The following is a 55,328-nucleotide window of genomic DNA, read 5'->3' on the forward strand; positions in this document are numbered from 1 at the left end:
GGACTGGCGGTCGCGAGGGCGCTGGCCGAGCGGGACCTGCCGTACACCCACATCGAGCGCCACACAGGACCCGGCGGGCTCTGGGACATCGACAATCCGGGCAGCCCGATGTACGAGTCGGCCCACTTCATCTCCAGCAAGACCCTGTCCGGCTTCGGCGGCTTTCCGATGCCGGACCACTTCGCCGACTACCCGCCGCACCGGCAGATCCTGTCCTACCTGACGTCGTTCGCCGAGGCCTACGGACTCGGTGACCGGATCGAGTTCGGCACCGAGGTCCGTAGCGTCGACAAGACCCCGGACGGCGGCTGGACCGTCACCCGGGCCGACGGCCGGACCAGTACGCACCGGCAGGTCGTCGTGTGCACGGGGGCGCAGTGGCACCCCAACGTCCCCGAGCTGCCCGGCGACTTCAGCGGCGAGGTCCGGCACACGGTCACCTACCGCAGCAGCGCCGAACTGCGGGGCAAGCGGGTGCTGGTGGTCGGCGCGGGGAACTCCGGGCTGGACATCGCCTGCGACGCGGCGCGCTCCGCCGACCACGCGGCGATCAGCATGCGCCGCGGTTACTGGTTCATCCCCAAGCACCTGTTCGGCCGGCCGGTGGACACCATCGCCGCGGGTGGACCCCATCTGCCGATGTGGCTGCAGCAGAAGCTGTTCGGCGGCCTGTTGCGGCTCCTCAACGGCGACCCGCACAGGCTCGGTCTGCAGAGGCCGGACCACAAGCTGTTCGAGACCCACCCGGCCCTCAACTCGCTGCTGATCCACCACCTCCAGCACGGCGACATCACGGCCCGGCCCGGCATCGCGCGCACCGAGGGCCGCACGGTCCGCTTCACGGACGGCACCAGCGACGAGTTCGACCTGATCCTGCTGGCCACGGGATACGTCCACCGGGTCCCGGTCGCGCAGACGTACTTCGGCGACGAGCAGCACCCCGACCTCTACCTGTCGTCCTTCTCCCGCGAGCACGAGGGCCTGTTCGGCGTCGGCTTCGTGGAGACCAATTCCGGGGCCTACCAGCTCTTCGACAGCCAGGCCCAGCTCATCGCCTCCTTCGTCCGGGACGCCCGGGCCGGACTGCCGACCGCCGAACGGTTCGCCCGCAGGATCCGCGACGACCGGCCGGACCTGTCCGGCGGACTGCGGTTCGTCGACTCGCCCCGCCACACCGGCTACGTCCACAGCGAGGCCTTCGTGAAGTACCTCGGCAAGGTGGCCGGGGACATGGGCTGGCGCACCGCGGGCCGCCCGCCCCGCGCCGCCTCCGCCCGGCAGGAAGCGGTGGCGTCATGACCTACGACTTCCACGACAAGGTCATCCTCGTGACGGGCGGCGCCGGCGGCATCGGCAGCGCCCTGTGCCACCGCTTCGCGGCGGGCGGCGCGAGCCTCCTCGTCGTCGACATCGACCGGGCGCGGGCCGAGCGCACCGCCGCCGAACTGCCCGGGAGCGGCCATGCCGGGCTGGGCTGCGACCTGCTGGACGCCACCGCCGTACGGCGACTGCTCGACGGTGTCGCGGCCACCCACGGCCGGGTCGACGTCCTCGTGAACAACCTGGGCATGACCAGCGCCGAACGGTTCGACGTGCGCAGTGTCGAGAGCATCGAGCGGGAGATCGATGTCAACCTGGTCGCCCCGCTGGTCACGACCCGGCTCGCCGTCCCGCTGCTGCGGGCGTCCGCCGACCCCCGGGTGGTCACGACCGTCTCCCTGGGCGGGATCTTCCCGCTGGGCGAGACACCGATCTACACCGCCTCCAAGTTCGGGCTGCGCGGCGCGATGCTCGCCATCGGGCTGGACCTGCGGGGCAAGGGCATCCAGGCCGGTTCGGTGCTCCCGTCGGCGACCGACACGCGGATGCTCAGGCAGGAGGCCGTCGACGGCGGGAACTCCATGCAGTTCCAGGACGCGCCCCAGCAGCCCGCCGACGTCGTCAGGGCCGTCGTGAGCCTGCTGGACAAGCCCCGCCTGGAGTCCTACGTCAGGACGGGCGAGTCCCGGCTGGTGCGGTTCGCGATGCTGGCGCCGAACCTGCTGCCCAGACTCTTCCCGCTGTTCCGCAAGCGGGGAGAGCGGGGCATGGCCCGCTATCTGCAGGACCTGCGCCGCAGAGGGCTGGCCCGCCAGGTCGCCGGCGGCCGCTGGGAACTGGTGGAGGAAGCATGAGCGGCCCGTGGACCACCGGCGTCGAGGCCGGCCTCGACATCGTCAATCCCACGACAGGCGAACGGATCACGACCCTGCCGGCGGCCGGCGAGCAGGACGTCGTGCTGGCGGCCGAGCGGGCACACGAGTCGTTCGGGAGCGGCGTCTGGTCCGGCCGGTCCCCCCGGGAGCGGGCCGCCGTCCTCCTGCGCCTGGCCGACCTCATGGAGCGCGACGCCGAGACCCTGGCCCGCCTGGACTGCGAGGACGCGGGCAAACCCCTCACCGAGTGCCGCACGGGCGACGTGCCTTCGGCGATCGAGTCGATCCGCTGGTTCGCCGAGGCCGCCGACAAGGTCTTCGGCCGCGTCGCTCCCACCGGCCCCGCGAGCCTGGGCCTGGTGAGCCGGGAACCGGTCGGCGTGGCCGCCGCGATCCTGCCCTGGAACTATCCGCTGGCCATGGCCGCCTGGAAGGTCGGCCCCGCGCTCGCCGCGGGCAACTCCCTGCTGCTCAAGCCCGCCGAGGCCACCCCTCGCTCCACCCTGCGCCTGGCCGCCCTGGCGGCCGAGGCCGGCCTGCCCGACGACGTGCTCACCGTGCTGCCCGGCCACGGCTCCGTCACCGGCAGAGCGCTCGCCCGCAACCCGCTGGTGCGCGCACTGTCGTTCACCGGATCCACCGCCACCGGGCGCCGCGTCCTGGCCGATGCGGCGGAGACCAACTTCAAGCGCGTCTCCCTGGAGATGGGCGGCAAGAGCCCCCAGATCCTCCTGCCCGACGCGCTCGACTACGGCGACGAACTGATCGACCACATGATCGAGGCCGCGTTCCTGACCATGGGGCAGAACTGCACCGCCGGCTCCCGCGTCCTGGTGCACCACAGCATCGCCGAGGAGGTGCTGGACCGGTTCACCGCCGCCGCGCGGAGCCTCACCGTCGGCGACCCCGCCGACGCCCGCACCCGGGTGGGGCCGCTCATCAGCCGGGCCGCCCTCGACCGGGTCACGGCGGCGGTGGACGCGGCCCGCTCCGCCGGAGCCCGCATCCACACCGGCGGTCTGCCGCACGGTCTGCCGCCGCACGGCGCGTACTACCCGCCCACGGTGGTCAGCCGGGCCCCGGCGGGCAGTGCCGTCCTCACCGAGGAACTGTTCGGGCCCGTGGTCACCGTCCAGACCTTCACCACCGAGGACGAGGCGGTGGGGCTCGCCAACGCCACCGAATACGGACTCGCGGCCTCGGTGTGGACCCGCGACCTCGACGCCGCGTTCCGGCTCGCGCGGCGGATCGAGGCCGGGGTGGTCTCCGTCAACGCCTACAGCGAAGGCGACATCACCACGCCTTTCGGCGGCTGGAAACAGTCCGGGTTCGGTGGCGCGGAGAAATCCACCGACGCGTTCGCACAGTGGACCAGGGAGAAGACCGTCTGGATCCGCACACGGTGACCGGGCCCGAGCGCTACCACTGCGACGCCGCGCGCAGCCGGGCCGGGGGCACTCCGTGCCAGCGGTGCACCGCCCGCCGCAGAGCGCGCACGTCGGAGAACCCGGCACGCCGGGCGACGTCCCGCAAGGTGAGTTCGGGGCGGCGCAGCAACTGCTCCACCCGCTCCCGGCGCACCCCGTCGACGACCGCCTCGTACGTCGTGCCGCACTCGGCCAGCCGACGGCGCAGCGTGCGCTCACTGGAGGCGTGCCGTCGGGCCTGCTCGACGAAGGACGGCACGTCGGGCAGGCTCTGCGCGATGGAGATCTCCAGCACCTCCAGCAGGTCCTGCTGATCGCGCCGGGCCGCCACCTGCTCTCCCAGGAGTTCCACGACGGCGGTGTAGGTGGCCCGGTCGCGGCCCGGCATCGGCCGCGCGGCCCATACTGTGGGGAACACCAGGCGGTTCCCCACGGCGCCGAACCGCAGCGGACAGCGGAACAGCTCGGTGAACGGACCGGTGTCGGGCGGGGCGGGGAAGGCGAACTCCACACTCCGCGGCGCGAATTCCGCCCCGGAACTCAGCCGCGTGAGGGCGACGACACTGGCGAAGGCCTCTTCGGCCAGGAAGACCGCGACGGGCGGATCGAGGGCGGGATCGGGCAGTTCGGCCCGCAGCACATAGCCGGCCTCCTCCGCCTCGGCCGACCAGACCACCATCGCCCCGGACAGGTTCTGGAACCGCACACCGGTCTCGATGGCGTCCCGCAGCGTGTCGGCGGCCATCTGCGCGAACCCCAGCAACCCCCAGGAGGTCAGATGCTGCGCGGCGCCCACGCGCAGCCCCAGATGAGCGTCACCGGTGAGTTCGAGCGCACGCCGGATGACGGCACTGCCCTGCCGGTAGGAGACGCGCAGCGCCGCCGACCGCATCATCTCCTCGTCCAGCCCGACCCGGGTCAGCTCGGGCCGCAGATCGACCCCGTATCCGTCGGTGACCGGGGTGAGGCAGCGCAGGATGTTCGGCGGAATGGTCGCGGAGGTACTGCGGCTGGTTCCCGGTGACTGCGCCGGGGCGGGGCTGGGAGACATGGCGTTCCTTGGGACCGGGTGTCGCGCGCTGGGCACACAGCTGAGCACACAGTAGAAAGGTTCTCTCCCGATGCCACGCGGGCGGGGCACGGCCCCCACCCGAGCCGTGAAAACTTGGGCGCCCGGGCCGCTCCCCGTCTAGGGTTTTGATCATGTTCAAGTCAGGGGTGGGTTTTCTCGCGCTGTTCGGGCTCGGTTGGTGGCTGCTGGGGGCGAGCGCGTTCGCGGGGGTGGTGCGGCCGGTTCTGATCGCCGCCGGCTGTGTCGTCGCGGTGGGGCTGATGCTCGCCGCACGGCGTTTCCTTCCGGCGTCGGCAGGGGGGCCGTTCCCCGCCGGCCGGCGTCGGCGGTTCAACCAGATCAACGGGCTGCAGTGGCTGCTGATCATCGCCATCGTCGCGGTCTGCCGTCAGTTCGGGGCGCCGGTGCTCGTTCCCCCGCTGGTCGCCGTGGTCGTCGGGCTCCACTTCCTGCCGTTGGCGGTGGTGTTCGCGCAGCCCCGACTGCGCGTACCGGCGGCCCTGTTGGTCGCCTCCGGGGCCGCGGGCGCGACCGTCTGGCTCGTGGACGGTCCGGACGAGACCGTGCGGCTCGTGGTGGGCATCGCCTCCGCGCTCTCCCTGTGGGCCACGGCCGCCTGGACCGTCGCGGGGACGGCATCCGCCACCGAACAGGAGGCGGAACAGCTGGAGTCCGGCGGGGCCTGAGGGCTCGTCGTCCTGCCGGCACCGCAGTCCCGTGGTCTCGGGCCGCTGTGGGTACGAGCCGCCGAGCAGCGGATCGGGCGCCGTCACCTGCGCAGGGCCGAACTCGCCGTGGAGGAGAACGACTTGCGGGCTCGCGCCGCCGACGAGCGCCTGGGGCACGTCGTGTGCGAGCGCCGGCCCGACGCCGGGGACGAAGAGGGTCCTCGCGGGTCGACACGGCAGGCGTCCGAGATGGCTCCCTCAGCTCATCTGCCGAACGGAGGGAGCCTCGCGCTGATGGGCTCCCGGGAACCGACCTCCGCGTACCGGCGAGGTTACTCCTCCCCCGGGGGAGGGCGGCGCAGATACGAGTGACCGGGAGATGCGAGCAAGCTGGGTTTGCGGGTAAGAGTGGTGTTGTCGTCCGTGCCCCGTCCCGACGGCAGCCGTTCGGACGGGGACCGAAGCCGCCAGGGGAGCGTGACAGCGATGGATGTCCCGCACAGCAGCCGTCCCGAGCCGGCTGAAGTGCGCCATCCGCAGGAGCCGGATGATCCCGCCACCAGGATCAGCGACCTGCAGCGGGACAACGACCACCTGCAAACGGCCATCACGTCACATGCCGTGATCGATCAGGCGATCGGGGTGATCATCGCGCTCGGTGGACTGCGTCCGCAGCAGGGTTTCGACGTTCTCAGGGACGTCTCCCAGCACACCAACATCAAACTGCGTGAGATCGCCGGTCTCGTCGTCGACTGGGCGCTCACCCGGAAACTGTCCGACGAGGTCCACAAAGCGCTCGACGCGGCGCTGACCAGGGCCCAGTCCGCCGCGGCGCACGCGGACCAGAGGGACGCGACCGCCGACGGAAGCGGTGAGCGGACGACCGACGAGGGCCCGCCCGCTTCCTGACTCCGAGGGTGTCGATCCCGGCGGGAGGAGCGTGGTCGCGCAGGCACGGCCCGCACCGGCGGGATCTCGCACCGCGTGGGTGAGGGCGGGGGCCGTCACGTTCCCCGTCCTCACGCCTTCCACGCTACGCCGTGCACGGTCGCCTCCGCCTCCGCGGCCCCCACCACGCCGGGCCGCTCGAAGCGTCACCGTCGCCCACGGCGGCCCCCCGCAGTCCGTCTCGCGGGGGCATCCGGTACCCGCCGGTACAAAGACGGTTTGCCGTCTCGACCGGCGGTCCGCGGCGATGTGTCGTCGAATTCGCCGAAGGCTTGAGCGTTTGTCGCTGTGTCTCCACCATTTCCCTGTCACAGGTGCCCGGAGGCACGATCCCGGGCCTCACCACCGCGGAAGCGAGTCGAGCATGGTGCGTGTCCGTTCCTCCCTGGCGGAGCTGCCCTCCTACGTCCCGGGCCGCAAACTGCCCGGGGCGGTCGTGCTGGCCAGCAACGAGACCCCGTACGGACTGCTGCCGGGCGTCGCCGGAAGGCTCGCCGAACTGGCGGGCGGTGTGTCGCGCTATCCCGACCTGAGTGCCACCCGCCTCGTGCAGGCCGTCGCCGACCACCACGGGGTCGACCCCGAGCGGATCGCGGTCGGCGCAGGCTCCTCGGAGGTCTGCGGCCAGCTGCTGCACGCGGTGCTCGGCGCGGGCGACGAGGCCGTCTTCGGCTGGCGGTCCTTCGAGGCGTACCCGATCCTCACGGCCGTGGCCGGCGGTACGGCCGTGAAGGTGCCGCTGCGCGACCACACACTCGACCTCGACGCCATGGCGGCGGCGATCACCTCCCGGACGCGGCTGGTCTTCGTCTGCAACCCCAACAACCCCACCTCCACCGCGGTCGGTGAGCGGGCGCTGCGCGACTTCGTCGACCGAGTGCCCGGGGACGTCCTGGTGGTCGTCGACGAGGCGTACCGGGAGTATGCCGACCCCGCGCTGGTGCCCGACGCCCTGGCACTCTTCGGCGACCGTCCCAACGTCGTGGTGCTGCGCACCTTCTCCAAGGCCTACGGCCTGGCGGGCCTGCGCGCCGGTTACTGTGTCGCGCCGGCGGAGATCGCGGCCCATGTGCGCAAGACCCAGGTGCCGTTCAGCGTCAGCGCTCTCGCGCAGGAAGCCGCCGTCGTCGCCCTCGGTGAGCGTGCCGAGGTCGCCCGTCGCGCCGCGCTGACCGCCGCCGAGCGGGGGCGGGTGACCGGCCGGTTGCGCGACCTCGGCTTCGAAGTCCCAGATTCCCAGGCCAACTTCGTGTGGCTGCCGCTCGCCGACGACAGCGCCGACTTCGCCCTGCACTGTCTGGACGGGCGGGTCGTGGTCCGCCCGTTCCCGGGGGAGGGCGTCCGCGTGACGATCGGGCTGCCGGAGGAGAACGACACGCTCCTCGCCCTCGCCGCGGCGTGGAGAGGCTGACGGCCGTGGGCCCCACCGCCTACGAGCGGCATCGGGCGCTGCTCCACGACGTCGTACGCGCCATGGCGGCCGGTGAGTGCCGTCTGCCCTTCACCGCGGCGACCGGACAGGACGCCGCCGACGCGGGCATGCGATCGACCCGGACGGCCGCGAAGGTCTTCGCCTCCTTGCTGGGACGGCCCTTCGACCTCGACCAGCCGGGCGAACTGGGCCGGGTGGCCACCGAGTTCTCCCCCTACGGGATCGCCATGGGCATCGGCTATCCGCGCTGCGATCCCGCGGCCCTGGTGGCGGCCGCCTCGCGGGCGACCGCCGGCTGGCGCGCCGCGGGTCCGGCCGAACGCGCCGGTCTGGCCGTGGAGATACTGCGCCGGCTCAACACCCGCAGCCACGAACTGGCCCTCGCGGTGCACCACACCACCGGTCAGCCACCGGGGGCCGCGTTCCGGGCCGCCGGGCCGCGTGCCCAGGACCGCGCGCTGGAGGCGGTGGCCCAGGCCTTCGCCGAGTCGGAGCGGGTTCCAGCAGACCTGCGCTGGGAGAGCGTGCGGGGGCGGCGGGGACGGCCGCTGGCGATGCGGGGCACCTGCACGCTGGTGCCCCGGGGGGTGTCCCTGCTGATCGGCTGCGCCGACTATCCGCTCTGGAACGGTTACCCGGGCCTCTTCGCCAGCCTGGTGACCGGCAATCCCGTGATCGTGGCCCCGCATCCGAGGGCCGTGCTGCCGCTGGCGATCACCGTGCGCGTCGCCCGGCAGGTGCTGGCGGAAGCCGGTCATTCCCCGGACATCGTGACACTCGCGGTGGCCCCGCCGGAGGAACGGCTGCACCGGCGGCTGGCCACGGACCCGGCCGTACGCATCGTCGACTTCACCGGGTCGGCGCGGTTCGCCGACTGGCTGGAGCAGTACGCCCGCCAGGCCGTCGTGTTCGCGCAGCGGACCGGCCTGAACACGGTCATCGTCGACTCCACCGACGACTACCGCTCCCTCGTGCGCGGGCTCGCGTCCTCCCTGTGCCGGTGCAACGGCAGGCTCCGCACCACTCCGCAGAACCTCCTGGCGCCGGCGGCAGGCATCGCGACCGACGAGGGACCCAAGAGTCTGCGGGACCTCGGAGCCGACCTCGGCGAGGCGGTGGACCGGCTGCTCGGGCACCCCGCGCGGGTCGCGAGGCTGGTCGGAGCGATCACCGACGACACGGTGGCGGCGGAGGTGGAGCGGGCCGCACGGTACGGCACGGTGGTCCACGCCGCGCAGGCGCTGCGTCACCCCGACCATCCGCATGCCGACGTCCGCAGCCCGCTGCTCGTCCGGCTGCAGGCGCGGGACGAACGGGTCTACGGCCGGGAGTGGCCGGGGCCGGTGGCCTTCCTGGTGGGCACCGACTCGACCGCGCACAGCCTGGAGGTGTTCCGCCGCACCGTGGGCCGTCACGGCGCGCTGTACGCGGCGGTGCACTCGACCGATCCGCTGGTGCTGGCGGTCGCCGAGTCGGCGGCGCTGGACGCCGGAGCGCATCTGGTGCAGAACCTCGCGGACGACCTCCCCGCCGACCCCTCCTCGGCCGGTTCGGACCTCCCGGCCGGGGGCGCCCATTTCGTCACCGGGCGGTTCCGGGTCGTGCGCTCCCGGCGGCACGTGGCCGCGGCGGCGTGACCGGCGCGGTCAGGTGCCCCAGTCGGCCCCGCGCCCCCGCACCTCGTCGAAGACCAGCCAGGTGCGGGTCGACCGCACTCCCGCGATCGCCTGGATGTTCTCCAGCACGATCCGGCGCAGCAGCGCGTTGTCGGGCGTGCGGACGAGGGCGAGGACGTCGAAGTCCCCGGTGACGAGGGCGACATGCTCGATGTAGGGGATCTCGCGCAGCTCGCGTGCGATGTCCCGCCACGCGTTCTGCTCGATCGACATCGTGACGTACGCGCTGGTGCCGAGCCCCGCCCGCTGCGGGTTCAGCTGGGCGGTGAAGCCGGTGACGACCTCGTCCGCCAGCAGCCTGCCGATACGCGTGTAGGCGTTGGCACGGGAGATGTGCACCTGGTCGGCGAGGGCCCGGACCGACACTCGGCCGTCCTTCAGGAGCCGGGCCAGGATCTGCCGGTCGACGGCGTCGAGCGGGACGGGGGCGGCAGTTCGTCCGGTCTCCTGGACCGGCGCGGGGAATTCCTCGGACACATTGCTCTCCTGGAACGCTGGATCCGGCATTTCATCGCCGGTTCCGCCGAAGTATTGAACACATATTCCGCAGTAGCGACCATTCTCCCGTCAAGTGTCCAGAGAAAGCGAGCGCCCTCCATGTCCGTGAAGAGCCTCCGACAGACGGTCCAGGGTCTCCTGCCGTCGCTCACCCCGGTGCGGTTCGTGGCCGAGGACGGCACGCCGGTGGCCAGGCCGCCGGCCGCGTACGCGGAGCCCCCGGTCGAGGCCTTGCGCGAGGCCCACCGGCGGATGGTGCTGGGGCGCCGGTTCGACACCCAGGCGACCGCGCTCACCAAGCAGGGGCGGCTCGCGGTCTACCCCTCCAGCCGGGGGCAGGAGGCCTGCCAGGTCGGCGCCGCGCTCGCGCTGCGCCCGGACGACTGGCTCTTCCCGACCTACCGGGACTCCGTCGCCCTGGTCACCCGCGGCATCGACCCCGTCGAGGTGCTGACCCTGCTGCGCGGCGACTGGCACTGCGGCTACGACCCTGCCGCCACCCGCACCGCGCCCCAGTGCACCCCGCTGGCCACCCAGGTCCTGCACGCCACCGGCATGGCGGAGTCCCTACGCCGCAAGGGCGGGGACGGCGTGGCCATGGCCCTGATCGGCGACGGCGCCACCAGCGAGGGCGACTTCCACGAGGCGCTGAACTTCGCGGCGGTCTTCCGCGCACCGGTCGTCTTCTTCGTCCAGAACAACAAGTACGCGATCTCCGTCCCGCTGGCCCGGCAGACCGCCGCGCCCGCCCTCGCCTACAAGGGCGTCGGCCACGGGATGCGCTCCGAACAGGTCGACGGCAACGACCCGGTCGCCGTCCTGGCCGTGCTGACCGCGGCCGTCGAGCACGCCCGCGCCGGCCACGGACCCTTCCTCGTCGAGGCACACACCTATCGCATGGACGCCCACACCAACGCCGACGACGCCACCCGCTACCGGGACGCCGACGAGGTCGAGCGGTGGCGTGCGGCCGACCCGATCGGCCGGCTGGAGACCTATCTGCGGGCGCGCGGCGCGCTCACCGACCGGGACGTCGTGGCGGTGGGGGAGGAGGCGGAGGCACTGGCCGCGGAGCTGCGCGCCGGGATGAACGCCGAGACCGTCACCGATCCGCTGGAGCTGTTCGACCACGTCTACGCCGAGCCGACCCCGCAGCTGTGCGAACAGCGCGCCCTGCTGGCCGCCGAACTGGCCCAGAGTGCCGAGACGGCCGAGCACGCCGAGCTCTCGGAAATCGCCACGTCGCCCGCCCAGGAGGACTGACCACCATGACCAAAGTGACGATGGCGCAGGCGCTGAACACCGCACTGCGCGACGCGCTGAGCGAGGACGAGCGGGTGCTCGTCTTCGGTGAGGACGTCGGCCCGCTCGGCGGTGTCTTCCGGATCACCGACGGGCTGACCCGTGACTTCGGCGAGGAGCGCTGCTTCGACACCCCGCTGGCCGAGGCGGGCATCGTGGGCCTGGCCGTCGGCATGGCGATGGGCGGCTTCCGGCCCGTCGTCGAGATGCAGTTCGACGCCTTCGCCTACCCGGCGTTCGAACAGATCGCCTCGCACGTCGCCAAGCTGCGCAACCGCACCCGGGGACGGCTCACCCTGCCGATGGTCATCCGCATCCCCTACGCGGGCGGCATCGGCGGAGTCGAACACCACTGCGACTCCAGCGAGGCGTACTACGCGCACACCCCCGGGCTCAAGGTCGTCACCCCGGCGACGGCCGAGGACGCGTACTGGCTGCTGCGGGACGCCGTCGCCGACCCCGACCCGGTGGTCTTCCTGGAGCCGAAGAAGCTGTACTGGTCGAAGGAGGAGGCCGACCTCCGGCGCCGCGACGCCCTGCCCTTCGGCCGGGCGGCGATCCGGCGGGAGGGCCGCGACGCCACGCTCGTCGCCTACGGTCCGTCCGTCCCGGTCGCCCTGGCCGCGGCCGAGGCGGCGGCCGCCGAGGGCATCGACCTGGAGGTCGTCGACCTGCGCACCCTCGTCCCCTTCGACGACGAGACGGTCACGGCCTCCGTACGCCGCACCGGGCGCTGCCTGGTCGTCCAGGAGGCCCAGGGCTTCGCCGGTGTCGGAGCGGAGATCGCCGCACGTGTGCAGGAACGCTGCTTCCACTCCCTTGCCGCGCCCGTCCTGCGGGTGACCGGCTTCGACATCCCCTACCCGCCGCCCAAGCTGGAGCACGCCCATCTGCCCGGCGTCGACCGGATCCTCGACGCCGTCGACCGCCTCCAGTTCGCCGACGACCCGGACGTCCGGCACCTGCCGAAGGGAGCGGCCGCATGACCACCGCCACACACACCGAACAGCTGTTCAGGCTCCCTGACCTCGGCGAGGGCCTCACCGACGCCGAGATCGTCGAGTGGAAGGTCGCCGTCGGCGACACCGTGACGATCGACCAGATCGTGGTCGAGGTCGAGACCGCCAAGGCGGCGGTGGAGGTACCGGTCCCGTACGCGGGCAGGGTGCTGCGCCTGCACGCGGAGGCGGGCACGCCCCTGGCGGTGGGGGAGCCGCTGATCACGGTGGGCGCGCCGGCCTCCGGTGGGAACGGCGGCCCGGGTCGGGACGGCCGGCCCGCCTCCGGACCCGCCGGGGAAACCGCCTGGCCCGGCCCGGCGAACGGGGCGGGGGAGCGGGGCGCGACGGCTGCCGGTCGGCCGGACACCAGGGAGGAGGGGGCCCGAGCGGACGCGGGCCGGCCCGACACCGCGGCTGAGCGGTACCGGGAGGAGGAGCAGGCGGGCTCCGGCAACGTCCTGATCGGCTACGGCACCGGCCACGGCCCGGCCCCACGCCGCCGCCGCGTGCGCCCGGGCCCGTCGTCGGCCGCCGGCGCCACAGCCACCGAGGCGCCTCTGGCCGCGGGTGCCGGGCTGCCCGGGGACGGCGACACGGCCGTCGATCGCCCGACGTCCCCGGCCCTTCCGACGCGGGAAGGGGCGCCTGCGCCGGCCGACGGTGCCGCGCGGCGGGCCGCGCCCCGCGCCATCTCGCCCCTCGTCCGCAGGATGGCCCGGGACCACGGGATCGACCTCGTGGATCTGACGCCATCCGGCCCCGCCGGGATCGTGCTGCGCCGAGACGTGGAGCAAGCCGTCGAACTGGCCCGGCAGGCCGCGCCGCGCTCCACGCCCGCACCGGCCCCCGAACCCCAGGAGAACCCCGCACCGGCGGGGCCCGAACGCATCCCCCTGCGCGGGCTGCGCCGTGCGGTCGCCGACAAGCTCTCCCGCAGTCGTACCGAGATCCCCGACGCCACCACCTGGGTCGACGTGGACGCCACCGGACTGCTGCGGGCGAAGAGAGAACTGGGCGCGGCGCGACCGGGCGGTGCCATCGGGCTGCTTGCCCTGCTGGCCCGTGTCTGTGTCGCCGGACTGGCCCGCTACCCGGAGCTGAACTCCACCGTCGACACCGAGCGTCGCGAGATCGTCCGCTACGACGAGGTGCATCTGGGCTTCGCCGCCCAGACCGACCGCGGCCTGATGGTGCCCGTCGTCCGCGACGCCCACCGCCTGACCACGGTCCAACTGGCAGCGGAACTGGCCAGGTTGACCGAACTCGCCCGAGGAGGCAACCTCCCGCCGGCGGCGCTGACCGGAGGGACGTTCACCCTCAACAACTACGGGGTGTTCGGCGTCGACGGATCGACACCCATCATCAACCACCCCGAGGCGGCCCTCCTCGGTGTGGGCCGCATCGTCGACAAGCCGTGGGTCGTGGACGGAGAGCTGACCGTCCGCAAGGTCACCCAGCTGTCGCTCAGCTTCGACCACCGCGTGTGCGACGGCGGCGTGGCCGGCGGCTTCCTGCGCTACGTCGCCGACTGCGTGGAACGCCCGGAGATCCTGCTCGCCGACGTCTGACGGGCCTCCCTTCCCCTTCCTCCCTCCCTCTGCCACCCCGCCGCCCCACCTCCGCGAAGGAGTCCGCCATGCCTGACGAGGTCTATCTGATCGACGGCGCCCGCACCCCGCTGGGCCGCCATCGTGGAGCCCTGGCCTCCGTCCGTCCCGACGACCTGGCGGCGCTCGTCGTCCGCGAGGCGGTGCGACGCTCCGCGATCCCGGCCGAGGCCGTCGACGAGGTGATCCTCGGCGCCGCCAATCAGGCGGGCGAGGACAACCGCAACGTGGCCCGGATGGCGGCTCTGCTGGCGGGGCTGCCGCACTCCGTGCCCGGATACACCGTCAACCGGCTGTGCGCGTCCGGCCTGACGGCCGTGGCGTCCGCCGCCCAGACCGTACGGGCGGGCGAGGCCGACCTGGTCGTGGCGGGCGGAGTGGAGTCGATGACCCGCGCCCCCTGGGTGATGGCCAAGCCCGGCACGCCCTGGGCCCGGCCCGGCGAGGTGCACGACACCCCGCTCGGCTGGCGGTTCACCAACCCGCGCTTCCCCGCCGACACCACCCTGTCGATGGGCGAGACCGCCGAGGAACTCGCCGCCCTGGACGGCATCACCCGACACGAGGCGGACGCCTTCGCGCTGCGCAGCCACCGCCGCGCCGTCGCCGCCCAGCAGGCCGGCCGGCTCGACCGGGAGATCGTCCCGGTGCCGGTGCCCGACGGCGAGGTCACCCGGGACGAAGGCCCCCGGCCGTCCACCTCACTGGAGCGGCTGAGCGGGCTGCGCACCTCCTTCCGCGGCGACGGGATCGTCACCGCGGGCAACTCCTCGCCACTGTCCGACGGGGCGGCCGCTCTGGTGGTGGCGAGCGGGGCGGCGGTCGAACGGTACGGCCTCACGCCACGGGCCCGTGTCGTCACCGCCGCCTCGGCCGGGGTCGAGCCCCGTCTCATGGGGCTCGGCCCCGTGCCGGCCACCGCCAAGGCGCTGGACCGGGCCGGCTGGGACATCGGCGATCTGGACGCGGTCGAGGTGAACGAGGCGTTCGCCTCTCAAGTACTCGCGGTGGTACGCCGACTGAAGGTCGACGAGGACCGGGTCAACGCCGACGGCGGCGCGATCGCCCTCGGGCACCCGCTCGGCTGCTCCGGCACCCGGATCGTGCTCACCCTGCTCGGCCGGCTGGAGCGCGAGGACGGCCGCCGTGGCCTGGCGACCATGTGCGTGGGAGTCGGGCTGGGCGTGTCGCTGCTGGTGGAGCGCGTATGAGCACCGCCGCAACCTCGTACGACACCCTCCTCGTCGAGGAACACGCCGACCGGGTCGTGGTCACCCTGCACCGGCCCGAGGCCCGCAACGCCATCGACGCCCGTATGATCGCCGAACTCCACCGACTGTGCGAGGAGTTGGAGCGCACCCCGCGTCTGCTGCTGCTCAGCGGCCACGGTGGGATCTTCGCCGGCGGCGCCGACATCGCCGAACTGCGCGAACGGGGCCGCGAAGAGGCCCTCCAGGGCATCAACAGCCGCCTCTTCGAACGGGTCCGCAGACTGCCCCTGCCCACCGTGGCCGCCGTCGACGGCTGGGCGCTCGGCGGGGGCGCGGAGCTGGCGTACGCCTGTGACATACGGATCGCCGGCCCCGGTGCGGTGTTCGGCAACCCCGAACCGGGCCTGGGCATCCTCGCCGCCGCCGGAGCCTGCTGGCGGCTCAGGGAACTCGTCGGCGAGTCGGTGGCCAAGCAGGTGCTGCTCGCCGGCCGGAACCTCGACGCGAGTGCCGCACTCGCCTGCGGGCTGGTCATGGACGTCGTACCGGCCGAGCGGCTGACCGCCGAGGCACACGCCCTGCTCGACCGCATGGCCCGCGCCTCCGCGCTCGCCCTGCGGCTGACCAAGCTCGTCACGGACGCCCCCGGCGCCCACCCGGTCGCCGACGACCTCGCCCAGGCCGTGCTGTTCGAGGGCCGGGACAAGCAGGAACGCATGACGCGCTTTCTGGACAAGAACGGAGGCCGGGCATGAACTCGGCAGCATCAGCGGCACCCGCCGTCGTGGGGGTGATCGGCGGTGGCCGCATGGGCGCCGGGATCGCCCAGTCCTTCGCCGCGGCCGGGTCTGCGGTGGTGATCGTGGAACAGGACGCCGACGCCACCCGTGCCGCCCTCGCGCGCGTCGCCGCCGGACTGCGGCGGGCCGGTGCCGAGGACGCCGCGCGCCGGGTCACCGCGGTCGCCTCGGTGACCGAACTGCCGCGCGACGCCGACCTCGTCGTCGAGGCGGTTCCGGAGGACGCGGCACTCAAGGCCCGCCTGCTCGCCGCGGCCGAACAGCGCGTGGGGGAGCGGTGCGTGCTCGCCAGCAACACCAGCTCCCTGTCGGTCACCGACCTCGCCGCGGCCCTGCGGCACCCCGGACGGTTCCTGGGCATGCACTTCTTCAACCCCGTGCCGGTGTCCGCCCTGATCGAACTGGTCGCGGCACCCGACACCACCGGCGACACCCTGGAGTCCGCCGTCCGCTGGACCAGGGCCCTCGGCAAACAGGACGTGGTCGTAGGTGATTCGCCCGGCTTCGCCAGCAGCCGCCTGGGACTCGCCCTCGGCCTGGAGGCGATCCGCATGGTGGAGGAGGGCGTCGCCACCCCCGACGCCATCGACACCGCCATGTCCCTGGGCTACAAGCACCCCACCGGACCACTGCGCCTGACCGACCTCGTCGGTCTCGACGTACGCCTCGCCATCGCCGAACACCTGCACGCCACCCTCGGCGAGCGATTCGCGCCGCCCCGGCTGCTGCGGGAGAAGGTCGCCCGCGGTGAACTCGGCCGCAAGAGCGGACAGGGGTTCTACCCGTGGCCGTGAAAAATGGGTTGGACGCGGTGAGGAGCGGGCTTGTAGCTTGCGGTCGACCGTGACACCGCCCGAGGAGGTGAGACCCATGAACGCCGTATCGATATGGGTGCTCCCCCTCGCCGTCATGGTCGGGCGAACGACGTAGGTGTCGCCGGGAGTGCCTCGACCACAGGGCACTCCCGAAAGGCAACACCCATGGACTCTGCGCAGTTCACCCCCGAGCCCTCCCCGCCCCACGGGTATGACGTGATCATCGCCGGGTGCGGGCCGACCGGCGCGATGCTGGCCGCCGAACTACGGCTGCACGAGGTGCGGGTACTCGTTCTGGAGAAGGAGACCGCGCCCGCGTCGATCGTCCGCATCGTCGGTCTGCACATCCGCAGTCTTGAACTGCTGGCCATGCGCGGGCTGCTGGACCGCGTGCGCGAGCACGGGCGACAGCGTCCGGCCGGCGGATTCTTCGCCGCCATCGCCAAACCCGCGCCGCAGGGCCTGGATTCCGCGCACGCCTATCTGCTGGGCATCCCGCAACCGGTCGTCGTCCGCCTCCTCGAAGAACACGCCACCGCGCTGGGCGCGCGGGTCCGGCACGGCTGTGCGGTGGCCGGCCTCCAGCAGGACGACGAAGGGGTGACCGTCGAACTGGCCGACGGCGAACAGCTCCGTGCGCGCTACCTCGTCGGCTGTGACGGCGGGCGCAGTACGGTGCGCAAACTGCTCGGCGTCGGTTTCCCCGGCGAGCCCTCACGGACCGAGACGCTCATGGGCGAGATGGAAGTGGGTGTGCCGCGGGAGGAGATCGACGCCAAGGTGGCCGAGATCGGCGAGCCCCGCGGGCGGTTCTGGCTCAGGCCCTTCGGCGACAGGGCGTACAGCGTCGTCGTCCCCGCCGCGGGAGTCGGCGATCGCGCTGAGCCGCCCACCCTGGACGAATTCCGCCGACAGCTGCGGGCCGTGGCCGGAACGGACTTCGGCGTGCACTCCCCGCGCTGGCTGTCCCGCTTCGGGGACGCCACCCGGCTGGCCGAACGGTACCGGGTCGGGCGGGTGCTGCTGGCCGGGGACGCGGCACACATCCATCCGCCCACCGGCGGCCAGGGCCTCAACCTGGGCGTGCAGGACGCGTTCAACCTCGGCTGGAAACTGGCCGCACAGATCCGCGGCTGGGCGCCGGAACCACTGCTCGACACCTACCAGACCGAACGCCGTCCGGTCGCCGCCGACGTGCTGGACAACACCCGCGCCCAGATGGAACTCCACTCCACCGAACCCGGCCCACGGGCGCTGCGCAGGCTGCTCACCGAACTGATGGACATCGACGAGGTGAACCGCCGCCTGACCGAGACGATCACCGGCATCGCCGTCCGCTACGACCTCGGTGAGGGCCCCGACCTGCTCGGCCGCCGCCTGCGTGACCTCGACGTACGGGGCGGCAGCCTCTACGGTCTGCTGCACCGCGGCCGTGGCCTGCTGCTGGACCGCACCGGACGCCTGACCCCAGGGGACTGGTCGGACCGGGTCGACCACCTCGCCGATCCCTCCGCGGCACTGGACGTGCCCTGCGTCCTGCTGCGCCCCGACGGCCACGTCGCCTGGATCGGCGACGATCAGCGGGACCTGGACGAGCACCTCGCCCGCTGGTTCGGCACGGGCGGCCGTACGCAGGTCCGACGGCCGTAGGCCCCCGGACGGTCAGGAGCTGCGCTGCAGCGCTCCGGTGTCGTCCGTACGCCCGGCCGTCCTCGGCTGCGCCGGCCAGTAGGCGGCCGCGTGGGCCAGCGCCCGGCCCTCCAGCAGAGTGACCATCCGCTCGAAGAGCCGGACGGCGGCCGGGCCGCTCCAGTCCTCGGCCAGCACCTCGCGCGGCAGCCCGGGGTCGCGGAACGGCAGCTTGCGCCAGTGGTCGATGACAGCGAGATAGGTGACGAAGGCGTGGTTGCCGTCGATGACGGCAGCCTCGCCGAGGAGTTCGGCCTCCCCTTCGTACTGTTCGATGAACTCCCGGTAGCGGCGGTCGATCTCGTCGAGGTCCCAGCCGCCGCGGACCATGGCCGTCAGGTCCTGCCCGGCGACGTAGTCACCGACGAAGACGGCGCACTGCGCGGTGAGGTCCAGTTCGGCGATGGCACGCTGGGCGGCCGGGAGCATCCGCGCCGGGGCGATCCAGACCGCCGATCCGATGTTGCCGAAGCCCAGCGAGGTGAGGTGCGCGGTGAGCTGGTGTCGCAGGGCACGAGCGGACTCGGGTACGGAGAAGTTCACGAAGCACCAGCCGTCCCCGAGATCGGCGGGCTGCCGCGCGTGCCAGATGACCTCGTCACCGGCGACGAGCGCCTCCAGAGCCGTCGGCGTCAGGGTGTAGCCGCGCATGCCCGCGCGGCTCTCCGAGACCAGCCAGCCGCGCTTCTTGAGCCGGAAGACCGCCGTGCGGACGCTCGGCGCATCCAGCCCCAGATCGGTCAGCAGTTCGACCGTGCCGGCGATGGGCATCCAGTTGCCCATCTTGCGGACGACGGCGCCGAGGAAGCTCACGAGCACTGTCCGGGAACGACGGGCGGCCGGCGAGGGCCGGTCGCCTTTGATCGTACTCATTCCAGTGAGTATGCCGGACAGTCGTCCGGTGACCTGACCGGCCCGGTCAGCGCGGCGACCCACTCCTGGGGCCACGGGGCGCTCGCGGCACCACCGTGGTGGTCCCCGCCGATATGGACGGTCACATAACGGCCGTGCGCGGCCCGGCCGCGCGGGCGGCCGCGGAACTCCTCGCCCCAGACCTCGAAGTCGAAGGTCATCGAACTGGTGCCGATCCGCACCAGTTCCACCACCGCGCACACGTCCTGGCCGAAGAAGAGCGGCGCGTCGAAGTCCACCTCGTAGCGCACGCGCGGAGCGACCGGGAAGTAGCCGTGCAGGCCGAGCCCGTCCATGAGCGATGCCTCCGCGGCCTCCACGAAGCGTACGACCGTGCTGTTGTGGTAGATCCCGGCCGCGTCGGTGTCGATCCACTCGATCCGTGTCCGGTGGACGCCGACCGGATCGCCGGCCCGGAGCGAGGTGCTCACGCGGGCACCGTGCCGGAAGCGGGGGTCCACCGCAGGTGCACATCGGCGGCGGCCCCCTCACGCAGCAGCGACAGACGCGGCGCGATCTTGTCGGTGCGGGAGGAGGGCGGCTTGCGGCGGCCCGCGGACCACTGCACCGGCCACCGCGCGCCGGGCCCGCGGTACTCCTGCTCCGCGGCTGCCTGCAGCGTCCACTGCGGGTTGTAGAGATGGGTACGCCCCAGCGCGCACAGGTCGGCCCGCCCGGCCAGCAGGATCGAGTTCACGTCGTCGTAGGAGGAGATGGCACCGACCGCGATCACCGGCACCCCGGCGGGCCCGGCCACCCTGTGCCGGATCCTGTCGGCGAACGGCGTCTGGTAGGAGCGGCCGTAGGCGGGCTGTTCGTCCTTGGCGACCTGCCCGGAGGAGACGTCGATGGCGGCCGCGCCGTGCTCGATGAACGCGCGGGCGATGTCCACGGCGTCGTCCTCGGTGTTGCCGTCCGGCATCCAGTCGGTCGCCGAGATACGGACGGTGACCGGGACGGAGGACGGGACGGCCCGGCGCACCGCGTCGAAGACCTCCAGGGGGAACCGCAGCCGGTTCTCCAGGGGGCCGCCGTACGCGTCGGTGCGCCTGTTGGCGACGGGGGAGAGGAAGGAGGAGAGCAGGTACCCGTGGGCGGCGTGCACCTCGATGAGGTCGAAACCGGCCTCCACCCCGCGCCGGGCGGCACGGGTGAAGTCCGCGACCACCTTGTCCAGGTCCGCGCGGGTGGCCTCACGGGGGACATGGCACCCGGCGCCGTACGGCAGCGCCGAAGGGCCGATCACCTCCCAGTTGCCGTCCTCCAGCGGCTCGTCGATGCCCTCCCACATGAGCTTGGTCGAGCCCTTGCGGCCCGAGTGGCCGAGCTGCAGACCGATCTTCCCGGTCGTGCGCTCGTGCACGAAGCCGGTGACCCGGCGCCAGGCGTCGCGCTGCTCGTCGGACCACAGCCCCGGACAGCCCGGAGTGATCCGCCCCTCCGGGGACACGCAGACCATCTCGCTCATCACCAGCCCGGCCCCGCCCAGCGCCTTGGAGCCCAGGTGCACCAGATGGAAGTCACCGGGGACGCCGGAAGCGCAGGAGTACATGTCCATCGGGGAGACGATGATCCGGTTCTCCAGTTCGAGCGGGCCGATCCGGACCGGCTGGAACATCGCCGGGGCCACCTCGGGTGCCCGCTGGTTCCGCGCGAACTCCGCCTCCATCAGCGCGGCGAACTCGCCGTCGCGTTCCCTCAGGCTGTCGAAGGTGATGCGCCGCGAGCGGGTGAGCAGATTGAAGACGAACTGCGCCGGCTCCTGACCGGCGTACATCCCGATGTTCTCGAACCACTCCAGCGACGCCTGGGCGGCCCGCTGCGTCGACTCGACGACGGGTTTGCGTTCGCTCTGGTAGGCGGCGAGCGACTCGGCCACCGTCGGGTGCTCGTGCAGGCAGGCCGCCAGGGCGAGAGCGTCCTCCATGGCCAGCTTGGTGCCCGAGCCGATCGAGAAGTGGGCGGTGTGGGCGGCGTCGCCGAGCAGGACCACATTGCCGTCGTACCAGCGCTCGTTGCGGACCGTCGTGAAGTTCAGCCACTTGGAGTTGTTGGTGAGGATCCGATGGCCCCTCAGCTCGTCGGCGAAGATCTCCCCGATCCGCGCGACCGCATGGTCGTCGGAGACACCCGGCGGGAACACCTGGTCGGCCGTCCGGTCGAAGCCGGCTCGCCGCCAGACGTCCTCGTGCATCTCGACGATGAAGGTCGAACCCGTGGCGGAGTAGGGGTAGCCATGGATCTGCATGGTGCCCCACCGCGTCTGCTTGACGAAGAACTGGAACGCCTCGAAGACCAGGTCGGTGCCCAGCCAGATGTACTTGTTGCGCCGCGCGTCCAGCGACGGTCCGAAGACGTCGGCGTACTTCGTGCGGACGGCCGAGTTGATGCCGTCGGCGGCCAGCACCAGGTCGTGGGAGGCCCGCAGTTCGTCCACGTCGGGCGCCTCGGTCCGGTAGCGGACGGTGACGCCGAGTTCCGCGGCCCGCCGCTGCAGGATCTGCAGCAGCTCCTTGCGGCTCATCGCCGCGAAACCCTGGCCGCCGACGGTGTAGCGGCTGCCGTCGAACTCGACGTCGATGTCCGTCCAGCGGGCGAAGCGGCTCTCCATCGCGGCGTGCACGGTTTCGTCGGCGTTGTCGATGCCGCCCAGGGTCTCGTCGGAGAAGACGACTCCGAATCCGAAGGTGTCGTCGGGCGCGTTGCGCTCCCAGACGGTGAGCTCGTGCGCCGGATCCAGCTGCTTCATCAGGGCCGCGAAGTACAGCCCGCCCGGTCCGCCGCCGACGATGGCGATCCTCATGCTCGCTCCTCCAGGAGCCGACGGAGCTTGAAATGCTGCAGCTTGCCGCTCGGATTGCGTGGCAGGGCCTCCACGAAGCGCACCTCGCGCGGGTACTTGTACGGCGCGATCTGCTGTTTCACGTGGTCCTGGATGTCCTTCGCCCGCACGGCGTCACCGGCCACTCCGTCACGCAGCACGACGAACGCGCAGACGATCGCGCCGCGTTCGGCGTCGGGCGCGCCGACGACCGCCGCCTCGACGACGTCCGGGTGCGTGTCGATGGCGGCCTCGACCTCGGGCCCGGCGATGTTGTAGCCGGACGACACGATCAGGCTGTCGTTGCGCGCCCGGTACCAGAAGTAGCCGTCCTCGTCACGGAGGAAGGTGTCACCGGTGACGTTCCAGCCGTTGACGACGTAGCCGGCCTGCCGTTCGTCGTCGAGGTAGCGGCAGCCCACCGGGCCGATCACCCCGAGCAGGCCCTCGGCTCCGGGGCCCAGTTCCTCGCCGTCCGGGCCGAGGATCGCCGCGCGGTAGCCCGGTACGGGTCGGCCGGTCGCCCCGGGGCGGATGTCGTCGCCGGCGGCCGAGATGAAGATGTGCAGCATCTCCGTGGCGCCGATCCCGTCGATGACCCTGATGCCGAGCCGGTCGCGCAGTTCCTCCCACAGGCTCTGCGGGATGTGCTCGCCTGCGCTGACCGCCCGGCGCAGTCCGGCCAGCCGCGACACCTTCCCCGCCGTGAGGATCTGCCGGTAGGCGGTCGGAGCGGTGGCCAGGACACTCACCCCGTGCTCGGCCACGAGGTCGGCGAGCCGCGGCGGCGGCACGGGTTCGGTGAGGAAGGCGCAGGCGCCGGCCCGGAGGGTGAAGACGACCAGCATGCCGAGGCCGAAGGTGAAGGCGAGCGGTGCGGTGCAGGCGACCAGGTCGTCGGAGCGCAGCCGGAGCGTGTTCTTGCCAAAGGTGTTGTCGATCGACAGGATGTCGCGGTGGAAATGGGTGGTGATCTTGGGGACGCCGGTGGTGCCCGAGGTCGGCCCGAACAGCGCGACGTCGTCCGCGGCGGTGTCGACCGCCGAGAAGCGGCCCGGCTTCCGCCCGGCCCGGCCGCTCAGGTCGTCGGCCCCGTCGCCGCCGCACGGCACCACGGTCAGCTCGGGCGCGACCGTGTCCCGCACCGCGAGCACGTCGTCCAGGAAACGATGGTCCACCAGCGCCACGGCGGGCCGTGTCTTCGTCACGATCGGCGCCAGTTCGCGGGCCCGCAGCGCTGTCATGGTGGCGACTGCTATCCCGCCCGCCCGGAGCACGCCCAGCCAGGCGGCGACGGCCCAGGGCGTGTTGGGGGAGCGCAGCAGCACGCGGTTGCCGGGCACCAGACCGAGATCCTCGGTGAGCACCTGGGCGACCTGCGCGGCGCGCCGCCGCAGCACGCCGTAGCTCCAGACCTCACCGTCGGGCGTGCGCAGCGCGGGGCGGTCGGGGGCGAGGGCGGCGGTACGGTCGATCAACTCGACGGCCGCGTTGAGGCGTTGGGGGTACTGGAGCTGGTCCGTGGTGAACTCCAGCACCGGCCAGTCTCCGGCCCCGGGAAGGTGGTCACGGGCGAAGGTGTCGAGGTGTCCCGAGGGCGACAGGGTCATGCCGGTCCTCCCTCGGAAAGGGGGCGGGGGGCGCCGAGACCGGCCGCCCGGATCATTCCCTCCTGGACGACGGTCGCCAGGTGGGTGCCGTCCGGGGTGAAGAACCGGCCGGAGCCGAGACCACGTCCGCCGTCGGCCGCGACCGCCTGCTGCGTGTACAGCAGCCAGCCGTCCGTCACTCCCGCACGCGGAGTGCGGTGGAACCACATCGCGTGGTCGAGGCTGGCGGTGACCAGGCCCTCCCGCGCCCAGGGCAGACCGAGGACCCGCAGTACGGGTTCCAGGATCGTGTAGTCGCAGACGTACGCGAGGGCGGCCGCGTCACGCTGCCCGTCGGTGAGCCCGTCCACCGGCCGGAGGGCGTCGAACGGCTTGACCCAGACCGCCTGGTGCGGCTCCCGGGCGCCCTCGATGTCGAGGTAGACCGGGCCCGGCACATGCCGCATGTCGAAGCCCCGGCCCTCCGCCCAGTAGCGCTGCGACTCAGCGGTCATCGTGCCCCCGGCCCGCCCCGCGAGGCATTCCGCGGAGCTGGGCAGTTCCTCGGGATCGGGCAGATCCGTACCCAGCCAGTCGGGGACGGCGCCGGTGTGGGTTCCGCCGGGCTCGCCCGCCGCGAAGTTCGCCAGGCAGACGTAGAGCGGCTTGCCGTTCTGGTAGCCGCGCACCTGCCGGGTCGCGTAACCGCGGCCGTCACGCAGCAGCTCCACCTCGTAGCGCACTTCGGCGCCGATGTCGGCGGGGCGCATGAAGTAGGAGTGCATGGAGTGCAGTGTCTTGCCGTCGTCGACGGACCTCATGGCCGCCGCGGCGGCCTGTGCGACCAGGTCGCCGCCGTACGCCTTGGGCCAGGGGCAGGGCTGGGTGACCGCGGTGAAGGCGAGGTCGAAGCGCTCGGCCTCGGCCGGGGTCAGGGTGACGGCGGCGGTGAAGACGTCCGAGGTGGTGTCGGTCATCAGGGGCGGTCCGTCCAGTCGCGCAGGTCCGTGTCGTCGACCTGGGGAAGATTGACCACGATGTTCTCCGGGGTCCGGGTCGTCATCCAGGTCAGCGGTCTGTTGCGGTCGAGATTGCACTCGACGTGGGGCAGGAACGGCGGCACGAACACCCAGTCGCCCTCCGACATGTCGATGTAGTCCTCGAACTTCGCGCCGAAGTAGATCCGCGCCCGGCCGGAGAGCACGTAGCCGCCGGTCTCGGCCTCGCCGTGGTGGTGGGGGACGGAGCGGTAGCCACCGTCGTTGTGGACCTTGCCGAACCAGATCCTGGTCGCCGGGGTGTGCTGGATGCTGACCCCCGAGATCCTGGTGGCGCCGGCGGACTGCCCGGTGTCCCCGGGCTCCGAACCGGCCCGCGTGACGACCGGTACGACCAGGCCGCTCGCGCCGGCGTACATCGAGTTGTCGCCGTCGAGCACGTACTGCCCGGGGTCGGGCCGCACCGGCAGGGAATGACCTGGGAGGGACTGACCTGGGACGAATCGATCGGGATCGGGGTTCACGCGGTCTCCTGGTCGGTTGCGGCGGGCATGAGGAGGAGGAAGGCGGGAGGGCGTCAGCCGGTGAAGCGCACGGTGTTGCGCAGTGTGCCGATGCCGGCGATCTCGGTCTCCACGACATCTCCGTCGCGGAGGAAGCGCTGGGGCGTCCGGGCCACCCCGACGCCGCCGGGCGTGCCCGTGAGCACGAGGTCGCCGGGCCGCAGCACGGTGAAGGCGGAGATGTACGCGAGCAGGTCGGCGGCGTCGAACACCAGCGTCCTGGTGTTGTCATGCTGGACCTGCTCGCCGTTGACGCGGCAGACCACGTCGAGGCCGGCGGCGGGGTCGATCTCCTCCGGTGTCACGACCACGGGACCCAGAGGAGTGGACGCGTCCCATGCCTTGCCCTGGAACCACTCCAGGGTGCGGTACTGCCAGTCGCGTACGGACATGTCGTTCGCCACCGTGTAGCCGGCGATTCCGGCGAGCGCGGTCTCCCGGTCCGCGCGCCGCAGGGTCGCGCCGACGACCACGGCGAGTTCGGCCTCCCAGTCGACCTGGAGCCCCTTGGGCAGGACGATGTCGGCATCGGGACCGGTGAGGGTGTCGGCGTACTTGGGAAAGAGCGTGGGGTGGGCCGGAAGCTCCCGGCCCGTCTCCCGGATGTGGTCGGCGTAGTTCAGCCCGCAGCAGATCACCTTGCCGGGGGCGGGGAGCGGAAGCACCGGTACGGCATCGCTGAGCACGTCGCCGGCCAGGTCCGCGAACCGCTGCGGTGGAGTGGCTGTCAGCAGCGCCGACAGGTCGGGGGCGGGGAGCGCTCGCCACGCGCCTCCGTGGAGGACCGCGGCGCTCGTCCCCGTCGTGTGGGAGACGGTCGATAGACGCATGAGTGATCCCTCTCCGGGCCGTGCTCCGACCCTCGGGGTATTTCATTATTTCTACGACCGTCAGTGTCGTGTCAATAGATGCTACGGTGAGGCGGCAGGCAGCCAGCCACGGCAACGTTCCGCAGGAGCTTTCTATGGCGACCCACTCGGCCCCGGTTCCGATCAACCCCGCGTCCCTGCCCGAGCCCAGCGGCTACTCCCACGGGACACTCAGCGGCAACACGCTCCACCTGGGCGGCCAGACCGCCCTCGACCAGAACATGCGGATCGTCCCCGGCGGCATCGTGGAGCAGTTCCGGCAGGCGTTCGCCAACGTCCTCGCCACGCTGTCGGAAGCGGGCGGCATCCCCGAGGACCTGGTGAGCATCACGATCTTCCTGACCGACATCCCCGACTACCAGGCGCACGGCAAGGAGATCGGCAAGGTGTGGCGGGAACTGGCGGGCCCGGTCTATCCCGCGATGGCCGGCATCGGCACCACCGCCCTGTGGCAGCCCGAGGCCCTGATCGAGATCGTCGGAGTCGCGGTCATCCCCGATGAGCGGCTGGTGCGGCCCGGGGCCGAGTGAAGCCCCTTTGGCGCATGAGTACTTGGTCCCGGAGCGAGGGTGCGACAGGGCCGCGGCGGAGTGACGGCCGCCGCGGCCGCAACGGGTCCCGTTCTCCGAGGCCGCCCGCAAAAGGAGGCCGGCCGCCGCGATCCCGGATCCGGGATCGCGGCGGCCGTGTGACACGTTCGGCGCGGTCGGCGCTCAGTTCACGTTGACCGCGCTCCAGGCCGCCGCCACCGTGCTGTACTCGGTGCTGTCCGCGCCGTAGAGATCACGGGCCGCGTCCAGGGTGGCCGTCCGCGCTCCGGCGTAGTTCGTCGAGGACGTCATGTAGACGGTCAGGGCGCGGTACCAGATCGCGCCGAGCTTGGCGCGGCCGATGCCGGTGACGGCCGAGCCGTTGTACGTCTCGGAGTTGTAGGTGACGCCGTTGATCGTCTTGGCGCCGCTGCCCTCCGCGAGGAGATACGCGAAGTGGTTGGCGACGCCGGACGATGAGTGGACGTCGAGTCTGCCGACCGCGCTGCTCCAGTGATCTGCCGAGCCGCCGTCCTTGCTCGGCTTGTCCATGAAGCGCAGGGCGTCCCGTCCGAAGCCGGAGCGGACGACCTTCTCGCCGATCAGGTAGTCCCCGGGGTCCTGCGCGTTCCCCGTGTGGAACTCGACCAGCATGGCGAAGATGTCGGACGTCGCCTCGTTCAGCCCGCCGGACTCACCCGAGTAGACCAGTTTGGCTGTTCTGGACGTCACGCCGTGGGACATCTCGTGCGCGGCCACGTCCAGTCCGACCAGCGGGCCGAAATGGGTGCCGTTACCGTCGCCGTAGGTCATGCAGAAGCAACTGTCGCTCCAGAACGCGTTGGAGAGATTCTTGCCGTAGTGGACGCGGTTGAAGGAGCCCCTGCCGTCGTTGGCGATGCCGTTGCGGCCATGGACGTCCTTGTAGTAGTCCCAGGTCATGTCGCTGCCGTACTGCGCGTCGACGGCGGCTGTCGAGCGGTCGGCGGTCGTGCCCGTGCCCCAGTGGTTGTCGTCGTCCGCGAAGGGGGTGACGGGGACGCCGCCGCAGGTGCCGCCGGTGCATGTGTCGATCCGGTCGGCCGCGTCGACGGTGTAGGTGTGACCGCGCGTGGCGTCCTTGAGCTGGTATGCCGAACCGGAGGGGGTCGTCTCCAGCGGGACCGTGCCGCTGTACAGGGACTTGCCGTCACCGGTGGCCGTCTCCATGGTGTCCCAGGCATTGATCTGGACACCGGTGAGGGCATCGGTCAGTACCGTGCGGGCGACCGGGTTGCCGAGCGGGTCCAGCCCGGCGACGTGTGTGCGCCAGGCCAGTCTCGGGGCGCCGTGCAGGGCGTCGACGACGAGCTGGGGCTCGGCCGCCACCTGCTTCAGCGCGTCGCCCAGGTGTGCGGCGCGCAGCGCGTTCACGGCCACGCCGGCCGCCTTGGAGGCGGACACCTTCGGGGTGGTGCTCGGAAGGGAGATCGTCGCCCTCGTCGCCCGGTCAGCGCTGCGGAAGGTCCCGTCGGGAGCCAGATGGACGACGAAGTCGCCGCCGAGCACGGGGAGTTGACGATAGGTGCGGTCGAAGCGAACGTGTTGGGCGCCGTCCTTGTCCACGACCACGTCACTCACGGAGGTGTCCTGCCCGGACGTGAGGCCCAGGGCCGCCGCCCGGTCGACGAGGGCCGCCGCCGCGTTGTCGAGGGCGGTGTCGCGGGCCGGCCCGTCGGCCGCGTCGGCGGCCGGGGAGAGTAAGCCGGCCAGCAGCGTGGCGGTGGTGGCGAGGCCGGCGGTGGTGAGACGGGAGACCCGGACGTGCTGCCGTATCCAACTCATCGCTGTTTTCTGTCTCCTGGAGAGGGCGCCGTGGGGGCGCGTATGGGGGGTGGCGCCAGGGGCGGCGCGTGAGGGGACGCTGAGAGCGGCGCCGGAGGCGGCGCTGATCTTGTCCTGGCATTCAAGAGGTCGCAACCCTGTCATGTCCATACCCGTCCGCGACAGGCCCGGAGAAGTGCGGCGATGAGTGAGGATCCCGGCCCGCGACCGCCTCGAAGACCTGAACTGCCGCTCTCCGTACGGCACCCTTCGCCCCGCGAAGGCCGACCCCGCACTCGCACTGCGAGGGCGGGGCGCCGGTCCGGTCCGCGCTGCACCGGCCCGGCGACATGCCCCCCGTCAGTCTCCATGGCCGGTGGGGCCGGTGGGGCCGGTGGGGCCGCTGGGAGGACGCAGCCTCCGCGGCCCGACGGGACGGTCGAGCGTCAGAGCATCAGCAGCAGTCGTGTGTTCGGTACGAGCTTGCGGTTCACGCTGGTGCTCTGCACGAAGATCGTGAAGTCGTCGTTGTGGTCCGGCTTGACGCGGACCTCCGTGTTCGGCAGGCCGAGCAGGGCTCGGGCCTCGGGCCCGGTGTACACGCGGTCCGTCTTCTTCTCCAGCACCGCTATCTGCTTGCGGGGCTGGACCTTCTCCGACTTGCTCAGCTGGTAGAAGGCGCCACCGGTACGGTAGGTGTGCCCGCATTCGACGACCCAGTCCCGGATCGCCGCGTCACGGGCCACCGGGACGAGCTGGTACTTCGAGGCGTCCACCGGGGTGAGGCCGGCCGCCGCGATCGTCTCCTTGTTGACGGCCTCCGCGCCGGTGGAGAACACCGCCCGAGATCCCCGGATGCCCCGGGTGCGGCCCACCATGAAGTTCTCGGTGGCCTGCCGGATGACCTGGCCGGCCTCCTCCAGCCCCTGGGTGCTCGTGGCGTCCCAGATGGCGATGTTGTCCTTCGGGAAACCGCACTGCATGGCTTCGCGCTTGCCCATCTGGTCCGGCACCAGGACGGCCAGCGTCCAGTTGTCGTCCTGGGTCGCGATCATCTCGGCGACGGCCTTGACCAGTTCACGCGGGTCCCTGGCCGGGGCGTCCGGACAGCGGTGGCTCGCGTTCTCCTGCCCGTCGGTGAGGACGAACGTCAGGAAGCTGTGGTCGCCGTACAGTTGAGCCGTCTGCGCCAGCTCCCGCTGCGACTTCAGCGCCGCCGCCAGCAGAGCGGTCATTCCGCCGGCCCGGTACAGCTGCTTCAGGGACGGCATCCGCAGCACGTCCTTGTCGTAGATGACGCACTCCACCTTGTCCGAGAAGACGTACACCGTCACCCGGGTCTCCTGGTCCAGTTCCCCCGACCGGCGGGCAAGGTAGGCGATCTGCTGGTCGGCGACCTCCACGACCTTGCCGCTCAGGTGCGACATGGACGAACTGGCGTCCAGCACGAGGGCGACGTGGTTGATGTAGTTCTGGCTTCCGGACATGAAGAATCCCCCAATTTTCCGGCCTGTTGGCTTCCCGACCTGATGTTTCTACTGTCTCACCCACCACTGACAATCGATCTTGACCGCCGTGCGGTGGGGCGAACGTCCAGGAGGCCGGACGTAGTCGGCGAAGCACTGCCCCCGCTTCTCGGCTATCCGACCTGCGCCCGCCGCCACTCCACTTCCCCGGCCGTCATCGGGGCGTGGAGGCTGTACACGTCGCCCACCCGCAGACCGTCCGGCGTGCTGTACTCGCCGTAGGTACCCACGACGGTGACGGCGACGTGCGAGTCGGGCTGCCAGAAGGTCCGGAAGTGCGGGGCGGACGCGGGTATCGCCGGGACCTCCCTCAGGTGGACACCGCGGCGCACCAGCAGACCTTGCAGCTTCTCGAAGCGAAGTCTGCGGGCGAACCGTCCGTACCGGGTACGGAGCGTGTCGTCGGCGAGGGTGCGGTTCCGGTGCGCGAGCCGGTGCACCTGCAGGGTGAAGTGGTGTCCGGACCAGGGGTGGTCGGCGCGAGCGCGGTCCCAGTGGAACTCGGTGAGCCCGTAGTCACGCCACATGCTGTGGTCGCCGGAGGTGTTCTCGGCGAAGGCCGGCCCCAGGACCTCGGTGACCCGCTCGGGAGAGTCCGCGGGGCCCGCCCCCAGCACGGTGCCGGTGGTGACGACGTCCACGTAGAACGCCAGGGAATGCGGTGTCACGGGCTGTTCCTCGATGTGGTGTGCTCCGGCATGTGCGAGGGGCGCCGTCCCCACCGGGCGTGTCCCCCTGTGCACCGCACGGGAGGCGCCGGACCCCGTCGACCCGGCGAAGACCCTACTCCACCGGTCGCCTCGCCTCTCCCGAGTTTGCACGGGACCGGTTCTCTTCCGAGCTTGCGTCTGGAAACCGATCGGTTTACCGTATTGGAAACCGATCGGTTTCCAACTGTGGAGGCAAGCATGACCGCATTGAAGGGCGCACACGTCCTCGTCACCGGCGGCAGCCGCGGCATAGGCAGGGCCCTGGTGGAGGAGCTCTACGCACGGGGCGCCGGCAAGGTCTACGCCACGGCCCGTGACCCGCGCGACGTGACGCACCCCGACGCGGTCCCACTGGCTCTGGAGGTCACCGACCCGGCTTCCGTGGCGGCAGCCGCCGCGCAGGCACAGGACGTCACCGTGTTGATCAACAACGCCGGCGCCGCCGTCGGCGCTTCCTTCCTCGACTCCCCGGTGGAGGACGTACGCCGGGAGTTCGAGACCAACTTCTACGGTCCGCTCCTGGTCACCCGGGCCCTGGTGCCGGTGATCGAGCGCAACGGCGGAGGCCACCTCCTCAACGTGCACTCCGTGCTCTCCTGGCTCGCCCTCGGCGGTTCCTACAGCGCATCCAAGGCCGCCCTGTGGTCACAGACCAACTCCCTGCGCCTGGAGCTGCATCCGCGCGGCATCGCCGTCACCGGACTGCATGTCGGCTACGTGGACACCGACCTCGCCGCCGGCGTCGACGCGCCCAAGTCGGACCCCCGTGCCATCGCCGCCCTCGCCCTCGACGGTGTCGAGGCGGATGCCCACGAGGTGCTCGCCGACGACATCTCGCGGCAGGTCAAGGCCGGCCTGGCCGGTGACCTGGCGGGGCTGTACCCCCAGCTGGCGAAGTAACCCCGCCCGCACGAGGAGTCGACGAGATGCCCAGCCACGAGTCACGTCCCACCATCAAGATCCCGGGGACCACCAGCCACACCATCGCCCCGCGCGCGGGAGGACACGGTCACGAGGGAAGGCTGCGCTACCTCAAGGCGGGCACCGGCGCACCCCTGGTCCTGCTGCACACCGTGCGCACCCAGGCCGAGCACTTCCGCCACCTCATCCCGCTGATCGCGGAGCACTACACCGTGTACGCCCTCGACCTGCCGGGGATGGGCTACTCCGAGATCGTGCCCGGCGCCTCCTACGACGAGCCGGCCATGCGCGCGGGCGTCCACCGGCTCCTCACCGAACTCGACCTCCACGACGTGACCCTGGCAGGGGAGTCCATGGGGGCGGTGCTCGCCCTGACCACCGCTTCCGATCTCCCGGACCGCGTACGGCGCGTCGTCGCGGTCAACACCTATGACTTCCGCGGCGGGATCGCCCGCTCCGGCCTCCTCGCCCGCGTGGTGGTCGGCGGAGTACTCACGCCGGGGGTGGGCCCGGTGATCGCGGGGGTGGAGCCCAGGCCCGCCCTCGCCAAGATCCTTCGGGGCGGCCTCGGCGACCGGAACGCACTGCGCGAGGACTACGTGGACGAACTCCTCCAGGTGGGCAGCCGCCCCGGCTACCCGGCCGTCGCCCGAGCCGTGTACCAGGCCCTGCCCACCCTGATCGCGGCCCGCTCGCGCTACCCCGAGGTCAAGGCCCCCGTGCACCTCGTCTACGGCGAGCATGACTGGTCCCGGCCCTCGGACCGGGAGGCGAACAAGCGGCTGCTCCCGGACGCCGCCTTCACGCAGGTGCCGTCGGCGGGCCACTTCATCGTCCTGGAACGGCCCGACGTCCTGGCCGACCTGCTGAACACGGTGGCATGACACTGCGGCGCCTGCCCTGGTGATGCCCCTGCCGCCGAGGCGGGCGCTGCCGCCGAGAGCCGTCCGTCTCGAGCCGCCAGCGAATCGATGTCGCTCCTCGGCCGCCCCGCGATGCGAGGCTGAAGCCCAGCCCGGACGTTCCGGCCGCGGGAAGCGAGAGGCGGACCTCCCATGCGCGTCTTCAGGACGAGGAGCGGTTGGGTACGCGGCTTTCGGGCCTCGGCCGAAGCCGTTGCCGTCCTCGGCATCCCCTATGCCGCCCCGCCCTTCGGCGTCAACCGGTTCCGGGAGCCTCTCCCGGCAGCGGAGTGGACCGGGGTGCGGGACTGCACCGCGTTCGGCCCGATCGCGCCGCAGTCGGCGCGGCTGCCCGGAGCCCCCGCGTGGTCGCCCGGCGACGAGGACATCCTCACCGTCAACGTCTGGACCCCGGCAGCCGGGGGCGGCCGCCTGCCGGTCCTGGTCTGGATCCACGGCGGCGCGTACACCTTCGGATCATCGGCCCAACCCGACTTCGACGGCACCGTGTTGGCCCACGCCGGTCTCGTCGTGGTCACCCTCAACCACCGACTCGGCTTCGAAGGCTTCGGCCACGTCCCCGACGCCGAGCCGCCTGTCTCCCCGGACAACCGGGGCCTGCTCGACCAGGTCGCGGCCCTGCGCTGGGTTCGGGGGAACATCGCCGCCTTCGGTGGCGATCCCGGCAACGTCACGATCGCCGGCCAGTCCTCCGGGGCCGCCTCGGTCGCTTTCCTGATGGTGATGGAACGCGCCCGCGGGCTGTTCCACCGTGCCATCGCCCACAGCCCCGCCAGCCCCTGCTACCCGCGCCGAGTCGCTGCCGCGACCACCCGCGAGGTCGCCGCCGCGGCGGGCTGTCCTGCCACGGCCGAGGGCCTGGCATCCGCGACGCCGCACACACTCGTCATCGCCTCCGACAGGGTGGTCGACGACTACCGGCGCGACCCCGCCTCCGGATCCCGCCACTACGACCCCGTTCTCTACGCACCCGTCCTCGACGGCGATGTCGTGTCCACCGACCCCCTCACCACGATGGCAACCGGTGCGACCCGGGGAGTGGACCTGCTGGTCTGCCACACCACGGAGGAGTACTGGCTGCTCGACGCCGTCGGCAGCAGCGCGAAGGTCACCACGGACGAACAACTCGCTCGGTTCGCCCACGACTTCCGCCTCCCCGACGGACTGATGGCCGGCTATCGCGCTGCCATGCCCCACGCCTCGGTGCTCGACATCTACCTCCGTGTGTACGGAGACCTGATGTTCGGCGAGTACGGCAATCGACTCGCCGAGCTTCATGCCCGGGCCGGCGGCCGGGCCTTCCTGTCACGCTTCGACCGCCGTCGTGCCGGACAGGACCGGGTCGTGCGGGCCTGGCACTGCGCCGACATCCCCTTCGCCTTCGGCAACGTCGACGACGAGCGCCTGTCCTTCCTCATCGGCGGAGCGCCCACCCCGGCAGACCACGGACTCTCACAGCGCATGGTTCGCGCGTGGGCCGATTTCGCCACCACCGGTGACCCGGGCTGGCCCTCCCTCGACGACTCCGCTCACCACAGAATCTGGAGCACCGACGCCACCACCGGCGACTACGGGTCCACCGACGACAGGGACGCCGCTGTCCGCGCCCTCTGGGCCGAGGCCGAGTTTCCCGTCCTGTGTCCGTGACCTGGTCACCGTCCTGGGCATCGGGCCCCGCGCCGTCCACGAGCGCGACGCGTGCCTCCTCCACGGTGTCGGCCCGGACCTCCACCGCGGTGAGGTCCTCGCGCTCCCGGGCCCCTACGGCGCGGGCAAGACCACCACCGTCGAAATCCTGGAAGGCTTCCGGCGGCGTTCCGCCGGTGAGGTGAGCGCCCTCGGCAACCTCCTGACCATCCCCGACCCCTACGACATCGCGCTGCGCGACTTCGGCCTCCTCCTCGGCGCGGTCGCCCTCGCGCGCCCTGCCGTGCGCTGTCACGGCGCACGACGGCCCCGTTCCGGCGCGACCGACGCCGAGTGACTCCGCTCCGGCGGGCCGGCGGGCCGGCGGGCCGGCGGTACCGAAGTCACGCGAGCGCCCCCGCCTGCGACGGGGGCGCTCGCGTACTTCACTTGTCTCACTTCTCGGGGCTGTTCCCCACCACGCCTCCGCCTGACCGGTCCGTCAGGCGTGAGCGTGCCCGCGCCGGTGACCGCGGTTCGTGAACAGCCGGTACAGCGCGAGGAGGATGACGGACCCGATGATGGCCGCGATCCAGGTGGAAAGATCGAAGAAGCCGTCGATCGAGTCGACTCCGAATATCACCTTGCCGAGGAATCCTCCGAGCAGACCTCCGGCGATACCGATGAGCATGGTGACGATAATTCCACCCGGGTCCTTGCCCGGCATGAGCGCCTTGGCAACAGCCCCGGCGAGCAGACCGATAGCTATCCACGCGATGATGCTCATGACAGCGATTCTCCCTTGCGTTCGATTCGCCAGACGTGTTTCCAAGAGAGGCACCGTCAAACGGAAGCCGGCGACAGTTCCTCGGACCCACCGCCCGGGGGAGCGGGCCGGGAGGCGGTCCGAGCGCGATGATCACCCGCCTTCCGCGCTCTGGCCCGTCCGCCCAATTCGTCGAATCGGTCGAATCATTTGAAGCGCCGCGCGGGGGATTTCACACCGCTCCGTCCTGCTCGCATGGAAGTCCTCATTCGGGGGATACGCAGATCTCATTGACCGTGGTCGTCGCCCGAACCCAAAGGCCGATCAAGGATTTACCGGGGAAGAGTACGGCCGCACGGGCAGTACGGCCGCGGACGCATGGAAAAGGCACGGCTTCGGAGAGCGCGGGCGTCACCGGAGCAGCCGTGTCTCCTGTGGCCCGGTCAGCCGTCAGCCGTCAGCCTCCGCCGCCTCGGCGGCCGGCGTCATGGGGACCCAGCCCTCCGAGTTCCGGTACCAGTACTGCTTGAGCCCCTCGATGCTGGTGGTGCGGAACGGGCGGCCGTGGTCGTCGATGCGCACCGTGCCGGTGCGGCCCTGGGAGGACCAGTCGAGTTCGAGGTACCAGTCGCAGGTGCAGGACTCGGTCTGCGCGGAGACCAGCAGCACCTCGGGCTTCCGCAGGGACACCTGATAGGGGAAGTCGATCGCCGGACCCGGCCTGTCCAGGTCGTTGCTCGGCATCGAACGGGCCAGGGGCCGATGCGCGTCGAGGTCCACGGCGAAATGGCGAGGGATGAGGATGGAGCCGCAGCCTTCGTACGTGGAGTAGGCGATGCCCCGGTCGGCGGCGGGGACGCTGCGGTCGACCACGCGTACACGCAGTGCCTCCAGCACGACGGCGGCGGAGCCGCGCCCCTGCACCGAGATCCTCAGATCCGTGGTGCGCCCGTGTACGGCCCCCTGGGATGCGGCCCACACCGCGGCGTCCGTCGGGGACGGCGGCGGTGGGACCTGCTGCGGCGGCTTGGCGATGACGTAGTCATGGGCGCACTCGTGCTGCCAGAGCTGCGAGTCGGCCGTCCAGGTGAGCGGGACCTTCGGCGGGACCGTGTCGGCGTTCGCCCGCGTCTCCTGCGAGCCGCTGCCGCTGTGCGGGGCGGACTCCGAGGGTTCCGGTGTGGTGCGGGCGGTGGACGGCGACTCGGGATCACGGGAAGGGGGTGCGGCAGCGGATCCCGGGCCACCGTCGCGGTGCGGGGCCGAAACAGAGGGCTCCGGTGCGGTGCGGGAGGAAGCCGACGACTCGCCGCCACCGGAGGGGCGTCCGGCAGCGGACGAGGCGAGGCCGCCGAACGCGAGGGTCAGCGAGGCCGCCAGTGCCAGAGACCGCACGGGCCATCGCCGGGGGTGCCTGGTACGGGGCTGCCTCCCGGCCGGTGCGGCAGGCTCGGTTGTCTTGTCTCCTGCGTCGCTGGGGGGCGTGGACGGGGCGGAGGCAGCGGTACCGATGCCGGGCGTGGATGCGGCGGCGGCCGCGGTGCGGGGGGCATGGGGCGTGGACGCGGCGGAGGCCGCGGTATCGGTGTCGTGGGGCGCGGACGCGGCCGAGGCCGCCCTGCGCGGGGCATGGGGCGTGGGTGCCCGCCGCGCTTCGGACGTGCGGGAGCGTTGCCGGGCCGCGACGGCCAGGATCCACCGGCGGTGCAACTCCACGCGTTCCTCCGGGGAGGCTCCGCAGAGCGCGGCGAACCGCTCGATCCCGTTGAAATCCGCGGGAACGGCCTCACCCGCGCAGTAGCGGTGCAGCGTGGAGGCATGCATGCCCAGCCGCCGGGCCAGTGCCGCGTAGCTGCGGTCCGTGCGCTCCTTCAGACGCGTCAGCAGGAGCGCCAGCTCCACCACGTCGTCGTGGACTGCATCCATGTGGTCGTACTCGCATCCATCCGTGTGCCCGAGCCCTCGTGTCCTGATCCGGGACCGCATCCAGGCACTCTCCCTACCTGTACGCCGGGGCGACTGGGATGGTTGCATACGTGTGCCCGCCTTCTCGCCACAACCGCCCTCATCGGGCGCCGTGTTGGAGCCGGGCCGGCCTCTCCGGATCACGTCCGGCGTGTTCGGTCAGGTGCCGAGCAGTGCGGTCTCCAGGTGGCGGCCCCAGCGCAGGGCGGCGGCCACGCACTCCTGGGCCCGGGATTCCAGGCGTCGCCGCGGCCCGACGACCTGCACGGCGGCGACGACCTCGCCGGTGAAGTCACGGACCGGTACGGCGACCGAATACAGGCCCGGTTCGGCCTCCTCGTCGACCACGGAGTACCCGCGCCGCCGGGTCAGCTCCAGTCTGCGCAGGAAGTCGTCCAGAGCAGATGCCCGATCAGCGGCGCGAACCCGTTGAGCTGCAGCTGCCCGTCGTCGGCGGCCATGGTGACGGCGACGTCCGCGCCCGCGGTCGCGAACGCGATCTGGTTCACCGTCTCGGGGATCACCGGGTTCACCTTGCGATCCGCAGCGCGGTCGGACAGGTGTCGTTGGTGGACCGGCAGCGGTTGACTGGGGCGTGCACACGGCACGGGCCCTGGAGAACTTCCGCGTCAGTGGCGTTCCCGTCCGTGCCCATCCCCACCTCGTGCGGGTGGCACCGCCATGTCCTCCAGCGCGTCCGTCTCGATCCGGCACCCGGTGCCGCTCGCACGGCTCACCCCGCCGAATCCGCTGAGCGCGAGGTCGTGTCCAGCCATGCGGACCTTCTCCTTCACTCCCCGCCGCGCCACCCGTCCGGCGGCGCGACCCCGCACAGCGTCCCGCCGCGGCAGGTCGGTACCGCCATGCCGAAACGGCCGACGCGACTGCCGATGCGCTCGCGCCCTGAGCCACTCGTCCTGTCGTCCCGCAGTCGCGACCCCGGGCCGTGGATCATCGGCCCGATATAGTGCCCGGGTGACGCCCAACGGCCCCTCATCCGGACAGCCGGGCCTGGGAGCGGCCTCCTCACTGCGGACGGCCCTGCGCATGGTCAACACCGTGCTGGACCGCGAAGCCTCCGGCCGGACCGGCTTCAACGTCAGCAGGCTCGCCGACGAGGTCGGTGTCGAGCGCAGCAAGGCGTCACGCACCACGCAGGACCTGGGCGACAAGGGCTTCCTCGAACGCCGCGACGACTCGACACTGCGCGTCGGCAACGCCTTCTTCGCCGCTGCCGCGTCCCTGCACCCGGGGCTGCTGCGCCGCAGCCGCCCGCTCCTGCGCCGCATCGCCCTCGAACACGGCGTCGGCGCACGCCTGTCCGTCCGCGACGGCGTCCAGGTCCGGCTGCTGCGTGCCGAGTCCGCCGCGGACTTCGTCCAGGAGTGGCAGGGCCGGGCCGGTCTCGTCACCCCGTGCTGGTGCACCGGCGCGGGCCGTGCGCTCCTCCTCGACCACACCGCCGAGGAGATCTCCGCCCTGCTCGACGACTACGAGCTGATCGGCGTCGGCGGCCCCAACGCCGCCCGCTCCGCCGCGGAACTGACCGCCGCCAACGACCGCGACCGCCTGCGCGGCATCATCGCGGCGCACGGCGAGTTCGAACACGGCGTCACCGAGTACGCCGTACCCGTGCGCGACACCGGCGGACACATCCGCGCGGCCGTGTCGGTCGTCGGGAGACAGCAGGAACTGCACTCCCGCGAGCGGACGCTGCACACGGCCCTCACCACGGCCGCCGCCGCGCTGGCGCGATCCATCGACGACGACGCCACGGACCGGTAGGGCCCGACCCCACCACTCGTACGACAGCGTCTCCTCACGCACGACAGCGTTCCCTCCCGACCGTCGCGGCGGGCAGGCCGCCGAGCCGACGAGGGTGCCCCGACGCCGAACCGAGGGGTCATCCATCCCGGACAGGCATCCCAGGCTGGCGCGTTTCTGCAGGTCAACTGGGGTGGGATCACCCCACCGTTGCATGTTGAGGGCAGGCGTTGCCCCAGGCCCACGAAGCGTCCGACGCTATGCCTGTCGCACCGGCTGAGCGGTCGTGCCGACGGCAGCGCAGCGACACCGACGCTCACCGGGTACGGGGCGCGAACGCGTAAGGAAGCGTCCGAACGCCTTCGCCCTCCATATCGATTTACCGATGTACCGATATGCCGATAAGAAAGAGGAACACGCACATGAACATGAAGCCCCTCCCCGCCCGCCGGGTGGCCGTGGCCGCAGGGCTCGTCCTGGCTCTCGGATGCGGTGTGTCGGCACAGGCATCCACCACCGGGCCGCGGACGGTCGACGAGAAGGCCGCCAAGGCCACCATCGCCGCCTGCTCCCAGAAGGTCCTCGGGGTCTCGGCCACGAAGGAGCCCGCGGACAGCAAGGACGCCAGGCATCTTCTCCTCACCGTCCAGAACGCCGGCGACAAGAAGTGCAACCTCTACCGCTACCCCCTCGTACGGCTCGGCGCCGGCCGGAACACCGCCCCCGTGATCAAGGACAGTGACGCGACCCCGGGAGTGCCCGTCACCCTCGCTCCGGGGCAGGAGGCGTATGCCGCTCTGCTCGTCAACGGCCCCATGGACGAATACGAGGCCAAGAGCATCACCCTCAGCCTCCAGGGCAGCAAGCCCGGCAGCACGGCGGGCAAGCCGATCGACGTCCCCATGCCCGTTCCGACGCTGTACGCCAACGACTTTCAGCGTGTCACCTACTGGACGACCGCTTCCGGTTTCGCCCTGCGGTTCATCATGTCGCAGTGACGGACCTCGACCGGCACCGCTTCCCAGCGGCTGACCGGACCCCACGGTCCCGCTGATCACCGACTGGAAGCCGGCCGTGGCAGGCAGCACCACGACACGCCCACCCGCGCCACGCCCTCCCCTGGGACACCCATGTCCTCACGCCCAGGACAGGGGTGAGGCGGGTGGGCGCGGCGCGTCACCCGCCCACGTGCGTGGCCGGCCGGCGCACCCGGGATCCGGCGATTTCCGTGGACCGCGCGGGGTGCGCGATACTCGCTCCGACCTTTCAGATTTACATGTACAGGACAGTTGGAGGATCGATGCGCGGTGTGTTCGGACGACTGGTGGCGGCGTGTGCCGCGGTAGTCGCACTGCTGGTGCTCTCGCCGGCGCAGCAGGCGTACGCGGGGACATCCTGCACACCCGTGCTCGGCTGTTCGGAGACGTACAACTACTCGGGTTCCCTGGTCCTCGCGGTGCGGGACTGGACATGTTCGAGCGGAACGACCGGATCGTGGAACACCGGATGCGTCTCACTCGGCAACACGCGCTGGCTGAGCAACGGGTACCGGACGCCGAGCGGGCAGGACTGGGACGCCTTCAAGGTGGACGCCGGCTGGTGCGTCCTGGTGGAGTTCCAGATTCCGGCCAAGAAGTGGCACGTGACCTACGACCGGCGAGGCAAGTCCACTCCCGTCTACGTCAAGGTCGAGAACTTCGGTACCGCCTACGTCCGCGGGCAGTCCACCACCTCCTGCCCCTGACTCTTCCCGTTCTGACGTGGGGGTGCAGCTCCAGACTTGGTCCGGCGGAAGCGTCAGCTTCCGCCGGACCAAGTCCGTCGCGCCGTCGCGCCGAGGTCGACCGCGCCGTCCCTCCCAGATGGGATGAGGGTGGCGAAAGTTTCGGGGCATTCTTCGAGCGGGACTCCTCCAAGCGGCCGCAGCGTGCTCCACGCCCGAGCGTGGTCGAGAGCCCGGTGTTCTCCTGCCGCATGGGATCGCATCCAGCCACCGGGCGGCTGTCGCGTCGCCCATGCCGGGCCGCCCGTCGACGTCAGCGGAACTCCTGACCTTGCCGCGTTCGAGTCGTCTGATGCAGTAGCGAGCGGCGCTGCCCCGCTGACCCAGAGGGTGGGGAGGGGCGTGTCCGCGGCCGGCTCTCGCGGGTGGCGCCGCAGTGCGACCGGACTCGTATTCGCTGACTCAAGGCGCATCGCCGCAGTCGCGGCCCTGAATCTCGGGCCTGACCGAACTCCCTGCCGGTGACCGGACGCAGTCACCGGCAGCGGCATGGCGGTCGGGTTGCGCACGCGATCGGGCCGGGCCGGGCTCTGCCCGCATGGTTTTTCGTCGATCCGCCGGGCCGGCGAGGCCGGGCGAGGTCGGGCGAGGTCGAGCGCCAGACCAGGCGAGACGATTCGAAAAATTCGGCGGCGCTGGCGAATCTTGCGTGAAGTATTGACGTTGCCTGTCGGTTCCCTATGATCCGATTGATCGACACTTCGCCCATCGTTCGATATCACGCACATACCGGTCCTGCCCGCTCGCGGGGCGGGTAGGACCGGGTCGCGCCCATGGAACGGCCGAGTCGCAGGGAGTACGTTGCTCATGCCTATGTCATGCACGCGTCAGTGCAGTACCCGTAGCCGCACGCCTCCGGTCCTCACCACCGCCCGGCTCCGCAATCCATTGCTGCAGCCACGGTTCGGCTCGATCGCGCCACGACCCGGGACCGCGGCCCTGCCGGACTCCGGCTGATCACGGACGGCAGGCGGACCTGCCGGGCCGTCCGCAGCCCCAGGGAGTTCGTTTCGGCCGTGCTCACGCAAGCGCCGCGAACCGCACCACCTCGACAGTCCGGACGGCCCGCTCCGACGGGACGACCGGAACCCCTCACTCAAGAATCAAGAGGTCGTCATGCGTAAAGCGAACTTCACCCGTAAACGTCTGTCCATGGCTCTGGCCGCCACGGTCGCGGCCCTGGTCTCGACAGCGGCGTCTCTCGTCGCCAACCCGGCTCAGGCGGCCACCAGCGCGTGCGCCCTTCCGTCGACGTACCGGTGGACATCGACGGGCCCGCTGGCGCAGCCGGCGAACGGGTGGGCCTCGGTGAAGGACTTCACCAACGTGACGTACAACGGAAAACACCTGGTCTACGCGTCGAACTTCGCGGGATCGTCCTACGGCTCGATGCGGTTCAGTCCCTTCACGAACTGGTCGGACATGGCCTCGGCCGGCCAGGCCGGCATGAACCAGGCCGCGGTGGCGCCGACCCTGTTCTACTTCGCACCCAAGAACGTCTGGGTGCTGGCGTACCAGTGGGGGGCGTGGCCTTTCATCTACCGCACGTCGAGCGACCCCACCAACCCCAACGGCTGGTCCGCGCCGAAGCCGCTGTTCACCGGCAGCATCTCCGGCTCCGGCACCGGCCCGATCGACCAGACGCTGATCGCCGACGGTCAGAACATGTACCTGTTCTTCGCCGGTGACAACGGCAAGATCTACCGGGCGAGCATGCCGATCGGGAACTTCCCGGGCAGCTTCGGCTCGTCGTACACGACGATCATGAGCGACACGACGAACAACCTGTTCGAGGCGCCGCAGGTCTACAAGGTCCAGGGCCAGAACCAGTACCTCATGATCGTCGAGGCGATGGGTACGAACGGGCGGCGCTACTTCCGCTCGTTCACGGCCTCCAGCCTGGGCGGTTCTTGGACGCCGCAGGCCGCGAGCGAGAACAATTCCTTCGCGGGCAAGGCCAACAGCGGCGCGGCCTGGACCAATGACATCAGCCACGGCGACCTGGTCCGCAACAACCCCGACCAGACCATGACCATCGATCCCTGCAACCTGCAGTTCCTCTACCAGGGCAAGTCTCCCTCGGCGAGCGGCCCCTACAACCAGCTGCCCTGGCGGCCGGGCGTGCTCACCCTGCAGCGCTGACCCGCCTCGTCACAGGACGCCGACGACCGAGTGCCTGACCGGGCTGCTTACCCGTCAGGCACTCTCTCGTACGGTCGGTGCCGCCGCGGTCATCCGACTCCCAGGGTGCCCCCGGCACCGTCCACCGCCCGTGGCCTGCGTCGACTTACCATGTGGGGGCGTGTGTGCGCGTCAGTGCGGGGGAGGATGTCGTGGCCGTCTACGAGCTCAGGAATCGTCTGGTCGTCGGTATCGCCTCCAGCGCACTGTTCGACCTGGCGGAGGCGGACGCCGTCTTCCGCGATCAGGGGGAGGACGCCTACCGCGCGTACCAGGAGGACCACGTCGACGACACGCTGGGGAAAGGGGTCGCCTTCCCCTTCATCCGCAGGCTGTTGTCCCTGAACGATCTCTCGCCCGAGGACCCTCTGGTCGAGGTCATCATCCTGTCCCGCAATGATCCCGACACCGGTCTGAGGGTCATGCGGTCGATCCAGACCCACAACCTTCCGATCAGCCGGGCCATCTTCATGCAGGGCCGCTCGCCGTACCACTTCATGCCCGCCCTGAACATGTCCCTGTTTCTGTCCGCGAACGAAGACGACGTCCGCGAGGCCGTCGCGCTCGGGCTGCCCGCCGGGCGCGTGATCGGTCCAGCCGTGGCGGACGTGAGCGACGATCAGGATCTGCGGATCGCCTTCGACTTCGACGGAGTCCTGGCCGACGATGCTTCGGAACAGGTCTACCAGGCCAACGGCATCGAGGGCTTCCGCTTCCACGAGACCGCGAACGCCGCCACCCCGCACGACCCGGGCCCGCTGCGTGACTTCCTCGCGGGCGTGAACATGCTCCAGCGACGGGAGGAGGAGCGACGGGCTGGAGACGCCGACTACACGAGCCGCGTCCACGTCTCCCTCGTCACGGCCCGCGACGCACCCGCCCACGAACGGTCGGTGCGCAGCCTGAAGAACTGGGGCGTGACCGTCAACAACGCCTTCTTCCTCGGCGGCATAGACAAGAGCACGATCATGGAAGTCCTCAGGCCCCATATCTTCTTCGACGATCAGGTAGGGCACCTGACCGGCACCGCCCGCAGCACGCCCAGCGTGCACGTGCCGTTCGGGAAGATCAACGCACCGGACGGTGCGACGCCTGAACAAGCGCAACGATGAGCCTCGTTCGGAACGGGACGTCGACGCGGTGGCCGCCGAGTACAGCCGGCCGTCCGCACGACGCTCAGCACCGGTCGCGGCACGGCGGGCACTTCCGGAGCCCAGGCCGGGGGTCACGCCCGGGCTGACGCCCTTGTCCCACGACCGAATCGGCGGGGATCATGATCGCGTGCATCCCCGAGAGAGACTCCACGAACTGCTCCCGTGCGCCGGACTCACGCTTGTCGAGGACATGCGTCCAGGGAGCCTGTTCCCGCCGGAGGCCGGCTGGCGCGTCGCACGAGGCATCGCGGCGCCGGACGGTGCCGTGCGGGAAGCGCTCGACGCCGCGTGGTGGCGCCGCCTCGCAGACGCCGACGGCGAATTCCTGGTGGCCGTCCTCGGGCACAGGATCGGCGGCAACGACGCCTGGTGGACCCGCGTCCGATACGACGGCGCCGGCGTGCCGGGGTTGACCCCGAACCCCGGGTTCGTGGCACTCTCCCTTGACGGGCAGGTACTTCTCGCCGAGGTGCCCGGCGTGGACGGCCCCCGGGTGACCGCGCTGGACCGGCTGCCGGAGCGGCTGGAGGAGGCCGCCGCGGCAGCCGCGCGCGAGACGGAGGCCGAGCGCGCCGAGGCGTGGGCAGCGGTGCCCGGCCGGCCCGCGTGGCCTCTGCACTGGGCGGAGGGCATCGGATCCAATCCGGCCGCGCCGGACGAACTGCTGATCCAACTGCTGGACGTCGCGGAGGGGTTCCTGCACGGCTGTGAGCGGCCCGCCGTTCTCGACGCCGCCGTTTCGCACCCCGACCCACGGGTGCGCGCGAGGTCCGCCGACACCTTCCGGCCCAAGCTCACGCCCGATCAGTGGATACGCCTCGTCCGCGCCGAGCCCTCGCCCAGCCGGCGCGTGCTCTGGGCCGAGCAGGCCCGCGTGTGGGGCGTCGAACTTCCCGAGGACCTGTACGACGAGTTCCTCGCCGGTCCGTCCCGCGACCTGGCCGCCCGATTCCCCGGACTGCCCGCCGACCGTCTCCCGGGCCTCGCGGCCGACGCCGATCCCCGGGTGAGGGTGGCTGCCTGCGCTCGGTGGGACGACCTCACCGCGTCACTGCGGGAGCGGCTGCTGGCCGACACCGACGACGAGGTCCGTACGGCCGCGCTGCTCGCCCACCACACCGGCGTCCCCATGCCGCGCGAGGTCTTCGCCGCCCTGCCCGACCCACCGCGGGCGCTCGAACGATGCCGTTTCGCACCCGAGCTGGAGGCGGACCTGGTCCGGAACGGGGACGCTGAGGCACGCCGTGCGCTGGCCGCCAGTCCCGGCCTGGGCGCCGACGGCGTCGCCGTGCTGGCTGAGGATCCGCAGGCGGACGTCCGCTCCGCGGTGGCACTGCGCCCGGACCTCACCGAGGAGCAACGCGCCACCGTACGCCATGTCTTCGACCCGACGCTGATGTCGCACACCCTGCCCTGGGTGCGCGACCTGCACGGTGAAGCCGACGCGATGCGCCGTCTCGCCGCGTCGTCCCACCCGCTGGTCCGCCGCAGCGTGGCGCGAGCCCGGCACCTCCCGCCGGACGTCGTGGAGCTTCTGGCCCGGGACGAGGACCGGGCGGTTCGCCTGTTCCTCGCCGAATCGTGCGACGACGCGCCGGCCGAGCTGCTGCTGGATGTCTGGCGCTGGTGGGACGGCAGTTTCACCCACCCCGGCCGCCCCCGCAGCCACCCCAACTTCCCCCGTACGGGCTTGCTGCGCCACGCCGACGACCCCAGCGGGCGGATGCGCCGCCTCGTCCTGGACGACCCTGAGTCGACACCGGCCGATGTCGCACGCCTGGTCCGGGATCCCGAACCCGAGGTGCGCCGCCGCGCGGCTGAGGACCCCCGGCTGTCACCGGCTGACGCGGTGCGGCTGCTGAGCGACCCGGAGTCCTACGTCCGTGGCGCGGCGACACGCAGTCCGCGACTGCCGGCCCGTGTCCTGGCCGGGTTGCTGCACGACCGCGACACGGCATGCGTGGCGGTCACCAACCCGGCGATCCCGGTCCCCGTCCTGCACCGCATCCTGGCCGCGGCCGCGGTGGCAGCCCTGTGAGCCGACGGACGCACGGTGGGAAAACCCGTGCCAGGACCCCTGGGACACCGACCGAGGCGGGAAATGGGTTCGCGACGTCGGGGGAGCGGATGACAGGGTGCGGCGCATGGCACCCCCGTACCAGATCCGCGCGGACTACGACGCCGACACGATCGTCGTCTATCAGGCATACACGCCCGCCATAGCCGACGCGGCGCTGCGAGCGGGCCGCTTCGTCGCGCCGTTCTCGCTCCGCAGGATGACGTGGATCAAGCCGTCGTTCCCATGGCTGATGCACCGCAGCAACTGGGCCCGCAAACCCGGGCAGGAGCGCGTTCTCGCCGTGCGGATGTCCCGGCAGGGCTGGGAGGGGGCCCTGTCCCGCGCCGTGCTCACCACCGCGGATCCGGCAGCCGTGGCCCGGGCGGCAGTGCACGTCCAGTGGGACCCGGAACGCTCGTCGCGCGGAGCCGCACTGAACCACTACAGCATCCAGGTCGGCATCGGCCGCGATCTCATCCGCACGTTCACCGACGACTGGATCGTCAGCCTCACGGACCTCACCCCCCAGGTCCGCAAAGCCGCGACACTGACACAGACCGGGCACGCCGCCAAGGCCCAGCGGCTGTTCCCCGCAGAACGGGCGTATCCACTGCCACCGCACCTGGAACGCCTCCTGTCCCCGGGCAGATGACGGCCGACCGGCGGGGGAACGGTCGCCCGCCCCCGGGGCTGCCCCCGGGGCTGCCCCGGGGTTCTCAGCCCCTGCCCGACGCGCCTACCGGCCCGCCTGCGGCATGGCCGCGCGCTGATCGAGCCTGCGCAGCGCCATGTCCCCCCACTGGAGATTGTCCCGTTCGAAGGACATCCCGCGCAGCAGGGTGAGGTAGGGGCCGATGCGTTCGGCCTCGGCGAAGTACGCCTCCTCGGAGCGCCCGTCCAGGAGACGCATGCGGAGTCTCTCGTAGCGGGCGAGCTTGGCGGTGGCCCAGTCCATGCGCTCGGTGACGGCGGCCCGTACGGCGTCGAGGTCGCCCGCGTCCAGACACTGCACCTTGACCAGCAACTCGTCCCGGATCACCGCCGGTTTGCCCAGGGGCTCGGCGGTGTAGGCGCGGACGGCCTCCCGGCCCGCCTCCGTCAGCGAGAACAGCCGCTTGTTGGGACGGCGTTCCTGCTCGACCACGCGGGCTGTGACCAGCCCGTCCGTCTCCATGCGGTCCAGCTCTCGATAGAGCTGCTGAGGTGTCGACATCCAGAAGTTGGCGACCGTCGCGTCGAACGCCTTCGCGAGGTCGTACCCGGACGCCTCGCCCTCCAACAGCGCGGCCATGACCGCGTTCCGCAATGCCATGGGCACACGCTAACAGCAGGGTGACTATTCAACGAGGTGACCGCCCATCTGATCTCGCCCATGGACACAGCGCGAGTCCAGCCTCTAGCCTCCCTCGGAGCTATTCAAATAGTTGTATAGGAGAGAGGTCGGTTTCATGCATCCCTTCCGCAAGGCTGTCGAGAGCGACGACATGGACGCGGTGGCTGCGCTGCTGGCCGACGACGTCGTCTTCACCAGTCCGGTCGCCTTCCAGCCGTATTCGGGCAAGGCGATCACCGCCGCGATCCTGCGCGGGGTCGCCCGTGTCTTCGAGGACTTCACCTACGTCCGCGAGATCGCCAACCCCGACGGCCGCGACCACGCCCTCGTCTTCACCGCCACCGTCGCCGGCAAGAAGCTCCAGGGCTGCGACTTCCTGCATGTCGACGAACACGGCCGCATCGACGAGTTCACGGTGATGGTGCGTCCGCTCTCGGCCGCGATGGCGCTGTCCGAAGCGATGGGTGCTCAGTTCGACCGTATAGCCGAGGAGGCGGCCGGCGAGTGACCACGACGACCGACCGCGGCGCGGTCACGGCGGCGCGAACAAGCCCCGCCTGACCGCCGCCTTCCGCGAGCCCCGGGGGTGGAGAGTGGACTGCGCGTCCGCGCCCACGGTCCGCTCTTCCGGCTCTGCCGCGCAGGCACGCGCCGAGGCACCCGCCGTCTGGAGGCAGGCGTGGGAAACATTCGAGCCGCCCCTTGGCGCGACTCGTCGACACGCCCGCCGTCGATCACGACCGAACGGGCGGCGAGTGGCGAGCGGCGCACGTCCGGCGGTCTCACGGCTTCGGTGGCCGGGCAGGCTGGGCCGTACGGGATGCCGTGCCGGGCCGGGCAGGCAGCCATGGCCGGAAGGACCGGTCCGGCAGCCACCTGACGGTCGCGAATGCTGACGCGCCAGTACAGATCTGGTACTGCGAGAGGGTGTACCCCGTTCCTGGACTGTGTTCCGTTCTGTACCGTTTCGTTCCGTGATGGGAGGGGCGTTCGCCCGCTCCGCCACCGTCGTCCCGGTCCCGCGTGTGCGCAGAAGGAGAACTGTCGTGAACGAACTTCCCGACCCGGTCGAAGCCGACCGCGCCCTCAAGGCCAAACACAGGGCGATGTGGGCGCAGGGTGACTACCCGGCCGTGGCCGCCGAGATCATCCCCGAACTGGGCCCGATCCTGGTCGAGGCGTGCGGGCTGCGCGGCGAGGGCGGCCGAGGGGCTTCCGGCACCGCGGGGCGGGCCGTGCGGCTGCTGGACGTGGCGGCCGGTTCAGGCAACGCGGCGATCCCCGCGGCGCTGGCCGGCGCGAGCGTGGTGGCGAGCGACCTGACCCCGGAGCTGTTCGAGGCCGGACGGCGGCTCGCGGCGGAGCGGGGCGTCGAGGTGGAGTGGCGACAGGCCGACGCCGAGGCGCTGCCGTTCCAGGACGACGAGTTCGACGTGGTGCTGTCCTGCGTCGGGGTCATGTTCGCGCCGCATCACCAGACCGCCGCCGACGAAATGGTCCGCGTCTGCCGCCCCGGAGGCACGATCGGCCTGCTCAGCTGGACGCCCGAGGGCTTCCTCGGCCAGATGTTCGCCACCATGAAGCCCTACATGCCGCCGCCCCCGCCCGGTGCGCAGCCCCCGCCCCTGTGGGGGGACGAGGCACACGTCCGCGCCCTGCTCGGGGACCGGGTCACGGACGTCGAGGCACGCAAACAGACGGTCCTGGTCGACCGTTTCAAGAGCCCCGAGGAGTTCCGTGACTACTTCAAGGCGCGTTACGGTCCGACCATCGCCGCCTACCGGGCCGTAGCCGACGACCCCGCCCGTACGGCCGCACTGGACCGGGACCTCGCCGACCTCGCCCAGCGGCACGACCAGGGGGCGGGCAGCACGGCGATGGAGTGGGAGTACCTGTTGTTCACCGCACGCACGGTGTGACCGCCTGACAGCGCGAGGACGGACGCCGCGCCCGGCCGAGGGCCGGCGCGGCGCCCGTCCGGGCCGGGCGCGGGCGGATGCCTGACGGACCCGTGCGTCCGGCAGCTCCAGGGCCGCTTCAGGCACGGGACCGGGGTTCGCCGAGCGGTGGTGGCTCTCCGGCGGCGCGAGGTAGGTGACGGGCAACCCGCCGGTGTCGACGACGATCTGGTCCAGGGCGATCGCGGGGCCGACCATGAAGAGCCGCAGGACGTGTTCGCCCGGTTCGGAGACCGTCATGGTGGTGGTCAGCTTCTCGATGCCGTCCTCGACATTGCCGGCCCAGGCGTCGCCACGGTTGCCGGTGGCGACTGCCTGACCCGACAGGACGACGACCGGCTGGTCGTCGAGAGAGGGGGCGACCCGGGCGGCGGCGTTCGTCGAGGGAGGGAAGCCGGAAGACGTTGACCCGGAAGTCCCCGGTGGTGGCGAAACGCACTCGACAGCGCAACTCCGGTGCCCGGCTGGTGAGCTCCTCGGTGATCGGGGTCGCCGTCGACGGCGCGGTCTCCATGGCGGCCGTTCGGCGGCCGAGTCCGCGAACCGTCCGCCGGCGAGCCCCGCCGCGCGCCACCCGGTGGTCGAAGTGCGCGGCGTCGGGAGCCGGGCGCGGGGCCTGTGGGCTCATGGGCGTTGCGGCACGGATGCCCGTGCAGTCTTCGGTCTGCCGGCCGGCGCGCCTGACGGATGCCTTCCGGGCCTCGCGGCGGCGGACGGTCGGTGCATCTCGTCCGGCGAGACCGGCCTGAACGTTCTTGACGATCGATGCCGTCCCCTCACCCGAAGTTCCGTCAGGAGTCCCGGCCGGCCGGAATCCGCAGGCTCACCTCGTAGCCGCCGTCCGGGGTGGGACCGGAACGGAAGGTGCCGTCGAGGAGTTCGGCGCGTTCTCTGAGGCCGATCAGGCCCTGTCGGGAGCCGGGGAGGGGCAGTGAGGGGCGGGTGGGTGGTGTGTTCGTGACGGTCACACCGAAGGTGGCGCGGTCGTCGGCGCTCCAGACCCGTACGGCCGCACGGGCACCCGGCGCGTGTTTGCGGACGTTGGTGAGGGCTTCCTGGACGGTGCGGTAGACGGTGCGCTGGGCGGTGGTGCCCACCTCCGGCGGGAGTTCGCCGGTCAGCTCGGTGTCGATGCCGCTGCTCGCGACGAGTTTGTGCAGGTCGGCGAGGGTGGGCTGCGGGGTGAGTTCGGTGGCCCTGCCTCCGGAGGCGCGCAACAGGGTGACCATGTGCCGTAGTTCGTCGAGCGTGTCGACGCTCAGGGAACGGATGGTGCGCGCGCCCTCCTTGAACGCGGGGTCGGTGGCGGCGACCTGCAGAGCACCTGCCTGGACGGCGATCAGGCTGACCTGGTGGGAGACGACGTCATGCATCTCACGGGCGAGCTGGGCGCGTTCGTGGGCGAGCACGGCCTGGGAGTGCAGCAGGCGCTCGTGCTCACGCGCCTCCTCGATCTCGACGATACGGCGGGCCAGGTCCCGGCGGGCCTGCACGAGCTGGCCGAGCAGCACCGGGGCCGCGGCGGTGGCGAGTGTGTAGAAGAAGTAGACCAGGGTCCAGGCTCGGTCGTGCGCGCTGAGGTCGTTCAGCGGCCACGGGGCGGCGGAGGCCAGGGCGAACAGTATGGCGCAGAAGACGAGCAGTCGGCGGTCGCGGGAGCGTTCGGCCAGCGTGAACAGGGCAGCGAACGGGGCGAACACGACGTCCAGCATGAGGCTGGCGGGAAGGGTGAGAAGGAAGACCGGCAGGGGGAAGCGCCGACGCACCACGAGGGCGGCGCACGCCAGCGCGGCCGTGCCCTGGGACACGGGGGTGGAGTCCTCGAGGCAGAACAGGACGTCCACGCAGGCGATCGCGACGACCACGAGGTCGAGCACCGGATCCGGGATCCGTGCCCACCAGGCTGGCGAGGTGGTCATCGCCCCGCCCTCACGGGCCGCTGCCCACCGTCGAGCAGCCCGGCCCGCTGGGCGAGCAGGGCAGCCCGCACCCTGCCGGCGACCCGCAGCTTGCTGAGGATCGCGCTGGCATGGCGCTTGACGGTGCCCTGGCTGAGATGGACGAGCGTACCGATCCCGGCGTCGGACAGCCCCTCCGCGAACAGCACCAGGACCTCGCGCTCGCGTCCGGTGAGCCGGCCGACGCGCGCGGCGTCCTCGGCGTCGACGGTCGTGGCACCGGGACGACTCTGCCAGACGTCACGGGATGCCCTCGGTGACATCACGACCCCGCCCGCGACCACTGCGCGTACGAACTGCGCGAGTTGGTCGGGTTCGGTGTCCTTGAGCAAGCAGCCGGCCGCGTCCGAGCGCAGCGCGGTGAGGATGTGCTCGTCGGCGTCGACGGTCGTCAGCATGGCCATCACCGGCGGTTCCGGGAGGGCGCGCAGCTGCCTCAGCACGGTCAGCCCGTCCGCGTCCGGCGTCCGGATCACGTGCGCTCCGCCTCGTCGTAGTTGTGCGTACGTCGCGGGCCGTACGTCGCTGCTGATTGTCACAGGATCGACAGTAGAACGGGAAATGCCCGGGAGGGACGGGCGGACGTAGACTCCCCCCGCCTGGGGGTGCGTTCCGGTCGTACGGCGGGGCGCGGTGACCGACCCGGCGGTGTCGTGGCCTGACCGATGGGTGGAGGCAGGCTGTACGGGAGCGACCTGCAGGGCAACCGGTCGCGTTTCCGTTGCCCATCGTTCCGAAAGAGATCATGAGCTGATGACCGACTCGAACGCGGCCCGCGTGAGCCTGCTGGTGCTGTACTCGCCGCGACTTGAGGAGTGCCTGCGCTTCTACCAAGGGCTCGGCCTGCGCTTCACCGCGGAGCGGCATGGCCGGGGCCCCGAACACCATGCCGCCGTCCTGGGGGACGGCGTGGTGTTCGAGCTCTATCCGGCCCGCCCGGGCAGACAGACCGACGCACTCCGTCTGGGCTTGGCGATCAAGGGCACGAGCGCGTCTCCACCGCTTGCCCCCGGCCGCCATCTGCTCACCGACCCCGACGGCCGGACCGTCGAGGTCCACTGCACTTGAGCACTCCGGGGCGGCCAGGACATCGGGCAGGACCTTTCCCGGCACCATCACCGGTCCTCGCTGGAAAGCCGTCCGTGAGACAGGCGGCGGCGGTGCGGCTGACGGACGCACATGGGGAGCCGAAGAAGACGTGTACGGCGTGGCCGCGGCCGTCGGGCAGAGGGAGCCCGGCGGCCCACGGGGTACCGCCCCCCCCGGGCCGGGGCAGCGGCAGCGGGATCGGCAGCGGGGTCGGCCGAATGGTCGAGGCACCAGTTGCCCGGCCGGGAGCGGACGCCCGCGCCACCCGGTCTGAAGCGCTTCCCGAAGGAAGGCGAGGTATATGTCTCGCCCGCCCTGGCAGCGATGCTGCACGACCTCCCCGCGAGCCAACTCGCCGACCGCTTCGCCCAGATGACCTCCTACGGCACGATCGGCGCCACCGGCCTGGCCTCGCCCGACGAACTGGTCGCCGACGGCCGCGGTTCGTCGAACCTGCTGTAGCGAGGTCTGACGAAGAGGACGCCGGCCCGGCGTCTCGCGGGCCCGGAACCGCGTTCGGGCCGGGCCGTCCGTCTGCTCAGCAGGCGATGACGTACCAGACCGGGGTCCAGAAGACGTCGTTCTTGGCGGGAGCGTCGATGGAGAACATCCAGGCACCGTTCGCGTCGTAGAAGTGCGCCCTGGTGCCCGGAGTCTGGTTGTTGTGGAGGGAGCCCCAGCCCACGAGGTTGGGCAGAGTGTACGTCGTGCTGCACACGGTGTAGTCGAATCTGTTGCCGTTCCCGCCCTTTCCGCACACGTAGTAGTAGGCGCAGTTCAGCGGAGCAGCGAGGGTGCTTGCCCCGGCGCCATCGGGAATGACGGCGTTCTTCATCTGGGCCGCCGTCAGTGACGGCTGACGGGCCTCCTCGGACGTCAGGATGCCGTTGGCCCCCTTGACACCGCTGCCGTCGGCGGCGGCCGTACCGTTGAGCCCGAACGTCGAGGCGACGATCGCCGCTGCCGCGAAGAGCGTCGCTGTCAACTTGCGTAATGCCATGTGAAGTTCCCTCCCTCTGCCGTCAACTCGCGCTCCAGATAAGACGGTCGACGGTTCTTCACCTTCGGGCACCGAATCGGAACAGACAACCCCTGAACGCGTGACACGACTGTCGGGCCTGAACGGGAGGGACAGGGAGCGGCGGCGACGGCGACAGGAGCGCATCGCAAGCCGGGCGCTTCCCGCCTGGCGCAAGCTCGTGGACGCACAGAGACGCGAAGAGCCCCTCGCCCGTCTCGACGCCGGCACGGCAGCCAGGGTGAGCCCCCCGCCACGCCTCAGCCTTACGACACACCGCGTCCGCACACCGCTTCACCCCACACCACGAACCGGGCGTTGTCGGCTCGCATTGTCGGGTAGGGGGGTGCCGTCCGCCTCCCAGAAGATCTTAAAAGGTGAATTACCTGCTTTTGTGCGACATTAGTGCGTTGTGGGGGCAACCGGATCCGCGGCGAGGGACGTACGACGCGCGGCCCCGATCGAGGGCCGCTGAGCACGGTACACACTCGCCGCCGGCCGCTGTGCGGCACATATCCCCAGGTGGAACGAGGTGACAGCTGTGAACGCGTCGTACCCGAACGGACACCCGAAATTCCTCAGCAAGCCGAAGATGCCGAAGCTGGACAACGGCCTGCCCAGCATCGTCTATGCCCAGGCCTCACCCCGCTCGATCGGTGGGACCTCGCTCTTCGAAGCCGGGGCCGTCACCGCGCGTACGGCGCAGTCGGTCCAGTCGGAGGTCCGCATCGTGGAGCAGGCCGCGCAGCAACTGCGTGAGGCCGGATTCACGGTGTTCCGCGAGACCGGACGCCCCCGAGGCGGCCCGGGCGAACTCGCGCCGGAGGCGACCCTGAACATATCCGGGCCTCCCGACCTCTACGAGCGTGCCTTCCACTGCACGCTGCAGCCCGAGGAGCGACCGGTGCTCAAGGAGCACCAGAGGGAAGACCTCGCCACGTTCGTGGAATGCCCCCAGACCGACATGCCGGGTTTCATCGACACGGCGGACACCGACTTCGCCAACGTCCTGGAGGGGGTCGCCCTGGAGGAGCCCCGGTTCTTCTTCGCGACCGCTCTGGCCCCGACCACGGACTACTGGCACCTGGACGTCCCGGGCGACGTCTCGCTGGGCTGCAACGCCGACAAGGCCCATCGTGACGGCGTCACCGGCAAGAACGTCAAGGTGGTCATGACCGACTCGGGCCACTTCGCGCACCCGTTCTTCTCGGCGCGCGGCTACCGGGTCAGGCCCGTGGAGTTGGGGCCGGGCGCCACCGCGCCGGCCGACGACGAGAGCGGGCACGGCACCGCCGAATCCGCCAACATCTTCGCCGTCGCGCCGGACGTCGACTTCACGATGGTCAAGATGAGCTTCTTCAACACCATCGGGGCCTTCAACAGAGCCGTCGCGCTGAACCCCCACGTGATCAGCAACAGTTGGGGGTCGAGCAGGCGGCATCCCAATGAGTTCAGCGCGGCGGACCAGGCGATGGCCGCCTCGGTCGCCGTGGCCGTCGCCGGCGGCATCGTCGTGGTCTTCTCCGCGGGCAACGGTCATTTCGGCTTTCCCGGCCAGCACCCCGACGTCATCTCCGCGGGTGGGGTCTTCATGTCGCCCGACGGAACCCTGCGCGCGTCGGACTACTCCAGCGGCTTCGCCAGTGAGATCTTCCTCGGCCGTAATTCGCCCGACCTGTGCGGGCTCGTCGGCATGCGGCCCAGGGCGGCCTACATCATGCTTCCGGTCCAGCCGAACGACGACATCGACCGCGACCTCGCCGGGAACAGCCATCCCGACGGCGACGAGACCCTGGCCGACGACGGCTGGGCAGCCATCAGCGGGACCTCCGCAGCGGCTCCCCAGATCGCCGGTGTCTGCGCTCTGGTGAAGGAAGCGGCCCCCCAGCTGAACCCGGCCCAGGTCCGGGACATCCTGCGCAGCACGGCCCGTGACGTGGCCGCAGGCCGCTGCTTCCTCCGGGAGGGTATGGGGCACTTCGCTGTCCCGGGCCCCGACCTGGCGACCGGAACGGGTCTCGTCGACGCACGGGCGGCCGTCACCGCCGCCCGCCAGCAGTAGGGGCAGCGGCCTCCGCCGTGTCCGAGGGCCGACAGCAGGACCTCCTGTCCGCGCTGGTCATCCTGCGTCCGGCGGGGGAGGAGCCGATCATGGACGGACTGACCGC

At 71.3% G+C, this 55,328-nt stretch carries 52 protein-coding genes and 3 pseudogenes (2 of these 55 cut by a window edge); 33 read left to right on the forward strand and 22 right to left on the reverse strand.

The window, feature by feature from the left end:
- The 3 genes in view from ACZ6BB_RS34335 to ACZ6BB_RS34345 are tightly spaced (each overlapping or abutting the next) and all read left to right on the forward strand, a layout consistent with a single transcriptional unit that may run on beyond the window.
- On the forward strand, positions 1-1,299 hold the 3' portion of the coding sequence (locus ACZ6BB_RS34335; RefSeq protein WP_471619028.1) for a flavin-containing monooxygenase. It extends 48 nt beyond the left edge of the window; 1,299 of the gene's 1,347 nt are visible here — the last part of the coding sequence; the start codon falls outside the window, past its left edge; the stop codon is at positions 1,297-1,299.
- Complete coding sequence (locus tag ACZ6BB_RS34340) at positions 1,296-2,174, forward strand: SDR family NAD(P)-dependent oxidoreductase (protein ID WP_471619029.1); 879 nt, start codon at positions 1,296-1,298, stop codon at positions 2,172-2,174. Before ACZ6BB_RS34335 ends, ACZ6BB_RS34340 begins: the two co-directional genes overlap by 4 nt.
- Positions 2,171-3,601: an aldehyde dehydrogenase family protein gene (locus ACZ6BB_RS34345; protein WP_471619030.1), complete on the forward strand. Its 1,431-nt coding sequence runs from the start codon at positions 2,171-2,173 to the stop codon at positions 3,599-3,601. Before ACZ6BB_RS34340 ends, ACZ6BB_RS34345 begins: the two co-directional genes overlap by 4 nt.
- Positions 3,602-3,614: 13 nt before the next feature.
- On the opposite strand, the gene ACZ6BB_RS34350 is transcribed toward ACZ6BB_RS34345, so the two are convergent.
- A complete protein-coding gene (locus tag ACZ6BB_RS34350; protein ID WP_471619031.1) occupies positions 3,615-4,673 on the reverse strand; it encodes an AraC family transcriptional regulator in 1,059 nt (352 codons plus the stop codon).
- Between the two features lie 152 nt (positions 4,674-4,825).
- On the opposite strand from ACZ6BB_RS34350, the gene ACZ6BB_RS34355 reads away from it, so the two are divergent.
- From ACZ6BB_RS34355 to ACZ6BB_RS34370, 4 genes are all read left to right on the forward strand, one after another.
- Positions 4,826-5,380 (forward strand): hypothetical protein, encoded by a 555-nt coding sequence (locus ACZ6BB_RS34355; RefSeq protein WP_471619032.1) that lies wholly within the window; start codon positions 4,826-4,828, stop codon positions 5,378-5,380.
- A gap of 468 nt (positions 5,381-5,848) precedes the next feature.
- On the forward strand, positions 5,849-6,271 hold the full coding sequence (locus tag ACZ6BB_RS34360) for an ANTAR domain-containing protein (protein ID WP_471619033.1): 423 nt from the start codon (positions 5,849-5,851) through the stop codon (positions 6,269-6,271).
- Between the two features lie 403 nt (positions 6,272-6,674).
- Positions 6,675-7,721, forward strand: coding sequence for a histidinol-phosphate transaminase (gene hisC, locus ACZ6BB_RS34365; protein ID WP_471619034.1), 1,047 nt, complete (start codon positions 6,675-6,677; stop codon positions 7,719-7,721).
- Positions 7,709-9,379 (forward strand): aldehyde dehydrogenase family protein, encoded by a 1,671-nt coding sequence (locus tag ACZ6BB_RS34370; protein WP_471619035.1) that lies wholly within the window; start codon positions 7,709-7,711, stop codon positions 9,377-9,379. The genes hisC and ACZ6BB_RS34370 overlap by 13 nt, the downstream gene beginning before the upstream one ends.
- Before the next feature lie 9 nt (positions 9,380-9,388).
- Here ACZ6BB_RS34370 and ACZ6BB_RS34375 read toward each other — a convergent pair whose 3' ends face one another.
- Complete coding sequence (locus ACZ6BB_RS34375) at positions 9,389-9,895, reverse strand: Lrp/AsnC family transcriptional regulator (protein ID WP_471619036.1); 507 nt, start codon at positions 9,893-9,895, stop codon at positions 9,389-9,391.
- Positions 9,896-10,015: 120 nt separating this feature from the next.
- Between ACZ6BB_RS34375 and pdhA the strand changes: the two genes are divergently transcribed.
- The 7 genes from pdhA (at position 10,016) to rox (ending at position 18,302) form a co-directional block, all read left to right on the forward strand.
- Positions 10,016-11,179 carry a pyruvate dehydrogenase (acetyl-transferring) E1 component subunit alpha gene (gene pdhA / locus ACZ6BB_RS34380; RefSeq protein WP_471619037.1) on the forward strand — a complete coding sequence of 388 codons (1,164 nt, stop codon included), beginning with the start codon at positions 10,016-10,018 and terminating at the stop codon, positions 11,177-11,179.
- 5 nt (positions 11,180-11,184) lie between these two features.
- A complete protein-coding gene (locus ACZ6BB_RS34385; RefSeq protein WP_471619038.1) occupies positions 11,185-12,204 on the forward strand; it encodes an alpha-ketoacid dehydrogenase subunit beta in 1,020 nt (339 codons plus the stop codon).
- Positions 12,201-13,787, forward strand: a complete 1,587-nt coding sequence (locus ACZ6BB_RS34390; protein WP_471619039.1) for a dihydrolipoamide acetyltransferase family protein — start codon at positions 12,201-12,203, stop codon at positions 13,785-13,787. Before ACZ6BB_RS34385 ends, ACZ6BB_RS34390 begins: the two co-directional genes overlap by 4 nt.
- Before the next feature lie 68 nt (positions 13,788-13,855).
- Positions 13,856-15,037, forward strand: coding sequence for a thiolase family protein (locus ACZ6BB_RS34395; protein WP_471619040.1), 1,182 nt, complete (start codon positions 13,856-13,858; stop codon positions 15,035-15,037).
- Positions 15,034-15,792 carry an enoyl-CoA hydratase/isomerase family protein gene (locus tag ACZ6BB_RS34400; protein ID WP_471619041.1) on the forward strand — a complete coding sequence of 253 codons (759 nt, stop codon included), beginning with the start codon at positions 15,034-15,036 and terminating at the stop codon, positions 15,790-15,792. The genes ACZ6BB_RS34395 and ACZ6BB_RS34400 overlap by 4 nt, the downstream gene beginning before the upstream one ends.
- Positions 15,789-16,631 (forward strand): 3-hydroxyacyl-CoA dehydrogenase family protein, encoded by an 843-nt coding sequence (locus ACZ6BB_RS34405; RefSeq protein ID WP_471619042.1) that lies wholly within the window; start codon positions 15,789-15,791, stop codon positions 16,629-16,631. Before ACZ6BB_RS34400 ends, ACZ6BB_RS34405 begins: the two co-directional genes overlap by 4 nt.
- A 186-nt stretch (positions 16,632-16,817) precedes the next feature.
- Positions 16,818-18,302, forward strand: coding sequence for a rifampin monooxygenase (gene rox / locus ACZ6BB_RS34410; protein ID WP_471619043.1), 1,485 nt, complete (start codon positions 16,818-16,820; stop codon positions 18,300-18,302).
- Between the two features lie 12 nt (positions 18,303-18,314).
- Here the strand turns inward: rox and ACZ6BB_RS34415 are convergent, their stop codons facing one another.
- The 7 genes from ACZ6BB_RS34415 to ACZ6BB_RS34445 form a co-directional block, all read right to left on the reverse strand.
- Entirely contained in the window at positions 18,315-19,214 is a 900-nt protein-coding gene (locus ACZ6BB_RS34415) for a PaaX family transcriptional regulator (protein WP_471619044.1), read from the reverse strand.
- Positions 19,211-19,684: an acyl-CoA thioesterase gene (locus ACZ6BB_RS34420; RefSeq protein WP_471619045.1), complete on the reverse strand. Its 474-nt coding sequence runs from the start codon at positions 19,682-19,684 to the stop codon at positions 19,211-19,213. The genes ACZ6BB_RS34415 and ACZ6BB_RS34420 overlap by 4 nt, the downstream gene beginning before the upstream one ends.
- Complete coding sequence (locus ACZ6BB_RS34425) at positions 19,681-22,056, reverse strand: bifunctional salicylyl-CoA 5-hydroxylase/oxidoreductase (protein ID WP_471619046.1); 2,376 nt, start codon at positions 22,054-22,056, stop codon at positions 19,681-19,683. Before ACZ6BB_RS34425 ends, ACZ6BB_RS34420 begins: the two co-directional genes overlap by 4 nt.
- Positions 22,053-23,684: an AMP-binding protein gene (locus tag ACZ6BB_RS34430; protein ID WP_471619047.1), complete on the reverse strand. Its 1,632-nt coding sequence runs from the start codon at positions 23,682-23,684 to the stop codon at positions 22,053-22,055. Before ACZ6BB_RS34430 ends, ACZ6BB_RS34425 begins: the two co-directional genes overlap by 4 nt.
- The gene (locus ACZ6BB_RS34435; RefSeq protein ID WP_471619048.1) at positions 23,681-24,640 is read right to left on the reverse strand and encodes an acyl-CoA thioesterase; all 960 of its coding nucleotides are present in this window, start codon (positions 24,638-24,640) and stop codon (positions 23,681-23,683) included. The genes ACZ6BB_RS34430 and ACZ6BB_RS34435 overlap by 4 nt, the downstream gene beginning before the upstream one ends.
- A complete protein-coding gene (locus tag ACZ6BB_RS34440) occupies positions 24,640-25,125 on the reverse strand; it encodes a cupin domain-containing protein (protein ID WP_471619049.1) in 486 nt (161 codons plus the stop codon). The genes ACZ6BB_RS34435 and ACZ6BB_RS34440 overlap by 1 nt, the downstream gene beginning before the upstream one ends.
- A 113-nt stretch (positions 25,126-25,238) precedes the next feature.
- A complete protein-coding gene (locus tag ACZ6BB_RS34445) occupies positions 25,239-26,054 on the reverse strand; it encodes a fumarylacetoacetate hydrolase family protein (RefSeq protein ID WP_471619050.1) in 816 nt (271 codons plus the stop codon).
- A gap of 134 nt (positions 26,055-26,188) precedes the next feature.
- Between ACZ6BB_RS34445 and ACZ6BB_RS34450 the strand changes: the two genes are divergently transcribed.
- Complete coding sequence (locus tag ACZ6BB_RS34450; protein WP_471619051.1) at positions 26,189-26,623, forward strand: RidA family protein; 435 nt, start codon at positions 26,189-26,191, stop codon at positions 26,621-26,623.
- A gap of 183 nt (positions 26,624-26,806) precedes the next feature.
- Here the strand turns inward: ACZ6BB_RS34450 and ACZ6BB_RS34455 are convergent, their stop codons facing one another.
- The 3 genes from ACZ6BB_RS34455 to ACZ6BB_RS34465 all read right to left on the reverse strand — a co-directional run bounded on the left by ACZ6BB_RS34455 (position 26,807) and on the right by ACZ6BB_RS34465 (position 30,620).
- On the reverse strand, positions 26,807-28,447 hold the full coding sequence (locus ACZ6BB_RS34455; RefSeq protein ID WP_471619052.1) for a M4 family metallopeptidase: 1,641 nt from the start codon (positions 28,445-28,447) through the stop codon (positions 26,807-26,809).
- A 425-nt stretch (positions 28,448-28,872) separates the two neighbouring features.
- The gene (locus tag ACZ6BB_RS34460; RefSeq protein ID WP_471619053.1) at positions 28,873-29,913 is read right to left on the reverse strand and encodes a vWA domain-containing protein; all 1,041 of its coding nucleotides are present in this window, start codon (positions 29,911-29,913) and stop codon (positions 28,873-28,875) included.
- A gap of 152 nt (positions 29,914-30,065) precedes the next feature.
- The gene (locus ACZ6BB_RS34465; RefSeq protein WP_471619054.1) at positions 30,066-30,620 is read right to left on the reverse strand and encodes a hypothetical protein; all 555 of its coding nucleotides are present in this window, start codon (positions 30,618-30,620) and stop codon (positions 30,066-30,068) included.
- A gap of 240 nt (positions 30,621-30,860) precedes the next feature.
- Here ACZ6BB_RS34465 and ACZ6BB_RS34470 point away from each other — a divergent pair, with 240 nt between their 5' ends.
- The 5 genes and pseudogenes from ACZ6BB_RS34470 (at position 30,861) to ACZ6BB_RS34490 (ending at position 34,490) form a co-directional block, all read left to right on the forward strand.
- Entirely contained in the window at positions 30,861-31,562 is a 702-nt protein-coding gene (locus ACZ6BB_RS34470) for an SDR family oxidoreductase (protein ID WP_471619055.1), read from the forward strand.
- A 26-nt stretch (positions 31,563-31,588) separates the two neighbouring features.
- Positions 31,589-32,467, forward strand: coding sequence for an alpha/beta fold hydrolase (locus tag ACZ6BB_RS34475; RefSeq protein ID WP_471619056.1), 879 nt, complete (start codon positions 31,589-31,591; stop codon positions 32,465-32,467).
- Positions 32,468-32,638: 171 nt separating this feature from the next.
- Positions 32,639-34,153: a carboxylesterase/lipase family protein gene (locus tag ACZ6BB_RS34480; RefSeq protein ID WP_471619057.1), complete on the forward strand. Its 1,515-nt coding sequence runs from the start codon at positions 32,639-32,641 to the stop codon at positions 34,151-34,153.
- Positions 34,154-34,166: 13 nt separating this feature from the next.
- A pseudogene (locus ACZ6BB_RS34485) lies at positions 34,167-34,349 on the forward strand (ATP-binding cassette domain-containing protein); the annotation flags it as partial.
- A complete protein-coding gene (locus ACZ6BB_RS34490; protein WP_471619132.1) occupies positions 34,335-34,490 on the forward strand; it encodes a hypothetical protein in 156 nt (51 codons plus the stop codon). The pseudogene ACZ6BB_RS34485 and the gene ACZ6BB_RS34490, both read left to right, overlap by 15 nt.
- Before the next feature lie 144 nt (positions 34,491-34,634).
- Here the strand turns inward: ACZ6BB_RS34490 and ACZ6BB_RS34495 are convergent, their stop codons facing one another.
- The 5 genes from ACZ6BB_RS34495 to ACZ6BB_RS34515 all read right to left on the reverse strand — a co-directional run bounded on the left by ACZ6BB_RS34495 (position 34,635) and on the right by ACZ6BB_RS34515 (position 37,639).
- Positions 34,635-34,919 carry a GlsB/YeaQ/YmgE family stress response membrane protein gene (locus ACZ6BB_RS34495; protein WP_471619058.1) on the reverse strand — a complete coding sequence of 95 codons (285 nt, stop codon included), beginning with the start codon at positions 34,917-34,919 and terminating at the stop codon, positions 34,635-34,637.
- A gap of 429 nt (positions 34,920-35,348) precedes the next feature.
- Positions 35,349-36,824, reverse strand: a complete 1,476-nt coding sequence (locus ACZ6BB_RS34500) for a helix-turn-helix domain-containing protein (RefSeq protein ID WP_471619059.1) — start codon at positions 36,822-36,824, stop codon at positions 35,349-35,351.
- A gap of 198 nt (positions 36,825-37,022) precedes the next feature.
- Positions 37,023-37,211, reverse strand: a complete 189-nt coding sequence (locus ACZ6BB_RS34505; protein WP_471619060.1) for an IclR family transcriptional regulator domain-containing protein — start codon at positions 37,209-37,211, stop codon at positions 37,023-37,025.
- Positions 37,212-37,231: 20 nt separating this feature from the next.
- Entirely contained in the window at positions 37,232-37,387 is a 156-nt protein-coding gene (locus tag ACZ6BB_RS34510; protein ID WP_471619133.1) for a hypothetical protein, read from the reverse strand.
- Between the two features lie 105 nt (positions 37,388-37,492).
- Entirely contained in the window at positions 37,493-37,639 is a 147-nt protein-coding gene (locus tag ACZ6BB_RS34515; protein WP_471619061.1) for a hypothetical protein, read from the reverse strand.
- A gap of 199 nt (positions 37,640-37,838) precedes the next feature.
- Here ACZ6BB_RS34515 and ACZ6BB_RS34520 point away from each other — a divergent pair, with 199 nt between their 5' ends.
- The 7 genes and pseudogenes from ACZ6BB_RS34520 to ACZ6BB_RS34550 all read left to right on the forward strand — a co-directional run bounded on the left by ACZ6BB_RS34520 (position 37,839) and on the right by ACZ6BB_RS34550 (position 46,456).
- Positions 37,839-38,648, forward strand: coding sequence for an IclR family transcriptional regulator domain-containing protein (locus tag ACZ6BB_RS34520; protein ID WP_471619062.1), 810 nt, complete (start codon positions 37,839-37,841; stop codon positions 38,646-38,648).
- Between the two features lie 401 nt (positions 38,649-39,049).
- The gene (locus ACZ6BB_RS34525; RefSeq protein WP_471619063.1) at positions 39,050-39,625 is read left to right on the forward strand and encodes a DUF4232 domain-containing protein; all 576 of its coding nucleotides are present in this window, start codon (positions 39,050-39,052) and stop codon (positions 39,623-39,625) included.
- Between the two features lie 302 nt (positions 39,626-39,927).
- Positions 39,928-40,371: a hypothetical protein gene (locus ACZ6BB_RS34530; protein ID WP_471619064.1), complete on the forward strand. Its 444-nt coding sequence runs from the start codon at positions 39,928-39,930 to the stop codon at positions 40,369-40,371.
- 1,275 nt (positions 40,372-41,646) lie between these two features.
- Positions 41,647-42,552: pseudogene (locus tag ACZ6BB_RS34535) on the forward strand (non-reducing end alpha-L-arabinofuranosidase family hydrolase); the annotation flags it as partial.
- Between the two features lie 191 nt (positions 42,553-42,743).
- Positions 42,744-43,703 (forward strand): 5'-nucleotidase, encoded by a 960-nt coding sequence (locus ACZ6BB_RS34540; protein ID WP_471619065.1) that lies wholly within the window; start codon positions 42,744-42,746, stop codon positions 43,701-43,703.
- A gap of 232 nt (positions 43,704-43,935) precedes the next feature.
- Entirely contained in the window at positions 43,936-45,783 is a 1,848-nt protein-coding gene (locus ACZ6BB_RS34545) for a hypothetical protein (protein WP_471619066.1), read from the forward strand.
- Positions 45,784-45,889: 106 nt separating this feature from the next.
- Positions 45,890-46,456 carry a DUF4291 domain-containing protein gene (locus tag ACZ6BB_RS34550; protein WP_471619067.1) on the forward strand — a complete coding sequence of 189 codons (567 nt, stop codon included), beginning with the start codon at positions 45,890-45,892 and terminating at the stop codon, positions 46,454-46,456.
- A gap of 84 nt (positions 46,457-46,540) precedes the next feature.
- Here the strand turns inward: ACZ6BB_RS34550 and ACZ6BB_RS34555 are convergent, their stop codons facing one another.
- On the reverse strand, positions 46,541-47,116 hold the full coding sequence (locus tag ACZ6BB_RS34555; protein WP_471619068.1) for a PadR family transcriptional regulator: 576 nt from the start codon (positions 47,114-47,116) through the stop codon (positions 46,541-46,543).
- 136 nt (positions 47,117-47,252) lie between these two features.
- Here ACZ6BB_RS34555 and ACZ6BB_RS34560 point away from each other — a divergent pair, with 136 nt between their 5' ends.
- Both ACZ6BB_RS34560 and ACZ6BB_RS34565 read left to right on the forward strand, forming a co-directional pair.
- Positions 47,253-47,645, forward strand: coding sequence for a nuclear transport factor 2 family protein (locus ACZ6BB_RS34560; protein WP_471619069.1), 393 nt, complete (start codon positions 47,253-47,255; stop codon positions 47,643-47,645).
- A gap of 538 nt (positions 47,646-48,183) precedes the next feature.
- Positions 48,184-49,056, forward strand: a complete 873-nt coding sequence (locus tag ACZ6BB_RS34565; protein WP_471619070.1) for a class I SAM-dependent methyltransferase — start codon at positions 48,184-48,186, stop codon at positions 49,054-49,056.
- Between the two features lie 168 nt (positions 49,057-49,224).
- Here ACZ6BB_RS34565 and ACZ6BB_RS34570 read toward each other — a convergent pair.
- From ACZ6BB_RS34570 to ACZ6BB_RS34580, 3 genes and pseudogenes are all read right to left on the reverse strand, one after another.
- Positions 49,225-49,723 (reverse strand): annotated as a pseudogene (locus tag ACZ6BB_RS34570) (glycosyl hydrolase 115 family protein); the annotation flags it as partial.
- A gap of 163 nt (positions 49,724-49,886) precedes the next feature.
- Positions 49,887-51,014: a sensor histidine kinase gene (locus tag ACZ6BB_RS34575; RefSeq protein WP_471619071.1), complete on the reverse strand. Its 1,128-nt coding sequence runs from the start codon at positions 51,012-51,014 to the stop codon at positions 49,887-49,889.
- On the reverse strand, positions 51,011-51,586 hold the full coding sequence (locus ACZ6BB_RS34580) for a LuxR C-terminal-related transcriptional regulator (protein ID WP_471619131.1): 576 nt from the start codon (positions 51,584-51,586) through the stop codon (positions 51,011-51,013). Before ACZ6BB_RS34580 ends, ACZ6BB_RS34575 begins: the two co-directional genes overlap by 4 nt.
- Before the next feature lie 220 nt (positions 51,587-51,806).
- Here ACZ6BB_RS34580 and ACZ6BB_RS34585 point away from each other — a divergent pair, with 220 nt between their 5' ends.
- Positions 51,807-52,121: a VOC family protein gene (locus ACZ6BB_RS34585; protein ID WP_471619072.1), complete on the forward strand. Its 315-nt coding sequence runs from the start codon at positions 51,807-51,809 to the stop codon at positions 52,119-52,121.
- 345 nt (positions 52,122-52,466) lie between these two features.
- Positions 52,467-52,604: a hypothetical protein gene (locus ACZ6BB_RS34590; RefSeq protein ID WP_471619073.1), complete on the forward strand. Its 138-nt coding sequence runs from the start codon at positions 52,467-52,469 to the stop codon at positions 52,602-52,604.
- A 76-nt stretch (positions 52,605-52,680) separates the two neighbouring features.
- Here the strand turns inward: ACZ6BB_RS34590 and ACZ6BB_RS34595 are convergent, their stop codons facing one another.
- Positions 52,681-53,142, reverse strand: coding sequence for a hypothetical protein (locus ACZ6BB_RS34595; protein WP_471619074.1), 462 nt, complete (start codon positions 53,140-53,142; stop codon positions 52,681-52,683).
- 550 nt (positions 53,143-53,692) lie between these two features.
- Between ACZ6BB_RS34595 and ACZ6BB_RS34600 the strand changes: the two genes are divergently transcribed.
- Together ACZ6BB_RS34600 and ACZ6BB_RS34605 are read left to right on the forward strand one after the other, a co-directional pair.
- Positions 53,693-55,222, forward strand: coding sequence for a S8 family serine peptidase (locus ACZ6BB_RS34600; RefSeq protein WP_471619075.1), 1,530 nt, complete (start codon positions 53,693-53,695; stop codon positions 55,220-55,222).
- A 17-nt stretch (positions 55,223-55,239) separates the two neighbouring features.
- A protein-coding gene (locus ACZ6BB_RS34605) for a hypothetical protein (protein ID WP_471619076.1) crosses the window boundary here: on the forward strand, positions 55,240-55,328 show its beginning. The gene runs 271 nt beyond the window's last position; only the first 89 of its 360 coding nucleotides appear in the window; its start codon is at positions 55,240-55,242; its stop codon lies beyond the right edge, outside the window.

The organism is Streptomyces sp. NPDC041108 (genome assembly GCF_055592645.1).

Excerpts from the sequence above, each read along its gene's own strand:
- ACZ6BB_RS34340 (WP_471619029.1), top strand. The coding sequence starts at position 1,296 with ATGACCTACGACTTCCACGACAAGGTCATCCTCGTGACGGGCGGCGCC.
- ACZ6BB_RS34345 (WP_471619030.1), top strand. The coding sequence starts at position 2,171 with ATGAGCGGCCCGTGGACCACCGGCGTCGAGGCCGGCCTCGACATCGTC.
- ACZ6BB_RS34350 (WP_471619031.1), bottom strand. The coding sequence starts at position 4,673 with ATGTCTCCCAGCCCCGCCCCGGCGCAGTCACCGGGAACCAGCCGCAGT.
- ACZ6BB_RS34355 (WP_471619032.1), top strand. The coding sequence starts at position 4,826 with ATGTTCAAGTCAGGGGTGGGTTTTCTCGCGCTGTTCGGGCTCGGTTGG.
- ACZ6BB_RS34360 (WP_471619033.1), top strand. The coding sequence starts at position 5,849 with ATGGATGTCCCGCACAGCAGCCGTCCCGAGCCGGCTGAAGTGCGCCAT.
- hisC (WP_471619034.1), top strand. The coding sequence starts at position 6,675 with ATGGTGCGTGTCCGTTCCTCCCTGGCGGAGCTGCCCTCCTACGTCCCG.
- pdhA (WP_471619037.1), top strand. The coding sequence starts at position 10,016 with ATGTCCGTGAAGAGCCTCCGACAGACGGTCCAGGGTCTCCTGCCGTCG.
- ACZ6BB_RS34385 (WP_471619038.1), top strand. The coding sequence starts at position 11,185 with ATGACCAAAGTGACGATGGCGCAGGCGCTGAACACCGCACTGCGCGAC.
- ACZ6BB_RS34390 (WP_471619039.1), top strand. The coding sequence starts at position 12,201 with ATGACCACCGCCACACACACCGAACAGCTGTTCAGGCTCCCTGACCTC.
- ACZ6BB_RS34395 (WP_471619040.1), top strand. The coding sequence starts at position 13,856 with ATGCCTGACGAGGTCTATCTGATCGACGGCGCCCGCACCCCGCTGGGC.
- ACZ6BB_RS34400 (WP_471619041.1), top strand. The coding sequence starts at position 15,034 with ATGAGCACCGCCGCAACCTCGTACGACACCCTCCTCGTCGAGGAACAC.
- ACZ6BB_RS34405 (WP_471619042.1), top strand. The coding sequence starts at position 15,789 with ATGAACTCGGCAGCATCAGCGGCACCCGCCGTCGTGGGGGTGATCGGC.
- rox (WP_471619043.1), top strand. The coding sequence starts at position 16,818 with ATGGACTCTGCGCAGTTCACCCCCGAGCCCTCCCCGCCCCACGGGTAT.
- ACZ6BB_RS34415 (WP_471619044.1), bottom strand. The coding sequence starts at position 19,214 with ATGAGTACGATCAAAGGCGACCGGCCCTCGCCGGCCGCCCGTCGTTCC.
- ACZ6BB_RS34425 (WP_471619046.1), bottom strand. The coding sequence starts at position 22,056 with ATGAGGATCGCCATCGTCGGCGGCGGACCGGGCGGGCTGTACTTCGCG.
- ACZ6BB_RS34430 (WP_471619047.1), bottom strand. The coding sequence starts at position 23,684 with ATGACCCTGTCGCCCTCGGGACACCTCGACACCTTCGCCCGTGACCAC.
- ACZ6BB_RS34435 (WP_471619048.1), bottom strand. The coding sequence starts at position 24,640 with ATGACCGACACCACCTCGGACGTCTTCACCGCCGCCGTCACCCTGACC.
- ACZ6BB_RS34445 (WP_471619050.1), bottom strand. The coding sequence starts at position 26,054 with ATGCGTCTATCGACCGTCTCCCACACGACGGGGACGAGCGCCGCGGTC.
- ACZ6BB_RS34450 (WP_471619051.1), top strand. The coding sequence starts at position 26,189 with ATGGCGACCCACTCGGCCCCGGTTCCGATCAACCCCGCGTCCCTGCCC.
- ACZ6BB_RS34455 (WP_471619052.1), bottom strand. The coding sequence starts at position 28,447 with ATGAGTTGGATACGGCAGCACGTCCGGGTCTCCCGTCTCACCACCGCC.
- ACZ6BB_RS34460 (WP_471619053.1), bottom strand. The coding sequence starts at position 29,913 with ATGTCCGGAAGCCAGAACTACATCAACCACGTCGCCCTCGTGCTGGAC.
- ACZ6BB_RS34470 (WP_471619055.1), top strand. The coding sequence starts at position 30,861 with ATGACCGCATTGAAGGGCGCACACGTCCTCGTCACCGGCGGCAGCCGC.
- ACZ6BB_RS34475 (WP_471619056.1), top strand. The coding sequence starts at position 31,589 with ATGCCCAGCCACGAGTCACGTCCCACCATCAAGATCCCGGGGACCACC.
- ACZ6BB_RS34480 (WP_471619057.1), top strand. The coding sequence starts at position 32,639 with ATGCGCGTCTTCAGGACGAGGAGCGGTTGGGTACGCGGCTTTCGGGCC.
- ACZ6BB_RS34495 (WP_471619058.1), bottom strand. The coding sequence starts at position 34,919 with ATGAGCATCATCGCGTGGATAGCTATCGGTCTGCTCGCCGGGGCTGTT.
- ACZ6BB_RS34500 (WP_471619059.1), bottom strand. The coding sequence starts at position 36,824 with ATGGATGCAGTCCACGACGACGTGGTGGAGCTGGCGCTCCTGCTGACG.
- ACZ6BB_RS34515 (WP_471619061.1), bottom strand. The coding sequence starts at position 37,639 with ATGGCTGGACACGACCTCGCGCTCAGCGGATTCGGCGGGGTGAGCCGT.
- ACZ6BB_RS34525 (WP_471619063.1), top strand. The coding sequence starts at position 39,050 with ATGAACATGAAGCCCCTCCCCGCCCGCCGGGTGGCCGTGGCCGCAGGG.
- ACZ6BB_RS34530 (WP_471619064.1), top strand. The coding sequence starts at position 39,928 with ATGCGCGGTGTGTTCGGACGACTGGTGGCGGCGTGTGCCGCGGTAGTC.
- ACZ6BB_RS34545 (WP_471619066.1), top strand. The coding sequence starts at position 43,936 with ATGCGTCCAGGGAGCCTGTTCCCGCCGGAGGCCGGCTGGCGCGTCGCA.
- ACZ6BB_RS34550 (WP_471619067.1), top strand. The coding sequence starts at position 45,890 with ATGGCACCCCCGTACCAGATCCGCGCGGACTACGACGCCGACACGATC.
- ACZ6BB_RS34555 (WP_471619068.1), bottom strand. The coding sequence starts at position 47,116 with ATGGCATTGCGGAACGCGGTCATGGCCGCGCTGTTGGAGGGCGAGGCG.
- ACZ6BB_RS34560 (WP_471619069.1), top strand. The coding sequence starts at position 47,253 with ATGCATCCCTTCCGCAAGGCTGTCGAGAGCGACGACATGGACGCGGTG.
- ACZ6BB_RS34575 (WP_471619071.1), bottom strand. The coding sequence starts at position 51,014 with ATGACCACCTCGCCAGCCTGGTGGGCACGGATCCCGGATCCGGTGCTC.
- ACZ6BB_RS34585 (WP_471619072.1), top strand. The coding sequence starts at position 51,807 with ATGACCGACTCGAACGCGGCCCGCGTGAGCCTGCTGGTGCTGTACTCG.
- ACZ6BB_RS34590 (WP_471619073.1), top strand. The coding sequence starts at position 52,467 with ATGCTGCACGACCTCCCCGCGAGCCAACTCGCCGACCGCTTCGCCCAG.
- ACZ6BB_RS34595 (WP_471619074.1), bottom strand. The coding sequence starts at position 53,142 with ATGGCATTACGCAAGTTGACAGCGACGCTCTTCGCGGCAGCGGCGATC.